Raw genomic sequence first — 56,448 nt, 5'->3', positions numbered from 1 at the left:
GAGGGTCGATCGCGCGTAGCGCGAGCGGGGTGGGGTGATCTCTCTACTCGGGCACCGCTTCTGTGGAGAGACCGTCACCCCACCCCGTCTCACATTTCGCTGCGCTTCATGTGAGCCGACCCTCCCCCTCCAGGGGAGGGTAAGCGAGAAGCTCTACCTCCTCCACCTCTCCGCAAACCGGTGCAGCGGCATGAACGTCTCGCACAATTCTCGCCCCAGCGGCGTCAGCGCATAGCCTCCGGCCTCGCCCAGCTCCACGAATCCCGCCTCGCGCAGCTCGCTCAGCCGCGCTTGCAGCACCGTCGGCGAAGCTTCGTCGCAGGCGGTGCGCAAGCCGCGGGAGGTGAGGGGGCCGCCGCGCAACTCCCACAGGATCCGCAGGCTCCAGCGCCGCCCCAGGAGGTCGAGCAGCGCCATGATCGGCCGCCCGGTGCGCGAGCCGCGCACGCTGCGCGATCTGGTAGTGGCCTGCTTCGACATCGTCGCCTCTTGCGTCATGCTACAGATAATGTAGCGTGTTGCTACGATAATTGTAGCAAAGGAGACGGCCCATGTCCCAGCCGATGCCGCGTATCGCGCCGCTCGATCCGCCTTATCCCCCGGAGATCCAGGCGCAGTTCGACCGCATCATGCGCGGCGCGCCGCCGCTGCTGCTGTTCCGGGTGATGGCGGGTCACGGCCGCGCCTGGGACAAGTTTCGCGCCGGCGGCCTGCTCGATCCCGGCCCGCTCTCGCTGCGCCAACGCGAGATCGTCATCGACCGCACCTGCGCACTCAACAAATGCGAGTATGAATGGGGCGTGCATGTCGCGATCTTTGCGGGGCCGGCAAAGCTCACCGAGGAGGAGGTTCGCGCAACCGTGCTGGGCGATGCGACGTCGCCGTGCTGGTCACTGGCCGAGCAGGCTCTGATCGCGGCCGTCGACGCGCTGCATCACCGTGCGACGTTGAGTGATGTCGAGTTCGCAACGCTGTCCGCGCATTACGATGAGGCGCAGATCCTGGAGATCATGCTGTTGTGCGGCTTCTACCGCACGGTGTCGTATCTGGCGAACGGCTTGAGGCTGCCGTTGGAGGAGCGTGCGGCGCGGTTTCCGCAGGCCTAACGCCGTCATTGCGAGGAGCTCTTGCGACGAAGCAATCCAGAATCTTTCCGCAGAGGGATCCTGGATTGCTTCGCTACGCTCGCAATGACGAGTGGAGAGAGTGTGCGCCCTACGCCACGCCGGCCCGCAACAGATCGTGCAGATGCACGATGCCGACCACCTTGTCGGCCTCGGTGACGACCAGCGTGGTGATCTTGCGGGTGTTCAGCACCTCGATCATCTCGGTCGCGAGCATCGAGGGCGGCACCGTCTTCGGCTCCCTCGTCATGATCTCGTCGACCGTCGCGGCCAGCAGGTCGGGGCGCATGTGACGGCGCAGGTCGCCGTCGGTGATGATGCCTGCGATGGCGTCTGCATCGTTGACGATGCAGACGCAGCCCAGCCCTTTGGCCGACATCTCGACCACGGCGTCCGACATCTTGGTGCCGAGCGGCTTGACCGGAATTTCCGTGCCGGTGCGCATGTAGTCGCGGACGAATTTCAGCATCGCCCCCAGCTTGCCGCCGGGGTGGAAATGCGCGAATTCCAGCGCAGTGAAGCCGCGGCCTTCGAGCAGCGCGATCGCGATGGCGTCGCCGATCGCGGCCTGCATCAGCGTCGAGGTGGTGGGCGCCAGATTGTGCGGGCAGGCTTCGCGCGCCTTCGGCAACTCGATCACGAGATCGGCGGCTTGTCCCAGCGAGGACGCCGCGTTCGAGGTCACCGCGATCATGGGAATCGCGAACCGCGCCGAATAGTTCACGAGGTTCTTCATCTCCGGCTGCTCGCCGGACCAGGACAGCGCCATGATGACATCGTCGGGCGTGATCATGCCGAGATCGCCATGGCCGGCTTCGGACGTGTGCACGAAGAAGGCGGGCGTGCCGGTCGAGGCCAGCGTCGCCGCGATCTTGCGGCCCATATGGCCTGACTTGCCGAGCCCGGTGACGATGACGCGGCCCTTGGCGTTGCGGATCAGGTCGACCGCTCTCGCAAATGCCGCACCCAGTGGGCCGCGCAGAGCAGCGGCAAGCGCGTTGATGCCGCCGCTCTCGGTCTCCAGCGTGCGGAGCGCGGATTCGACGCTATCAGGGATGGAGCCGGATGATGCGGTCATCAGCGGTTTCGAACTCGGCATGTTCAGGTCCAGGGAGGAGGGGCGTTCGCCCGTTGGCGCCTGCTTAGCACGCTACGTCCTTGGAGGCGACGCGGTCCCCGAACCCCTCAACGGGTCATTAACCATAATTGTTTTAACTCCATTAACGATGGTTCCCGCCAACCGATGGGAGGCCGTCGTGAAAGTGTTTGATTTCGTTGGAGTTCTTCCATCGTGGGGTCGTCTCCAGGCATCGGCCGGAGCAAACGCGCGCATTTCCTGCGCGCCGCTTTGCCGTGCCTCATGCTGACGGCCCTCGAGAGCGCGCCGGCGGGCGCCCAAAGCCTCACGCCTGACCTGTTCAATCCCAACCGCGGCGGCTTCGCCTCGCCCGAGACGCTGCCGACGCGCCGCACCGCCGGCGTGCCGCAGGCGCCGTCGGATGCACTGCCGACGCTGCCCGATCCCAACGATCCGCGCAGGCGCCAGCAGGCCCCAGTGACCTCGCGCGCCGGCCAAAGCCCGAGCAATCCGGTCCCGACCTACGGCCTGCCCGCCGCCAACGGCGCGAGCAGCTCCGGCTACGACTCGCTCAACCGCAAACGGCAGCAGCCGAAGCTCTATCCCGGACAGCCCAAGCCGAAGCGCCCGGTCGGCCCCGGCTCAAAGGTGGCGCCGGCAACGCCGGAGCGAACGCTCGGCCCGCCGCGCATCGCGCCGCCGCCCTCCGAGACCGCGCACAGGACGCCGGTGCCGCCGGCGATGGCGGGCAACGTGCCCGGCCAGCCGCTGCGCCGCCGCCTCAAGCTCGATGAGGATCCGTTCGGCGCGGTCGGCGACTATGCCGGCAGCTTCCTGATCAAGGGCGGGCTAGAACTGTCCGCCGGCTATGACACCAACCCTGCGCGCCTCAACAAGCCGGTCGGCTCGCCGGCCTATGTGGTCGCGCCTGATCTCCTCGTGGTGTCCGACTGGGAGCGCCACGCGCTGGTTGCAGATCTGCGCGGCTCGTTCTCGGGCTACACCAACAACATGCCGGCGACGATCAACGGCTTCCCTTCGCCGTCGCCGGTCGAGGTCGACCGCCCCGATTTCACCGGCCATGTCGACGGCCGCGTCGATGTCACCCGCGATTTCAAGCTGACCTCGCAGCTCCGCCTGCGGCTCGCCACCGACAATCCCGGCAGCCCGAACGTGCAGGCCGGCCTGCAGAAATACCCTGTCTACGCCGCCTACGGCGCCACCGTCGGCTTCGACCAGACTTTCAATCGCTTTCAGGTCGCGGCCGGCGCCACCGTCGATCGCACCGCCTACACCGATTCAAAGCTCACCGACGGCTCGACCTTTGCCAATACCGATCGCGACTTCAATCAGTATGGCGGCGTGGGGCGGTTCTCCTACGACCTGAAGCCGGGCCTCAAGCCGTTCGTGGAAATCCAGGGCGACACCCGCGTGCACGACCAGGCCGCCGACCGCAACGGCTACTTCCGGGATTCAAACGGCGGCTATGCCAAAATCGGCTCGTCCTTCGAGTTCTCGCGCATCCTCACCGGCGAAATCTCGGTCGGCTATTCCGCGCGCAATTATGTCGATCCGCGCCTCAGCCAGCTCTCGGGCTTCCTCACCACGAGCTCCTTGATCTGGAATGCGAGCGGCCTCACCACGGTGAAGTTCTTCACCGACACACAGATCGCCGAGACCACCATCCCGGGCTCTTCCGGCGTCCTGGTGCGCACCTATTCGGCCGAAGTCGACCACGACTTCCGCCGCTGGCTCACCGCCGTCGGCAAGTTCACCTACGGCACGCTCGACTATCAGAACCAGAATCGCAACGACAAGACCTACTCGCTCGAGAGCAATCTGATCTACAAGCTCAACCGCAACATCTGGATCAAGGGCACGCTGCGCCACGACATCCTGGATTCGAACGTCGCGGGGGCGAGCTCGTCGGGAACGGTGGTGATGCTGGGGGTGAGGCTGCAGAATTAGCTGCGCGTGGCCCGGTAGTCATCGGCGCTGCCAAGCTCTCAGTCGTCGTCCTGGCGAAAGCCAGGACCCATTACCCAAGGAGTGGTTTGGCGACGACTGGTCGTTCGGGATGAGTACCGTCTGCCCTGGATAGATTCCGCGGTATGGGTCCTGGCTTTCGCCAGGACGACAGCTGCTACCGCGGCAAATCCGTCTTCCCCATCAGGAACGTATCGATCGACCGTGCGCACAGCCGCCCCTCGCGGATGGCCCACACCACCAGCGACTGGCCGCGGCGCATGTCGCCGGCGGAGAACACGTTCGGGCGCGAGGTCTGGTAATCCAGCGTGTTGGCCTTGACGTTGCCGCGCGGGTCGAGGTCGACCGCGAGCATCTTGAGCAGGCCCTCGTGCACGGGATGGACGAAGCCCATCGCGAGCAGGACGAGCTCGGCGTCGAGCTCGAACTCGGTGCCGGCAATCGGCTTGAACTTGTCGTCGACGCGGACGCAGTGCAGCTTCTTGACCTTGCCGTTCTCGCCGGAAAACTTCTGCGTCAGCACGGCGTATTCGCGGATCGCGCCTTCGGCCTGGCTGGAGGACGTGCGCATTTTCAGCGGCCAGTTCGGCCAGGTCAGGCCCTTGTTCTCGCGCTCAGGGGGAGCGGGCATGATCTCGAGCTGGGTCACCGACAGCGCGCCCTGGCGCAGCGAGGTGCCGATGCAGTCGGAGCCGGTGTCGCCGCCGCCGATGACGACGACATGCTTGCCGCCGGCCAAGATCTCCTGAACACCGCCGAGCGGCTCCTGGGAGACGCGGCGGTTCTGCTGCGGCAGGAAGTCCATGGCGTAGTGAATGCCTTGGAGGTCGCGGCCGGGGATCGGCAGGTCGCGCGGAGCTTCCGCGCCGCCGGTCAAGGCGACGGCGTCATACTCGTTCAGCATCTCGCGCGGATCGACATTGCCGTCAGCGCCGACATGGCTGTTGTAGTGGAAGGTGACGCCCTCGGCTTCCATCTGCTTGACGCGGCGATCGATGATGCCCTTCTCCATCTTGAAGTCGGGGATGCCGTAGCGCAAAAGGCCGCCGGCCTTGGCGTACTTCTCGAACAGATGCACGTCGTGGCCGGCGCGCGCGAGCTGCTGCGCGCAGGCCATGCCGGCGGGACCCGAGCCGATCACCGCGACCTTCTTGCCGGTCTTCTCAGTCGCCACTTCTGGCTTCAGCCAGCCATTGTCCCAGGCGCGGTCGACGATCGCGCATTCGATGGTCTTGATGGTAACGGGGTTGTCGTCGATGTTGAGCGTGCAGGACGCTTCGCATGGCGCCGGGCAGATACGTCCCGTGAACTCCGGGAAATTGTTGGTCGAGTGCAGGTTGCGCGAGGCTTCTTGCCAGTTGTCCTGATAGACGAGGTCGTTCCAGTCAGGGATCTGGTTGTTGACCGGGCAGCCGGGCGTGCCGGGCGCGACCGACCCGGTGCCGTGGCAATAGGGAATGCCGCAGTTCATGCAGCGCGCCGCCTGGTCGCGCACCTCCTTCTCGGAGAGGGGAACGACGAACTCGTTGTAATGCTTCACGCGCTCGGCGACCGGGGTGTACTTGCGGTCATGCCGTTCGATTTCGAGAAAACCCGTGATCTTGCCCATTAAACCCGTAGTCCCTGCCGGCTAATTCGTCTGTTGTTTCCTCAACCGTCATTGCGTGGAGCGAAGCGACGAAGCAATCCAGTCTGCATCAAGGAAGAAAGTCTGGATTGCTTCGCTGCGCTCGCAATGACGGGGTGAGATGCTTTACGCCCCGATCGCGATCTTCGGCTCGGCGTCCGCGTTGGCGGCCATTTCGCGCAGCGCGCGCCGGTACTCGACCGGCATCACCTTGCGGAATTTGGGCAGCCAGTCCTTCCAATTGGCCAGGATGTCGGCGGCGCGCTTGGAGCCGGTCGCCTTGGCATGGCGCGAGATCAGCACGTGCAGCCGCTCGACGTCGGAGGCGAGCAGGTTCTTGAACACGTCGACCCGGCCGTGCGCCTCGAGGTCACCGAACTGGTTGTAGGCGCTCTGGGCGATCATCTCTTCCGACAGCACCGGCTCGAGCTCGACCATCGACAGGTTGCACAGCCGGTCGAAATCGCCGGCTTCGTCCAGCACATAGGCGATGCCGCCGGACATGCCGGCCGCGAAGTTGCGCCCGGTCTTGCCGAGCACGACCACGATGCCGCCGGTCATATATTCGCAGCAATGATCGCCCGCGCCCTCGACCACCGCCACCGCACCCGAATTGCGCACGGCAAAGCGCTCGCCGGCGATGCCGCGGAAGTAGCACTCGCCCGCGATCGCGCCGTACATCACGGTGTTGCCGACGATGATGCTCTCTTCCGGCACGATTGCAGAGTTCTTCGGCGGTTTGACGATGATCTTGCCGCCCGAGAGGCCCTTGCCGACATAGTCGTTGCCTTCACCTTCGAGCTCGAAGGTGACGCCGTGGGCGAGCCAGGCGCCGAATGCCTGGCCGGCGGTGCCCTTGAGGCTGACATGGATGGTGTCGTGCGGCAGGCCGGCATGGCCGTAGATCTTGGCGACCGCACCCGACAGCATGGCGCCGGCGGAACGGTTGGTGCTGTTGATCGCGGCTTCGATTTTGACCGGCGCGCCGCGGTCGAGCGCAGGCGTCGCCTTCTCGATCAGCGTGCGGTCGAGCACCGCCTCCAGATGATGGTTCTGACGCTCGGAATGATAGATCTTCTGGCCCTTCTCTTCCTTCTGCTTGACGAACAGCTTCGAGAAGTCGAGGCCCTTGGCCTTCCAATGCGCGACCAGCCTGGTCTGGTCGAGCAGCTGCACCTGGCCGACCATCTCGTTGAAGGTGCGGAAGCCGAGCGAAGCCATGATCTCGCGGACTTCCTCCGCGACGAAGAAGAAGTAGTTGATCACGTGCTCGGGCTGGCCGGTGAAGCGCTTGCGCAACACTGGATCCTGCGTCGCGACGCCGACCGGGCAGGTGTTGAGATGACACTTGCGCATCATGATGCAGCCGGCCGCGATCAGCGGCGCGGTGGCGAAGCCGAACTCGTCGGCCCCTAACAGCGCGCCGATCACGACGTCACGGCCGGTGCGGAAGCCGCCGTCGACCTGGACCACGATGCGGCTGCGCAGCCGCTCGCGCACCAAGGTTTGGTGGGTCTCGGCGAGTCCGATCTCCCAGGGTGAGCCGGCATGCTTGATCGAGGTCAGCGGCGAAGCGCCGGTGCCGCCCTCGAAACCCGCGATGGTGACATGGTCGGCGCGCGCCTTGGCGACGCCCGCGGCCACGGTGCCGACGCCGATCTCGGAGACGAGCTTGACCGAGACGTCGCCAGTCGGGTTGACGTTCTTGAGGTCGTAGATGAGCTGCGCCAGATCCTCGATCGAGTAGATGTCGTGGTGCGGCGGCGGTGAGATCAGGCCGACGCCCGGCGTCGAATGCCGGACCTTGGCGATGGTCGCGTCGACCTTGTGGCCGGGCAGCTGGCCGCCTTCGCCGGGCTTGGCGCCCTGCGCCATCTTGATCTGCATCATGTCGGAGTTGACGAGATACTCCGTGGTGACGCCGAAGCGGCCCGAGGCGACCTGCTTGATCGCCGAGCGCATGGAATCGCCGTTCGGCATCGGCTTGAAGCGGTCGGCTTCCTCGCCGCCTTCGCCGGTGTTGGACTTGCCGCCGATCCGGTTCATGGCGATCGCGAGCGTGGTGTGCGCCTCGCGCGAGATCGAGCCGAAGCTCATCGCACCCGTGGCGAAGCGCTTGACGATCTCCTTGGCCGGCTCGACCTGGTCGAGCGGGATCGGCTTGCGCTTCTCCTCCTCCGCGTTCTTGATCCGGAACAGGCCGCGGAGCGTCAACAGGCGCTCCGACTGCTCGTTGAGGATTTCGGCGAAGGCGCGGTAGCGCTCCTGCGAATTGCCGCGCGCGGCGTGCTGGAGCAGCGAAACCGACTCGGCGGTCCAGGCATGGTCCTCGCCGCGGCTGCGATAGGCATATTCGCCGCCGACGTCGAGCGCGCTCTTGTAGACCTGAGCCTCGCCGAACGCGTCGGCATGACGGCGCACCGCCTCTTCCGCGATCTCGGCAAGACCGACGCCCTCGACGCGGGTGTGCGTGCCGGCGAAGAACTTTGCGACGAAATCCGCTTTGAGGCCGACCGCGTCAAAGATCTGCGCGCCGCAATAGGATTGGTAGGTCGAGATGCCCATCTTGGACATCACCTTGAGCAGGCCCTTGCCGATCGACTTGATGTAGCGCTTGACGATCTCATAATCGTCGAGCGAGCCGGGCAGCCGGTCCTTCATCGCGATGATGGTCTCGAACGCGAGGTAGGGATTGATCGCTTCAGCACCGTAGCCGGCAAGGCAGGCGAAGTGATGCACTTCGCGCGGCTCGCCGGATTCGACAACGAGGCCGACCGAGGTGCGCAGGCCGGTGCGGATCAGGTGATGATGCACGGCGGCGCAGGCCAGCAGCGAGGGGATCGGCACCCGGTCGGTGCCGACCATGCGGTCGGACAGGATGATGATGTTGACGCCCTCGCGCACCGCGCTCTCGGCGCGCGCGCAGAGTTCATCGAGCACCTGGTCCATGCCGGCCGCACCGAGACCGGCGTGGAATGTGGTGTCGAGCGTGCGCGACTTAAAGTGCGTGTCGGCCACGTCCGAGATCGAGCGGATCTTTTCCAGATCCGCGTCCGTCAGGATCGGCTGGCGCACTTCAAGGCGCTTGGTCGTGGCCATTCCTTGCAGATCGAACAGGTTGGGTCGCGGCCCGATGATCGAGACCAGGCTCATCACCAGCTCCTCGCGGATCGGATCGATCGGCGGGTTGGTGACCTGCGCGAAGTTCTGCTTGAAGTAGGTGAACAGCGGCTTGGCCTTGTGCGACAGCGCCGAGATCGGCGTGTCGTTGCCCATCGAGCCCGCGGCTTCTTCGCCGGTGGCCGCCATCGGCGTCATCAGGATGGTGATGTCTTCCTGGCTGTAGCCGAACGCCTGCTGGCGATCGAGCAGGGACAGGTTGGAGCGCACGCCGGTGATCGGCACCTTCGGCAGCTCTTCCAGCACGATCTGGGTCCGCTCCAGCCATTCCTTGTAGGGATGGCTCTTGGCGAGCTCGGCCTTGATCTCGTCGTCCGGGATCAGGCGGCCCTGCTCGAGATCGACCAGCAGCATCTTGCCGGGCTGCAAGCGCCACTTGGTGATGATCTGGTCCTCGGGGATCGTCAGCACGCCCATCTCGGACGCCATCACGATGCGGTCGTCCTTGGTGACGAGATAGCGCGCGGGCCGCAGGCCATTGCGGTCGAGCGTGGCGCCAATCTGGCGGCCGTCGGTAAAGGCGATCGCGGCCGGGCCGTCCCACGGCTCCATCAGCGCGGCATGATACTCGTAGAAGGCGCGGCGCTTCTCATCCATCAAGGGATTGCCGGCCCACGCCTCCGGAATCATCATCATGACGGCGTGCGGCAGCGAGTAGCCGCCCTGCACCAGAAATTCGAGCGCGTTGTCGAAGCAGGCGGTGTCCGACTGTCCCTCGTAGGAAATCGGCCAGAGCCGGTTGATGTCCTTGCCGTAGAGCACGGAGCTCACCGAAGCCTGGCGCGCAGCCATCCAGTTGGTGTTGCCGCGCAGCGTGTTGATCTCGCCGTTATGCGCGATCATGCGGTAGGGATGCGCCAGCGACCAGGCCGGGAAGGTATTGGTCGAGAAGCGCTGGTGAACGAGTGCGAGCGCGCTCTCAAAATCCTTTTCGTGCAGGTCGGGATAGTACTTGCCGAGCTGGTCGGCCAGGAACATGCCCTTGTAGATCACGGTGCGGCACGACATCGAGCACGGATAGTAGCCCGCAAGGCCGCGGTCGCGGCGCAGGTAGATCGCCTGCGAGATCGACTTGCGCAGGATGTAGAGTCGGCGCTCGAACTCGTCCTCGGTCTTGGCGGTGCCGTTGCGGCCGATGAACACCTGCATGCAGGCGGGCTCGGTCGGCTTCACGGTGACGCCGAGCGAGGAATTGTCGGTCGGCACGTCGCGCCAGCCCAGCAGGGTCAGGCCCTCTTCCTTGATCTGGTCGGCGATGATGCTCTTGATGACGTTGCGCCAGGCGGTGTCGCGCGGCATGAACAGCGCGCCGACGGCGTATTCGCCGGGCGCCGGCAGCTTGAAGCCGAGCTCCCCGGCCTTGCGGCTGAAGAAGGCGTGCGGGATCTGCACCAAAATGCCGGCACCGTCACCGGCGCGCGGGTCGGCGCCGACCGCGCCGCGATGCTCGAGATTGCAGAGGATGCTGAGCGCGTCCGAGACGATCTCGCGCGACTTCTTGCCTTTGATGTTGGCGATGAAGCCGACGCCGCAGGAATCCTTCTCGAGGGCGGGATCGTAAAGGCCTTCGGCTTTGGGGCGCGAATTGTGCTCCTGAATCGGATCGGTCGTTTTCGAGGCGACCGTCGCCGACAGCTGTTCTGCCACGATGTTTGCGCGCTCGAATTGCGACCCGTTCATTGTCCTGTCCTCTCCATGCGGCAAGGTGCCTCACCGCCATCTTCGGCGCACCTTGGGCGTTCCGCGGCACCCGCCTCTGGGTCACCGCTCGTCCGCTGCGAGCCGCATTTTCTTAAATTCAGGCCTAGGCGTTCTTCGTCCCCGAGAACGGCTTGGCCTGGTACCTTCCCGGCGCTCGAGAGCACCAGTTCTCGCTGCAATCCCTATGCCGGAACCGCAAGCAAAATTGAGACAGCTTTCCTGTCCTAACCATCACCTTGCCAAATTTTTGTCTAGCACACAAGCGCGCGGAAGTCCCGATTCCCGATATGTCAATCAATCGCTTTCCAAAAGTTGCGCAGCCCCGGTTTTGAAGCAAACGCGCCCTGATCCGGCCCCGCAGGCGCCGAAATCCCCAATGAAGCTTCGGATCAACCCTTCGGAAGGCGCGCCACGCCGCGAGAAGCGAAAGAGGGCGGCCATCGGGGGGCCTGACAGGAGTGTCTCGACCATGAAGTTTTTCACAGGATGTGTGGCTGCCGCCGCGCTGGTGCTGGCTGCAAGTGCGGGGCACGCGCAGGTTCTCGCGGGCGGTATCGCGAGAGGGGCCGTTATCGCAGTGTCGGATTTCGACGGGCCCTACGCGCCGCCGGAGGCCGCGCCGCCACCGCCGCCGCGTTACGGCTACGAGGAGCGCGGTCCGGCTCCGGGGCTGCTGCCGTCGACCGAGGTCTATGCGGTGCTGCGCGAAAACGGCTTTTCACCGCTCGGCATCCCGCGCCTGCGCGGCAGCGTCTACACCATCGCGGTGATCGACCATCGTGGCGACGATGGCCGGCTGGTGATCGACGCCCGCGACGGGCGGATCATCCGCTTCATGCCCGCCGCCGACGCCTACGGCATGGCGCCCACCTATGACGAGCGCGCGGTCGCGCCTTACGGCCCGCAAAGCGCGCTGCCGCCGCCGACCGTGATTCGCAGCGGCCCGCCGCGCCCGCCGGCTTCGATCCCGCATGTGGCAAACCGCACCGTGCCGCTGCCCAAGGCCGCCCCGCCGCGCGGAGCTGTGCCGGTGGTAGCAGCGAAGCCGGCCGAACCCGCGCCGCAGCAGGCTCAGGCGCCGCAGGCACAGGTGCAGTCCGCGCAGCAGACCGCGGCCATCCAGGCCAAGCCCGCCGATGCCACTGCTCCAACCGTCCAGGCCAAGCCGGCGGCAACGATCCTGCCGACCCAGGAGATGCCGGCGGCGCAGGGGCTGGACTAGGCGCGCTTAATTGATGCCTGTGAGGCCGAGCCTCGGGCGACACTCCCGGTGTCGTCCTGGCGAAGGCCAGGACCCATACCGCGAGGTCTATCGGTTGAGGTGAGGTGTTCGTACCGAACGACCAGTCTTCGCCAAACGTCTCCCTGTGGTAATGGGTCCTGGCCTTCGCCAGGACGACGGCGCGTAAAAAAACGCCCCGGGGCACCGGGGCGTTTTCGCAACTCGGAAGTGGCGTGAGTGCGTTAGGCGGCTTGCGCCGAGTTCTCGATCACCTGCGCCTTCGGGGCGCTGGTGTTGATCGCGATCTGGCGCGGCTTCTTGGCCTCGGGAATCTCGCGTACGAGGTCGACGTGAAGCAGGCCGTTCTCAAGCGAAGCGTCCTTCACCTGCACGAAATCGGCAAGCTGGAAGGCACGCTCGAAGGCGCGCGCGGCGATGCCGCGATAGAGCACTTCGGACTTCGAGTTCTCGTTGGCGACTTTCTCGCCCTTGATCGTCAGCGTGTTTTCCTTCGCGACGATGGAGAGCTCGTCCTTGGCGAAGCCGGAGACCGCAACGGTGATGCGGTAGGCGTTCTCGCCGGTGCGCTCGATGTTGTAGGGGGGATAACCGGGGCTGCCGTCCGAGCCGGCCTGGTCGAGCAGGCTAAAGAGGCGGTCGAAGCCGACGGTGGAACGATAGAACGGGGTGAGATCATAGCTACGCATGGTCAAGTCCTCCATTGAGCGACTGTTTGGGTAACCCGCCCGCCAATCGGGCCGAGCTTTCGTCTGTGTGCAGCCTGATGTTCCGGTTCCGAAACACTGGTAGCGGCCTGCACGAAAATGATATGGGTGGAACGAGACGGCGTTCAAGAGGGCGGCATTTGCGCCTTTTCGGCGCTTTAGCCCCTTGATTTGCAGTACTTGCCGCCTATGACGCTGGTCTCGATCCCGTCCAATCCCGTCCCCGAAAACGTCGTCAGCGGCACCATCAAGACCCCCGATGGCGCCGAGCTGCGCTTTGCGCGCTGGGCGCCGCCGGCGGGCCGCAAGGGCACGGTCTGCGTCTTCACCGGACGCAGCGAGCAGATCGAGAAATATTTCGAGACCGTGCGCGACCTGCGCGACCGCGGCTTTGCGGTGGCGATGATCGATTGGCGCGGGCAGGGCCATTCCTCGCGCCGCCTGCGCGATCCGCGCAAGGGCTATGTGCGCGACTTCGCCGATTTCGAGATCGACGTCGAGACCTTCGTGCAGCAGGTGGTGCTGCCGGATTGTCCGCCGCCGTTCTTCGCGCTCGCCCATTCCATGGGCGGCACGGTGCTGCTGCGGGTCGCGCATGCGGGCAAGCGCTGGTTCGACCGCATGGTGCTGTCGGCGCCGATGATCGACCTGCCTGGCCGCACCACGTCGTTTCCGGCCCGCGCGCTGCTCAAGACGATGTGCCTGTTCGGGCAGGGCGGCCGTTATGTCCCGGGCGGCAGCAGCCGCATCACCGGACTCGATCCCTTCATCAACAATCCCCTCACCAGCGACCCCGTGCGCTATGCGCGCAATGCCGCGATCCTCGAGGAGGATCCGACGCTGGGGCTGGCGTCACCGACGGTGGCCTGGGCCGACGCTGCCTTCAGCGCGATGCAAACCTTCAAGCGCCTGAAATATCCGTCAGAGATCCGCCAGCCGATCCTGATGCTGGCTGCCTCCAGCGACACCGTGGTCTCGACCGCTGCGATCGAGGAGTTCGCCTATCATTTGCGCGCCGGCTCGCATCTCGTCATCGCGGGCTCGAAGCACGAGATCCTCCAGGAGCAGGACCGTTACCGTTCCCAGTTCTGGGCCGCCTTCGACGCCTTCGTGCCGGGCACGCCGCTGTTCAAGTGAGGGGTGACGCTGCGGGGAAGGTGGCAGTGGGACTCGCGAAGAGTCGTCATTCTCCGTCATTGCGAGGAGCTCGCGACAAAATTGCGTAGCAATTTTGCGCTGATGCGACGAAGCAATCCAGGCTGCCCGCGCGGAGACAGTCTGGATTGCTTCGCTTCGCTCGCAATGACGGTGCTCACAGCGTCTTCAAATACTCGATCAGGTCGTAGCGCTCTTGCTCCTTCAGCACGCGGCCGATGGTGCCGTCCTTGCCCGGCCCTGGCGTGCCGTCGAACGAGTGGCCGGCATTGCTGTTGCCGAACAACTCGGTGCCGTCAGACGCCCGCGTCGAGAAGCGCGACTGCCCGGTCTTGCAGCTCTCGCCGTCGGCGACCGCGAAGCCGACCTGCTTCGGATCGTAGTCGCGACCACCACCCATGCAGAACGATTTCGGGCGCTCGGCCGCGGGGCTCAGCATCCAGTAGAGCGAGGGCACCGATCCGTTGTGCAGGTAAGGCGCGGTGGCCCAGACGCCGTTGAGCGGACGCGCGCGATACCAGGGCCCCCGCTCCTCTTTATCGGGCGGCTGCGGACCGGGATTGGGGCAGTTCTTGCGCTTACCCCACCAGGCTTGCTGAACCTTCGGCTCGATCTTGGCATCGTCCATCGCCTTGCGGGCGACGATGTCCACGAGCACCATCAGGCCGAGCGAGTATGGCATGTCGGTCGAAGAAATATCCGGCAGATTGCAGCTCCACCAGGCATTGAGCTTCTGAGTGGGATCGAGCTGTAGGAAACCCGGCACCTGAACCGTGCGCGTCGCCAGCACGCTGGCTTGAGCCGGGTCGGTCCCCATGCCTTTGGCGCTTTTCTGGACCTCGTTCAGGAATTTGTCATCGCCGATGGTTTCCCACAGCGACGAGGACCAGATGCTCTGGGCCGGAAATTCGGCGTCGAACACGGGATCGTTGACCGGCCCGAGATGGCATTCGACGCAGATCTCCGCATAGAGCTTGCGGCCACGTTTGACGCGGTCGCCATCGATCTTCCAGGCATCATCGCCGAAGATATCCGACGGCCATTTCGGCGATGTCAGTCCGGAGAGCTGCTTTTTCGGATAGGGCGCCGACCCCTTCAGCAGATCCTCGATCCAGTTCAGATTCTTGATATCCATCGACGAGCGAAACAGCCTGTCTTTGGGAGTAGTGTCGGACAGATTCAGCAGCGCGGTCACGCCCAGCGCTTCGCCGGCGTTACGGATCAGCGGCTGCTCGATGGACGCGTCATATTGCGCGAATTTGAGCCAGGGCACGGTCCAGATCGGCGGGAAGCTGACAGGCGCGTCCTTGGCATGCAGATTCTTTTCGAAGCCGCTGAGGCCGCTGAGCGTCATGTCCTGGGCGAACACCTGATTGCCGATGCGGTTGAGCGCGTCGAGGCGGCCGTATCCTTCCTCCGTGTCCTGCTGTGGCTCTTGCCGCTTCGTCTTCTCGTTGAACCTCGTCTTGCCGTCGATGGTTTTCGCGTAGGTCTTCTCCCAGTCGATCAGGAACGTGCTGATCGCGCGCAGCTTCTGTTTCAGCGCATCGCGGTCCGCATCGCTGGCGGAGGCGCCGAGCACGCGGTCGGCGAAGCGCGTAAAGCGGCCTGGCACGAACAGCGTATAGGCGATCGACAGGCCAGTCGTGACCTCGAGCTTTCTCAGGTCGGTCATCGCGGGGCCGCCGTCGAAACGGATGTCGATGCCCTTGTAGCGGATCTGGCCGGTGTGGCAGGCAGCGCAGGTCAGGCCGATCCGGTCCTCGCCGATCTGCCCGGTCGCAGGATCGGGGACGCCGGTCATGCGTGCGAAGCCGACGGGCAGGCCGTCGACGTTTTCGGCCTCGGCACCCCAGTTCACCGGCGGATCCCAGAGCCGCGCCGGCACCGGCTTCGTCTTGTCGTAGACGTTGGCATAGCCGAATTGGCGCAGCGTGGCGTCGTCGGTGTTGATCGTCTGCGGGCTCGGGATGAAGCCGAAGCGCTGCAGATGGTCGCTGTCATGCAGCATCCCGGGCTTTGCGAAGAAATGAAGCCGCGGCTGCTCCAGCGCCATGAACCAGCGATAGGGCACCGGGAAGGTCGCGGTGCCCTGGCTGGCGTGATGAAACCAGTGCCGGTCCTCCAGCGCCCAGTTCTGCTCGAGCCAGTACGCGGCCCGGGGTTCGACGTGCTCGGGCAATGGCGGCGCCACCAGGTCCCCGAGAATGCCGGGCAGCATGGGCTGGAATTGATCCGGAAAACGCAGCGCCACGATGCCAAAGACGAGGAGCGCGGCGACGAGTCCGCCGGCAGCGCGCAAGATCAGTGAGGGCGGGGTGACGGGCTGGCTGACAACTCGCTGGGTGATCCTGTCAGGGAATTTGCGCTCGTTGAACAATGTCCTCACCTCGGCCACGCTGAGATAGCGGTCATCACCCTGACCCTTGCCCATGATCTTGAGCAGGATCGGCCATTCGAATTTCATCAGGATCGGGTAGTACCAGCGCGCTTGATTGCCAGCGCGCTTGAGGTTGTCCTTCATGAAGGCCTGGATTTGCGAGGCGTTGAGCCCGGTCTCGGTGCCGCCGCCATCGGGATCGGTATAGGTGCCGCCGAAACTGGCGAGCCGCGCGATCTCGTCCTCATTGACGCGCCCGTCGACGCCGAGGATGCGCGAGCCGGCACCGAGCTTGTCGAGCGGGCCGCCGCGCAACATATTGAGCTGCGCGCCCCAAAAGATGCTTTGCAGGATGTGACAGGCGCCGTTGGCGATCAGCGCGACGCCGCGGACCTGGATGCGGGCCGAAACCTTCTTCACTCCCGTCTCGCCGCTTGCATTCGCGATGGTCTGTGACAGCGTCCGGAGCGGGACGGTCCCGCCATCGACGAAGCCTTCGCCGACGAGGCCGCGCAGGAATGGACAGGGATTGTTCGGCGAGACCTGAATCGAGGGGTCGAAGGGCGGCTTCGAAGCGCGGTCATGCATGGCCCAAATCCTGAAAGCAGCGAATCGCAAAAAAAGACGCGCCGATCAAGCGCGGAAAGTCCTAACAAACCGACAGCAGACTATACTACTTCAGCGTGTGATGAAGTGTGGCGGAATTCACTGTAGTGTCAATAAAAGCGGTGCGGGGCCCCAGGAGACCACGCTCGAGACTGCTGAGGAACCGCGATCTGCCGTTCAGGACTCGGCGGCGCGTTTGACGTCGCTCTGCACCAGGGTCAGCTTGCCGAGCGGCACGCCGGCCTTCAGCAGACCCTCGCGGTAATGGGCGATGTCCTCAGGCCGCTTCCAATGGAAGTTGCGCAAGTGCCTGTCGACATTCAGAGTTGGATAATTCCCCATCAGCACGCTGGCGGCCTCGCTCGCCTCGCCGCTTCGTCCCATTTGGGCCAATGCCGCGGCGCGGATCGCCAGCGCCTGCATGTGGTTCGGGTTGATGTAGAGCTGCTCGCGGGCCCATGACAGGGTCGCGTCATATTGGCGCAACAGGTAGTGACTGAAGGCGTTCAGCGCTGCCCATTGGTAACGCGGGTCGCTGTTGTCGCGCTGCGCCGCCATCGAGAACAGCTCGATCGCCTCGCGGTGCTCGCCGATGACGAAATGGCAGATGCCGAGCACGCCACGCGCGCCGTTGTCATAGGGGTTGAGCGCGACCGCACGCTTGGCGGCGTCCATCGCGGCCTCGTAATGCCCTTCCATCGCATGGGCCCAGGACAGGATCGAGAACGCGAATGAGGAGCGCGGGTCGAGCCGGACGCTGGTCTCGGCGAGGTTCATCGCCTCGGCCCACATCTCCCGCGTGCCCTTGACCCAGCCGAACTGGATGCTCTGGATCTGGATCGTGGCGAGATAGGCGTGCGCGATCGACAGCTTGGGATCGAGCCTGATGGCCTCGCGGAACAGCTCGACGGCGGCAGTCAGGTCCTCCTTGGTCTGCCGGTAGTAGTGCGACAGTCCCTTGAGGAAGCGGTCCCAGGCGCTCACGTCGGTCGAGAGCCGCGCTGGCGCCGAGGCCTCGGCACGGACGATCTCGGTGGCGATGGCGGCGGACAGGTTGGTGGTGATCTCGTCCTGCATCGCGAACAGGTCGCCGATGTCGCGGTCGTAGCGGCCGGTCCAGAGCTGCTCGCCGGTCTCCGGCGCGATCAGCTCGGCGGTGACGCGGATCTTGGCGCCGGCGCGCCGCACCGAGCCCTGGATCAGATAGGTGGCGTCGATCTCGCGCGCGATCAGCCGCGTGCTGGTGTTCCTGCCCTTGAAAGCGAAGGTCGAGTTGCGGCTGAGCACGCGATAGAAGGATTGCAGCGACAGCGCGTGGATCAAATCTTCGGTGAGGCCGTCGGAGAAATATTCGTCCTGGGCATCGCTGAGATTGGCGAAGGGCAGCACGCCGACGATCGCGGTGCGGTACTGCTGCGAGAGGGCGGACGCCTCCCTCAGCTCGGGCGCGAGTGCCGGCGCGCCCTCGGGCGTCCAGGTCCAGACCCCGACCGCGTCCTTGATGTTCTTGAAGCGATGGTTGCCGGCGTCGGTGAGCGGCACGGTGAGATGCTTGCTCGCCTCGCGATAGGCCTTCGCCGAGATGGCGAAGCCGCCGGGGCTCGCCACCGATTCCAGGCGCACGGCGATGTTGACATCGTCACCGAACACTTCGTCCTCGTCGGCGATGACGTCGCCCATGTGGATGCCGAGCCGGAACTGCATGGCGCGGTCCGCCGGCAGATGCCGGTTGCGCTCCGCCATCAGCGTCTGCATCGCCATCGCGGCTTCGGTGGCGCCGACGATCGAGGCAAACTCGAGCAGGAAGCCGTCGCCGGTGTTCTTCACGACGCGGCCGCCGTGATTGAGGATGATGGGGTGGATCGCGCTGCGATGGGCCTTGAAGGCGGCATGGGTGCCGGCCTCGTCGCTGCCCATCATGCGCGAATAGCCGGCGACATCGGCGCAGACGATGGCAGCCAGACGTCTTTCCATATCCCAGGAGCTCCAACGAATCTGCGACCGGCCACGGCGTGGCCGTCGCCTCGAATCCCGCATTTCAAGAACCCTGCCTTTATAGAGCAGATAAGGCGGCGCGAAAGTATGATCCGCATTGCAAATTCGAGGTAAATCCCACGCATTTGCGGCAGTGGACGGGGAGGGGCGAACCGAATATGCCGCCTCAAGGCCGACGCGGGGACTTCACATGCTGGGCATTCACGAAATCTGGCTCTTCATCCTGTCGGGCGTGCTGCTCAACATCACGCCGGGCCCTGATACCGTCTATGTGATCGGACGCAGCATGCAGATGGGCTGGCGGGGTGGGGCCGCCGCTGCGTTCGGCATCAGTTGCGGCTGCTTTTTCCACGTCACGGCCGCTGCGATCGGCCTTTCGGCCCTGCTGATGGCCTCATCGACCGCGTTTTCGATCCTGAAGCTGGTCGGCGCGGCCTATCTCGTCGTCACAGGACTTCAGATGCTGTGGTCGCGCCCGGCGCTGGCCTCGGCCATCGACGAACCCGTGCGGAGCTCGCTGCGGCGGGTGTTCCTCCAGGGCGTCTTCACCAATGCGCTCAATCCCAAGGTCGCGCTGTTCTTCCTGGCCTTCCTGCCGCAATTCGTCGCAGCCGATTCAGCCCACAAGCCGCTCGCCTTCCTGACCCTCGGCCTGATCTTCATCGGCACGGGCACGCTGTGGTGCCTGGTGCTGGCCGCGTTCGCGGCCAGAGCCGTCCATCGCTTGCGGCGCTCCGAGGGCGTGATCGCCTGGGTCAACCGTGCGCTCGGCGGCCTCTTCATCTATCTCGGCATCCGCGTCGCCATGCTGGAGACGCGGTGAGCGCACCTCTCCCCAGCGGGGAGAGCTCGGATCGCGAAGCGATCCGGGTGAGGGGGCGCAGCATTCGATGAGACCAAAACCCTCACCCGGATCGCATCTATCGATGCGCTCCGACCTCTCCCTACGGGAGAGGTGAACTGAGCGTCACAGCCTATATCGATTTCCTGAGCTTTCAGGCGATTTCCTTCAGCAGCGCGCTGCCGGCCAGATAAAGACCGAGCAAAATCATCGCGATCAGGAACCAGCGGCGGAACGCTTCCGCCGGCATCCGCGCCCGCACTGACTGGCCGATGAACATGCCGGCAAAGGCCATGGCGAGGCCGACGGCGCCGGGCACGGCATTGGCCGGCGTCAGCAATCCGCCGGCGGTCAGGTTGAAGGCGAGCGCCAGCGTCGCCGTCGTGAAGAACACGCCGAGCGCCTGCACCAACTCGTCCTTCTCCATGCCGATCGCCTGCATGAAGGGCATCGAGGGGATCACCTGCACGCCGGTCGAGGCCGAGATCACACCGGTGACGACACCGACCACGCCGCCGACCCATTTTTCGTTCTCAGGCGCGACGCGGAAGTGGAATTTGTTCAGGCCGATCACGGCGTAGATGACGAGCAGGGCGCCGAGCACGATCGTGCCATAGCGCGCATGGGGGCCGGTCAGCGCGCCGGCATTGAGCCAGCATCCGATCACGGTGCCGATCATCAGCGGCCACAGCCGCCTCAGGATGTCGCGCAAGTGAGGACCGACGAAGGTCTGCCAGATGTTGGTGACGATGGCGGGCACGATCACGATGGCGATCGCGCGGCTGGGCGCCATGCTCACCGCGAGCAGGCCGATGGACACGGTCGGCAGACCGAGCCCGACCACGCCCTTGACGAATCCGGCGACCAGGAAGACGGCTGCGATGACAACGAGGAGCGGGTCGAACATATCTGCACATTGACCGAAGCCGCGCGCCGGCACAATCTGGAGGTTACGGAGACAGCCTTCGTTCTGAACGAAAGCTAAAGCATGCTCCGGACCCGGAGGGCCGCGTTAGCGCAAAGTGCGCAGCGGTTTTCCGACAAGATCATGCTCAAACAATAAGGTTGAGAGAAACCCGTCATGCGCTTCGATCTCGTCGACCTCCAGCTCTTCATCGCGGTCGCCGACCAGCGCAGCATCACCCGCGGCGCGGAGCGCTCGCACCTGGCGCTAGCCTCGGCCAGCGCGCGCATCAAGGGCCTCGAGGACGCGCTCGGTGTCGCGCTGCTCAAGCGCGGGCGCCGCGGCGTCGAATTGACCGCGGCCGGCGAGAGCCTGCTCGATCACGCGCGCCTCGTCATCCACCAGATCGACGCCATGCGCGGCGATCTCGCCGGCTTTGCCAGCGGCGTGCGCGCCAGCGTGCATTTCCTCGCCAACACCTCGGGGCTTTCGGAGCACCTGCCGAAGGCACTGGCCGGCTTCCTGCGCGAGCATCGTGACGTCGCGATCGACATCGAGGAGCGCGAGAGCACCGACATCGCGGCGGCGATCACCGCGGGCGCTGCCGATCTCGGCTTTGCCGCCGAGCACGCGCTGCCCGAGCATATCGAGCGCTTCCGCTTCAGCGAGGATCGGTTGACGCTGGTGACGTCTCGGCGCGGCCCGTTCGCCGGCCGTCGCCAGATCGATTTTCAGGAGGCAGGGGCCTGCGACTTCGTCGGCCTGACCAGCGCCACCGCACTCCAGATGCACATCTCGAAGCATGCGGCGCGGCTCGGCATGCGCCCACATTTCCGCGCGCGCCTGCGCGATTTCGACGCGATCTGCCAGATGGTCGCCGCCGATGTCGGCGTGGCGCTCGTGCCCGAAGCCGCCGCCCGCCGCTGCGCCAAGACGATGCCGCTTGCCATGGTCCGCCTGCGCGATGCTTTCGCCAACCGGAAGCTCGTGATCTGCGCGCGCAGCTTCAAGACCCTGCCAAGGCCGGCCAAGATGCTGGTGGAGCATTTAAGGGCGGCGGCGGTGTGAAGGGGCACTTAAGGTGCTCCGCAGCGATGGTGCGCTCCCTCTCCCGCTTGCGGGAGAGGGGTGGGGAGAGGGTGTCTCCGCCAGGGAGATTCCCCGAGAGGAGAGAGCCCTCACCCGGCGCTTCGCGCCGACCTCTCCCGCAAGCGGGAGAGGTAGAAGCCGGCGCTACTTCGCCGTCTCGATGCCGGCGTCCTTGATCACCTTCGCCCACTTCTTGGTCTCGTCGGCGATGAAGCCGCGAAAATGCTCCGGCTCATCGCCGATCAGCGTCGCGCCTTGGGCGGCGAGCTTCTCCTTCACCGCCGGATCTGCCATCACCCTCGTTGCCAGGCCATGCAGCGCGGCGATGATCTCCTTCGGCGTACCCTTCGGCGCGACCATGCCATACCAGTTCTCGATGCGCAGCTGCGGCAGGCCCGCTTCGGCGGTGGTCGGCACCTTCGGCGCGGTCGGTGCACGCTCGGCCGAGCCGACCGCGATCGGCCGCAACGCGCCGGCCTTCACCTGCGGCAGCAGCACGGGGAGATCGAGGAACGTCATCTGGACCTGCTGGCCCAGCAGGTCGTTCACCGCCGGCGCGGCGCCGCGATAGGGCACGTGCACGATGTCGATCTTCGCCGTCAGCTTGAACAATTCGCCGGCGAGATGCGGCAGGCTGCCGGGGCCGGAGGAGGCGAAGTTGAGCTTTCCCGGCTGCGCCTTGGCGAGCGCAATCAACTCGCTGATGTCCTTGACGGGGACGTTGGTCGCGACCACGAGCATTTCCGGCACGGTCGCAACCAGCGTGACCGGCGTGAGGTCGGTCAGCGTGTCATAGGCCACCTTCTCCATGCTCGGGCTGATCGCGAGCGCGCCGGCTGAGGAGATCGCGATGGTGTAGCCGTCGGGCGCGGCCTTGGAGACGGCATCGGTTCCGAGCACGCCGCCCTGGCCGCCGCGATTGTCGATCACCACCGGCTGTCCTGACAGCTCGGACATGCGCTGGCCGATCACCCGCGCGATGATGTCGTTGGGCCCGCCAGCCGGGAACGGCACGATCAGCTTGATCGGCTTGGTCGGGAAATTCTGCGCTGATGCCAATGACGGCAGCAGCAGGAACAATCCCAAGAACAATTCAACGAGCAGCCTGCGTGAGACGGTCATGCAAGCCTCCGCTCGCGTTGTTATTGGTTCAAAAGCTTGAGTGCTTCTTCGTGGACCCTGGGGTCGCCGGCCGCGATGATGCGGCCGCCCGCCTGGGCCGGCTTGCCTTCCCAGGTGGTGACGACGCCGCCGGCGCCGGTCACGATCGGGATCAGCGCCGCGATGTCGTAAGGCTTCAGCTCGGTCTCGACCACGAGGTCGACATGGCCGGCGGCGAGCATGCAATAGGAGTAGCAGTCGCCGCCATAGCGCGACAGCCGCGCGCCCCGCTCGATGCGGCCGAAGATGGCACGGTCGCTCTCGTTCATCAGCAGCGGGCTGGTGGTGTAGGTCGTGGCTTCCGAGAGCGAGGTGCAGCGCCGGACCTGGAGCCGGCGTTCGCCGGAGGGGCCCTTGTAATTGGCCGAGCCGTTGTCGCCGGAGAAGCGTTCGCCGATGAAGGGCTGGTGCATCATGCCGAATACCGGCGCGCCCTTGTGCAGCAGCGCGATCAGGGTGCCCCAGATCGGAAAGCCGCCGATGAAGGATTTGGTGCCGTCGATGGGATCGAGCACCCAGACATAGTCGGCATCGTCGCGCTCATTGCCGAATTCCTCGCCGACGATGCCGTGCTGGGGGAAGCTGGCCTTGATCAGCCGCCGCATTACGGCCTCCGCGGCGCGGTCGGCCTCCGTCACGGGATCGAAATCCTTGGTCTTGCTCTTGTCGTCGACCGACAGCGAGGTGCGGAAGAACGGCAGGATGGTTTCGCCGGAGGCGGTGGCGAGCCGTCCGATGAAGGCGGAGAAGTCGATCACCGTCACGGCGTGTCCTCAAAAGCGAAAGTCGGATGAAGCTCGCTTCTGCCTAGCTCAAATCCGCAGAATCTTGCAGCGCTGTCTTGATTTGCTCCCTGGTATTTTGAATGCCGCAACCGGCTGCCTCATCTCAGTCATCTCCTGGCCAAATATCGATCACAGTGTTGAAAACTTAGTTCCGACCATGCCTCGTTTGTATGCAAACATCTATCAACCCATTGAATTTCCTTATCAAAGAAACTGAATCTGGGTTTCCATGGAAGCAATTGAGCCATGTCCTAATGCATGGGAAATGACTGAAAAGCCCTTGCACTTTGTGCGGCGCGGTCGCATATTGTTGCGGTGCGGTAGCGCTTGGCGTTACCGCTGCCCTCCTTGGGCGTTTCCTCCCTAGACTTGGGCCGCTTCTTCATCAGAAGCGGCCCTTTTTTCTTTGGGCCTCTGTTTTCATTTCAGGGCGCGCAAACTTGCGAAGCGAAAACGCGTTCGCGCCGTTGGCTCGCGGCACTGTTGTCCGAGAGAAAGAGGCGGCTATTCCGCTGCGGCCTGGAACGAGCCGAGATCGCCGAACGGGATCGTGCTCGCCAGCACATCGGCGAGGATGCCGAAGTCGTTTGCGACTTGCGCAAAGCGCGGACCGCGCTCGCGCCGCCGTTCGTCCATGTAGATCGCGCGATTGAGCTCGAGCTGCACCGTGTGCAGGCCGCTCGCAGGGTTGCCGTAATGCTCAGTGATGAAGCCGCCGGCATAGGGCTTGTTGCGGCCGATCGAATAGCCGAGACCCGTCATGGTCTCCTCGACACGGTCGGGAAGCAGCGGCGTGCAGCTCGTGCCGTAGCGGTCGCCGATCACGATATCGGGCCGGCGCGGCTCGTCTCTGCTGACGCCGACCGAGGGCATCGAGTGGCAGTCGACCAGCACCACGGTGCCGAACAACTGGTGCACCTTGTTGATCAGCCGACGCAGCGCGCGGTGGTAGGGCTTGTACAGCGTCTCGATCCGCCCCAGCGCGTCGTCGACCAGGATGCGGTCGCGATAGATTTCCTGTCCGTCACCGACCACGCGCGGAATGGTGCCGAGACCGCCGGCGACCCGCATCGAGCGGGTATTGGCAAAGCTCGGCAGGCGGCCGGTGAACATGCGGGGATCGAGCTCATAGGGCTCGCGGTTGACGTCGACATAGGAGCGGGGAAAGTTGACCCGCACGGTCGGAAAGCCGCGATCGCTCAAATGGCCGATCAGCTCGTCCATGAAGGAATCTTCGGACCGCCGCAGCGTCGGCAGATCGATCCTGGATGCGCTGAGGAATTCGTCCGGATAGGTCGAGCCGGAATGGGGCGAGTTGAAGATGACCGGGGCACGCCATTGCGCGGGCTCCACGATCTCGAAGGCTGGCGACGTTTCGCCGTCAAACCGGGTCATCTTCTCAGGCTTCGTCCCTTCGCGCCGGGATCTGGCATAGTCCAGATCGCATTGATTCGGCCGATCGAGCGGCTCTTATGTGACGTCATTGTCCGGAATCGCAACCATTCTGCCAAGCGAAAAGATGTGATGGGCACTGGAACACGTCTTAACCCTGCGGGCAGCGAGGTGGGGATCTGCGCGCGCGGCTCGATTGATTCGAGCTGCGTTCAGGTTCACAAAGGGCCGGCAGCAGCAGCCGTCTCAGGGTTAAGATTTTCACCCCAAATTTACCCTCTGTCGGGCTTAGTGACCTCTGCTGATATCCTCTGGGGATTCGACGTTTCCTGCCATGCCAAAGATCCTGCTCGCCGAAGACGACAACGACATGCGCCGCTTCCTGGTCAAGGCGCTGGAAAACGCCGGTTTTCAGGTCTCGTCCCATGACAACGGCATGGCCGCCTATCAGCGGTTGCGGGAAGAGCCGTTCGAGATGCTGCTGACCGACATCGTGATGCCGGAGATGGACGGTATCGAGCTCGCCCGCCGCGCCTCGGAACTCGACCCCGACATCAAGATCATGTTCATCACCGGCTTCGCCGCGGTGGCCCTGAACTCGGATTCGGACGCCCCCAAGAACGCCAAGGTGCTGTCCAAGCCCGTCCATCTGCGCGAATTGGTCAGCGAAGTGAACAAGATGCTGGCGGCCTGAATCGGCCCCCTTCCGTCCTTGCGCCGGCTCCCCTGAGCCGTTATAGGGACCCCACCCGATCTAGACGACCTCTAGGGCACGTAGCTCAGCGGGAGAGCACTACCTTGACATGGTAGGGGTCACAGGTTCGATCCCTGTCGTGCCCACCATCCTTCGCTCGCGAAGCGAGAGAAGGATGCCACGCCGAAGCCCAAAGGGCGCAGGCGGGCTGCCGCCGCGAGCTACGACTCGGCAAGCCACGATTCAACCAACGCGAAGTGTGTCCGGCGTAGCTCGCAGAGCGTAGACGGACTGGTGCGCCTTGCTCAATATCCTGGAACACCGAGACGCCCCCGGCATTGTTCCGCCATGCCGAAGTCCTCCACAAAAACCTTCAAGCGCGGCGACCACGTCAGCTGGAATTCCGAGGCCGGGCGCGTGCGCGGCCATATCCTGCGCGTGCACACGGAGGACGTCGACTACAAGGGCTACGTCCACCACGCCACGCCGGACGATCCGCAATACGAGATCAAGAGCGACAAGACCGACCACGTCGCCCTGCACAAGGGAAAGGCGTTGCGATTGTTGCGGAACTGACGAACGTCAGGTGAGCAAGGCATCCCATGGCTCATCCCTTCTTCACCATCGGCCATGCCACGCGTGCGATCGAGGAATTCATCGAGTTGTTGCAGGGCAGCTCGATCACATATCTGGCCGACGTTCGCACCGTGCCCCGCTCGCGCACCAACCCGCAGTATAATCGCGACACGCTGCCGCAGTCGCTCGCGGCCGTTTCGATCGGCTACGAGCATATCGCCTCGCTCGGCGGCCTGCGCAGCCGCGAGCGCGAGGTGCCGCGCGAGACCAATGCTTTCTGGCAGAACGGCAGCTTTCACAATTATGCCGACCACGCGATGAGCGCGACCTTTCACGAAGGTCTCGCTCATTTGCGCGATCTCGGGCAGACGCAGCGCTGCGCCATCATGTGCGCGGAAGCATTGTGGTGGCGATGTCACCGCCGCATCATCGCTGATTATCTGCTCGCCGCCGGCGAGACCGTGTTTCACATTCTGGGACCAGGGCAGGTCAAACAGGCCGAGATGAATCCGGCGGCGCGCGTTATGGCTGACGGCCGCTTGGTTTATCCTGCGGAAAGTTAGCCAATCGTCGCTATCGCGGCTATGCTTGCCGCAGTCCGTAGATCCTCTGGGTGAGTTGGTGGTCGCCGCCCGTCACCCATAGGATCTACGCTCCCCTTGATCCGCGACGGGAGTTTGCGATGAGCATATCCGTCATCGAACAGGCAAAAATCCAGGCGCAGGTGCTGGTGCCGCTGGTTAGGGCGCTCCAGGCCGAACTCGGCGAGGCACGCGCCAACGCGCTGGTGCGCAAGGCGCTCGGCGATCTCTATCGCGGCTTCGGCGAGGAATTCTGGAAGGCCAAGAACCTGAACGAGAACGAGGCAGACCTCGGCCAGGCGGTCGCGTCCGCCTTCAAGACCTATGCCCGCGACGATGCGCTCGCCTATGACGTCATCGAGCAGTCGAAGGACGTCTTCGCATTCGACGTGAAACGATGCGCCTATGCCGAGTTCTACAAGGCGCTTGGCGAGCCCGAGCTCGGCTTCCTCCTGATCTGCACCGCCGACTTTGCCACCGCGGAAGGGTTCGGCCCCGACATCAGGCTCACGCGCACGCAAACCATCATGCAAGGCGCCCCTCATTGCGACTTCCGCTACCGGCGCGATCCGGGCGGATCATCATGAGAGCGTTTGCCGCTTCAGACCTCGGTCGCGTCGCGATCGGGAGCTGACTTACCGTCCAAGCCGCCAGAACGCCGTCTGCAGCGGGAGCTGATGCTTGATCATCGTAACGCCGTCGACGACCTTCAGGCCGCGGCTCGCGCAGGCTTCCATGAATTCAGTGCGGCGGGCGGCGATGATGTCGAATACCGCGCAATCCCCCGGCAGGTTGGACGGATCCATCGGCAGCGCGTCGCTCGCGCGCAGGCCGAGCGACGTGGCGTTGACGCAGAGGCCGGCGTCGTCGAAGCGCTCCTCGAGGCTGATATCGAGATCGGGGAATTGCCCGCGCAGCTTTGCCGCGAGCGACTCGACTGGAGCGGGCACCTCGTTGAGGATGCGCAGGCGCTTCAAGCCCGCTGCGGCGAGTGCGTGGCAGATCGCGCGGCCGGCGCCGCCCGCGCCGATCACGACAGTGCGGCGCTCGGGATCGAAAATGTTGGCCTCGCGTGCGGCGTTCAGAAAACCGCCGCCATCAAAGCACTCCCCGACCAGCTTTCCGTCCGCTTCGATCCGGATCGTGTTGACCACACCCTCGAATTTCGCGGCAGGTCCCACCTCGTCGCAGAGTTCGAACGCCGCCGGCTTGTGCGGCATGGTCAGGTTGAAGCCGGCGGTGCTCGGCGATTTCGCCAGCGTGCGGATTGTCCTGGCGAGATCGTCCGGGTGCACGTCCATCGGCACCATGTGCCAGTCGAGGCCCCGCTCCTCGAAATAAGGCGTGTAGTATCTGGGCGCACCGACATGGCCGGCGGGATGGGCGAAGATGAAGACGACGCGCGAGGCGCCGGTCGGAAGCTTCATGGCATCATCCCTTGACCGCGCCGGCGGTCAGCCCGGAGACGAGATAACGGCGCACTGCGAGCGAGAAGATCAGCACCGGCGCCATCACCAGCGAGCCGCCGGCGGCGATCTTGCCCCACTCCCAGCCCTCGTAGTTCATGAAATTGACGACGGCGACCGGCGCGGTGCGTGCATTGGTCCGGGTCAGGATCAGCGCGAAGAAGAAATCGTTCCAGGCGTAGAGGAAGCAGAGGATCGCGGTCGCGGCGATGCCGGGCGTCACCATCGGCAGCACGATTTTTGTGAACACCGTGCGCGTCCGCGCGCCGTCGACGAGGGCGGCTTCCTCCAGCGAGACCGGTATGGTGTCGAAGAACGGCTGCATCATCCAGATCACCAGCGGCAGGTTGAAGCTGGTGTAGACCAGCACCAAGCCGGTGATGGTGTCGAGCAGCCCGATCCAGCGATAGAACAGGAAGAAGGGAATCGTGAAGGCGATCGGCGGCGCCATGCGCGTCACCAGGATCGCAAAGGAGAGCGCATGCTTGCCGCGCCCGGCCCAGCGCGACAGCGCGTAGGCCGCGGGCACGCCGAACAGCAGTGCGAGCGCGGTCGAGAGCGAGGCGCTCAAGAGGCTGTTGACGAAGGAGGCCGAGAACGCGCTGTGCCAGAGCGAGATGTAGTTTTCCAGCGTCGGCGTGAAGATCAGCGGCGGCGGGAATTGCAGGATCTGGTCATTGGACTTGAAGCTCATCTGCAGCAGCCACAGAAACGGCGAGAGCAGGACGAGCAGCGTCATGGTGATCGCGACCAGCCGCCCAGGCGTCGCGCGGCGTCCGGAATGGTGGCTCATGCCATCGCCTCCCGCCGGCGCCCCATCCAGACCAAGGCAAGGCTGATGCCGGCGACCAGCAGCAGCATCACGACCGTGACCGCGCTGGAATAGCCGATCTCGTTGGTGTCGAAGGCGAGGAGATACGCATAGTAGTTCGTGACTTCCGTGACCGTGCCCGGACCGCCGCTGGTCAGCAGGAAGATCAACGGAAACGCCTTCACGCTGTCGATCAGGCGGAACATGCCGGAGATGACGAGGATCGGCGTGATGAAGGGCAGGGTGACGTACCAGAAGATCTGAAGCTTGCTGGCGCCGTCGACCAGGGCGGCCTCCGAATATTCGTCGGGAATGGTCTGGAGCGCCGCCAGGACCATCAGGAAGGTGAAGGGCAGCCATTCCCAGGTGTCGGCGATGATGATGGCGGTCAGCGCGAAATCGACGCTGGAGGTCAGCGCCGGCATGGTGAAATTCAGGAGCTGCGCGGCATAATAAAGCGGGCTGATGTCGGGCGTGTAGATCAGCTTCCAGATCACCGCGACGACGATCGGCGGCAGCACCATCGGGATCAGGAAGAAGGTGCGGGCGAACTCGACGAAGCGCGACGGCACGTTGAGGAGCAGCGCGAGCAGCATGCCGAGCAGGACCTGGAACAGCACACCCCAGCACGACAGTTTTGCCTGCACCCAGAGCGAATTGACGAAGCGGGGATCGCCGGGCAGCAGGCCGTAATTGCGCAGCGGCACGCTGAAATCGGTGGCCGAGCCCGGCGCCGTCAACTGGAACGGCGTCAGGCTGGTCACGACGAGATAGATCGCCGGAAGCACGGCGACGGCAAACAGCACGATCAGGCTCGGGGTGAGCGCGCAGGCGATGAAGCTGCGGCGCTCCGCGTCAATTCCACTCTCGCTCAAAGCTGCGTCCCGGCACGGCGGAGCGCGGCGATCGCCTGGTCCTGCGCGGCGTTCATCGCGTCCTTCGCGGGCAGCTGGCCGGTTGCGACCTGCTCGAACGCCTTGTTGAGCACGTCGCCGACGATCGGGAACTCCTTCACGGTACGATAGGTCATGTAGTTCTCGCCCTTGGCCGGCAGCTCCAGCACTTCCAGATAGAGCGCGCCCAGATCCTGGCCGTTGACGGTGTTGAGCTTGCGATAAGCTTCGCTGCTGATGATGGAGCGCCGGCAGACCGAGGAATGGCCGTGCTCCTTGACGAGCCGCATCGAGATGTCGGGGGAGAGCGCCCACTTGATGAATTCCCACGCCGCCTTCTTGTTCTTGGCGTTCTTGGGAATGCCGAGCCCCTGGCTGTTGGAGGCGGGGTGGTCATGCACGGGTCCCGCGGGCATCCGCACCACGCGCGAGGTCCCCCTCACCTTGCTCTCCTCGGACAGCAGGATCGGCGTCACCCAGGCGCTGGAATGGATGAAGATATTGGCGCGTCCCGTGAGCACCGACTGCCGCGCCTGGTCTTCGGTGTAGGTCAACACGCCCTTCGGCGCGCTCTTCAGGAGGCTCGCATAGAATTCGATGCCCTGGATGGTCTCGGGCGTGTTCAACGCCGGCATGATGTCGGAGGGCGGCTTGCGGAAGATGTTGCCGCCGAAGCCCTGGATGTAGGGCGGCAGATTCCAGTGATGCAACTGGAACGAGGTGATGCCGCTGACGCCGTCGGTGCCGTTGATTTCGGCGCAGACCTGCTGGAGCTCGGCGAACGTCTTCGGGATCTTCAGCCCCTTCTTCTCCATCAGGTCCATGCGCGATAGCCCCATCAGCATCGCGCCGCCTTCCCAGGAATAACCGTAGGTCGCGCCCCTGGCGTCGCGGTAGGGCACCTGCGCGCCTTCGACGAAGTCCTTGGGATTCCATTCGGCCGGGGTCAGATTGGCGTCGCCGGTGAACTCGTCGAGATTGGCCAGCAATCCCGCCGCGACCCAGCGTGCGGCGAGGATGAAGGTGACGTTGACAAAATCATAGGCCGAGCCGCCGGAGGACAGTTCGAGATTGGCCTGTTGGTTGTAGACCGGGAAGGCCGAGAGCTGGAGATCGACCTTCATCCCGGTTCTCTCCTCGAACTCGGGGATGTATTTCTGCAGCAGCGCGAAGAAGCGGTGCTGGAACGAGGCGCCGTGCAGCGTGACGCCGGCAAACGGTTTCGTCTGCGCGATCAGCGGCGCGGGAAATGCTGTAAGCGCCGCGGTCGCGGCGCTGGCCTGCAAGAGTTTACGGCGGGTGAGCGAACTTCCGCGCGATGCGTTCTTCATCATGTCCTCCCAAATATGTTTGCCGGTTTCAACGCGCCCGTCTGGTGCGGGCGTTCTCGTCCTCGGCGTCCTTCTTTCGCTGGCGCGACAGGGCCGAGACGATGTTCTGTTCGGTGAGATCCATGAGCTTGTGCATGGCCTGGCGCGCGCCGTCCGGATTGCGCGCCCAGATCTCGTCAAGCACCGCGCGATGATAGGGCAGGCTCTTCCGCGGCGCGCCCGGATTCGTCGTCGACAGGTTGAACGACATCCGCAAGGCTGCTGCGACCGTCGCGCCGAAGGCGATCAGAAAGTCGTTGCCCGTTGCGATCAGGATGCCGCGGTGAAACTGCAAGTCGGGCTCGGCATAGGCGAGCCGGTCCATGCCGGCCGCGTCCATGCCGCGATAGGCGCGTTCGATCCGGGCAAAATCCTCATCGATGCCGCGCATCGCGCAGATCGCGCAGGCCTCGGGCTCGACGATGCGGCGGACCTCCATGATCTGCTTGGCGAACTCCTGCGTCGGCAGCGCCGACAGCGTCCAGTTCAGCAGCTCCTCGTCGAGCATGTTCCAGTCGAAGCGGGCGCGGACATGCGTGCCGGCCTTCTGCTTCGAGGCGATCAATCCCTTCGCCTTCAACAGCGATAGCGATTCGCGGATCGAGGCGCGGCTGACGTTGAAGCGCGAGGCCAGTTCGACCTCGCGCGGCAAGATCGTGCCCTCGCGCCACACTCCGGTCAGGATCAGTCGTGCCACCTCGCGGGCCACCTGGGCGCTCGCCTGCGGATTATCGCTGCTGTCGGTCTTGGCCACGGTGAACCCGGTTCCGTGAAGTCAAATGTCTGATTTATTTCAGGTGCTGACGACGCGGCGGCAGAATGCCGGCCGTCACATGCAAGATAATCCCATGGCGACAGATTTGACAAGAATTATTATGTCAGACATATTTTCTCCCAGATCAACGCCGCGCGGGACAAAACCATCGTGACAAAGCCCCACATCGTCCTGGTCATGACCGATCAGCAACGCTTCGACACGATCGCGGCGACCGGCCACCCCTATATGAAGACGCCGAATCTCGATCGGCTGGTGCGTGAGGGCGTCTATTTCGACAATTGCTTCATCAACGCGCCGAGCTGCGTTCCCTCGCGCGCGGCGCTGTTCTCCGGCCTCTATCCGCACGCCTCTGGCGTGCTGAAGAACGGGCAGCACTGGCAGAAGACGTGGGTCACCAATCTGGCGGAGGCCGGCTATCACTGTGTCAATGTCGGCAAGATGCACACGATCCCGTACGATGCGAAGGCCGGCTTCCACGAGCGTTTCATCGTCGAGAACAAGGATCGCTTCTTCGAGGGCCGTTGGTTCGCCGACGAGCTCGACAAGGCCTTTGCCGCCCACAAGCTGACAAAGCCGTCGCGTGCCGGCTACCGCAGCCTGCCGGACTATGGCGACCGCATGGGCGCGTTCACCTGGGAAATGCCGAAATCGCTGCATCCGGACATCTTCGTCGCGGAGACCGCGATGTGGTGGCTCGAGACCCGACCCAAGCCCGAGGCGCTGTTCATGCAGATCGGCCTGCCCGGACCGCATCCGCCCTATGATCCGCTGCCCGATTATCTGGAACATTACCTCGCGCGCAACGACCTTCCGGTGCCGCAGCCGACCGAAGCCGAGATCGAGGGGCTGCCGGCCTATCTGAAGGAGAAGCGCCGCCACGACACCGAAGTCGACCATGATGCGGTGTCATGGAAGCTCGCCCCGACGCACGACGAGATGCGGCGCCTGCGCGCGCATTATTATGCCAACGTCACCATGATCGACGAGCAGATCGGCCGTCTCCTGCAAACGCTGGAAGACAGGGGCTATCTCGACAACTGCGTCGTCATCTTCATGTCGGACCACGGCGACAATCTCGGCGAGCACGGCCTCAGCCAGAAATGGTCGATGTACGAACCCGTCACCCGCATCCCGCTGCTGGTCTGGTCACCGGGACGGTTCACCGGCGGGCGCCGCGTTGCCGCGAAGTGCCAGCTGTTCGATCTCGCCCCGACCATTCTGGATCTCGCCGGCGCGCAGCATCCAAAGCCGTTCCAGGCCCGTAGCCTGCTTCCGGCCCTGAAGGGCGAGGAGTGGGCCGGCCGTGGCTTCGTGTTCAGCGAGCAGGCCGGCGACGTCGCCATGACCGGCGCAAAGCTGATCACCATGGTGCGCGACGACAGGTGGAAGGTCGTGTTCATTCACGGCGCCGAGGACGGGCAGCTGTTCGATCTCGCGACCGATCCGCTCGAACGGCACAATCTCTTCGGCATGCCCGAGCACGCCGGAATCATCAGCCGTCTGAAGGACGCCTTCATCGACTGGCGGCAGAACAGCCTGCTCGAAACCATGGATCTGAACGCGGCCGCGCGCTGATGCCTATGAATCGTCGGCGTCACGACCCTGCCATTTCAACGTCGGCGCCGAGACGTCGGGCAGGCCCAGCAGGTTGATCGCGCGGCAGGCGATCTGGTCGACGATGTCGGCCATCGACTGCGGCTTCAGATAGAAGGCGGGCAGCGGTGGCGCAATGATTGCGCCGATCTCGGTCGCCTGGAGCATCGCGCGGAGATGTCCGAGATGCAGCGGGCTTTCGCGGACCAGGAGCACCAGACGCCGCCGTTCCTTGAGCTGCACGTCGGCCGCGCGCACGAGGAGATTGTCCAGATGTCCCCAGGCGATGGCCGACAGCGTGCGGATCGAGCACGGCGCCACGATCATGCCGCTGACCGGAAACGAGCCGCTGGCGATGCTGGCGCCGATGTCGGTAGGATCATGGTCGCGGAAGGCGAGGGCGCGCAGCCGGGGCAGCGCGCCGGCGCCGGCTTCTTCGGTGAGCGTGCGCTCGGCCGCCGGTGAGATCACGAGATGCACCGCACAGCGCGGATTCTCCGCCAGCCGTTCGATGATGCGCACGCCGATGGCCGCGCCCGAAGCGCCGCTGATGCCGACGACCACGCCATGCCGCGCGCTCATGCGGTCTCGCGCAGTTGAGGTCCGGCCATTGCGCCGAGCCCGAGTGCCGGCCACATCTTGTCGACCCTGGCGACCACGGCTGGATCCATCATCAGGGGCTCGCCCCAGGCCCGCTCCGTCTCGGGCGGAATCTTGGTGGTGGCATCGATTCCGAGCTTGCCGCCGAGGCCGGATTTCGGCGAGGCGAAATCGAGATAGTCGATCGGCGTGTCCGAGAGCGTGACGAGGTCGCGCGAGCTGTCGCTGCGGGTCGCGACCGCCCACATCACGGCGCGCCAGTCGCGGATGTCGATATCGTCGTCGACCACGATCAACAGCTTGGTGTAGCTGAATTGCGGCAGCATCGACCACAAGCCCAGCATCAGCCGTCGTGCCTGGCCGGGATAGCGCTTCCTGATGGAAGCAATCGCGACCCGGTAGGAGCAGGCCTCGGGCGGCAGCCAGCAGTCGGCCACCTCGGGGAATTGCTGCCGGATCAGCGGCACGAATAGCCGGTTCAATGCTTCGCCGATCCGGGACGGCTCGTCCGGCGGGCGGCCGGTAAAGGTCGAGAGATAGATCGGCTGTCGGCGCGACGTGATGGCGGTGACCCGAAGCACGGGAAAGGTTTCGACCGAATTGTAGTAGCCGGTGTGATCGCCATAGGGGCCCTCGGCGGCCGTCTCGGTTGCCGAGACAAGCCCCTCGATGACGATCTCGGCCGCGGAGGGGACCGCGAGAGGAATCGTCAGGCACGGCGTCAGCTCGGGCCGCTCGCCGCGCAGGATGCCGGCGAAGCGCAGCTCGGATATCGTCTCCGGCAGCGGCAGCACGGCGGCGAGGATCGTTGCGGGGTCGGCTCCGATGACGATCGCGACCGGCATGTCGCGCCCCAGTGCCTTCCATTGCTGGTGATGCCGGGCGCCGCCGCGATGGGCGAGCCAGCGGATGATCGCGCGGTCGCGACCGAGGATCTGCATGCGGTAGACGCCGACATTCTCTTCCTGGTCCGCGACGGGCGATTCCGGCGGCGCGGTGATGACCAGCGGCCAGGTGATCAAGGGTGCAGGCTCGCCCGGCCAGCAGATCTGCGCCGGCAGTCTTGTTAGATCGATGTCGTCACCCATCGCCACGCGATCCTGCACCGTCGCCGCAGGGCGCGATCGCGGCCGCGTGGCAAGGGCGGCGCGGGCCAGCGGCAGCTTGCGCCAGGCATCCCGGACGCCATGCGGAGGACGCGGCGCGCGCAACTCGGCCAGCAAAACGCCGAGCTCCTCGAGCCGATCCGGCGTGATGCCCATGCCCCACGCGGTCCGCTCCACCGTGCCGAACACATTGGTCAGCAGCGGCATCTCGGATGGAACGCCATCGGCCCTGACCGGGCGTTCGAACAATAGTGCAGGGCCGTTCTCGCCGATCACGCGCCGGTGGATCTCAGTGATCTCATGGACCACGGAAACCGGTTCGCGAATGCGTCGCAGCTGTCCCTTGCCTTCGAGGAAGTGCAGGAAGTCGGATAATTCGCCGAAGCGCGGAACGTCACGTTGCAAGCGAACGGTCTCCTGAAAAAGCAGAAGCTAGCCGGCGTGATCTTGATCTTCATTGTTCCCGCTCAAATACATTTGCGCGCAATCGGATCAGATGACGGGATGAGTCATTCGTCCGTCGCGTCCGGTTCGCTGCCGACAATCCCGCCGCTTCTCGCTCTGGCGATACGTCCGTTGCCGCTGCTGCCGCTGCAATTTGCGCTCGGTGGCTTCCTGTCGCGGATATTGAGGCGCAATCCCGGACTGCTCGACCGGCTCGGACCACATCGCCGCGCACGGTTCGGGATCAGGCCGGTCGACCTGCCGTTCGCCTTCATCGTCGAGGCCGCGCCGCCGCTTCTGTCGGTGGTGCGCGAGCTGCCGCAAAACCTGGATGCCTATGTCTCCGCCTCGCTCGCAAACTTGCTTGCTCTGGTCGAGGGCAAGGTCGATGGCGACGCGCTGATGTTTTCGCGTCAGCTCGGAATCGAAGGCGACATGGAGGCTGTGCTGGCCTTGCGCAATGCGATCGACGATGCGCGGCTCGATCTCGCCGCGGAGCTGGCTTCCCTGTTCGGTCCGTTGGGCGAGCCGGTGAGGCGTTCGTTCGAGGCTGCGCGGGACAGGCTGACCGGCCCGCCGCAGGAGCAGAGGTGATGGAGCTGATCTGTCCCGCCGGCACGCCGGCCGCGCTGCGCAGCGCCATCGATGCCGGCGCGGACGCCGTCTATTGCGGCTTCAACGACGAGACCAATGCGCGCAATTTTCCGGGGCTGAACTTCAGCCGCGACGAGCTGCGCAAGGGAGTAGCGTTCGCCCATGAACGCGGCGCGCGCATCCTGGTCGCCATCAATACCTTTCCGCGGGCGTCGTCCGTGACGCTCTGGCAATGCGCCGTGGACGATGCCGTCGATGCCGGAGCCGACGCGCTGATCGTCGCCGATATCGGGCTCATGGACTACGTCGCCAAGCGTCATCCGGGTCAGCGCCTCCATGTTTCGGTACAGGCCGCCGCCGCAAATCCCGATGCCATCGCGTTCTATGTCGAGACGTTCGGGGCGCGCCGCGTCGTGTTGCCACGCGTGCTCAGCGTTGCGGAGATCACCGAAATCACCCGCGAGACGACGTGCGAGACCGAAGTGTTCGTGTTCGGCGGCCTTTGCGTGATGGCCGAAGGGCGCTGCTCGCTGTCGTCCTATGCGACCGGCAAATCGCCGAACATGCAGGGCGTCTGCTCGCCGGCAAGCCACGTGGCCTATGAGGAGACCGCGCAGGGAACGACGTCCCGGCTTGGCGGCTTCACCATCAATCGCTTCGCCCCGCAGGAGGCCGCGGGCTATCCGACCCTCTGCAAGGGGCGGTTTTCCACCGCGCATGGCGACGGCTACATCTTCGAGGACCCGGTCAGCCTCGATGCCACGACGCTGCTCGGGGGATTGCGAAGCGCCGGCGTTGCCGCCCTGAAGATCGAGGGGCGTCAGCGCGGACGGGCCTATATCGAGAGCGTGGTCCGTCACTTCCGCCGCGCACTCGATACAATCGGGCAGGGGCGCGAAGCCGACATCGTGAGTCTGCGGCCCTTCACTGAAGGCCAGGCCTCTACGCTCGGCGCCTATCGCAAGACATGGCGATGACTGATGGCGATGATCGCAACCGATGGCGACCGGCCATCAATGAGAGAAGCCCCGATGCAGCTGAGTCTCGGCCCCGTCCTCTACAATTGGGCGCCGGAACGCTGGCGCGATTTCTACTTCCGGATGGCCGACGAGGCGCCGGTCGATGTCGTGTCCGTAGGCGAGGTCGTCTGCTCGAAACGCTCGCCGTTCTTCGCGGAGCACCTGCCTGACGTGATCGAACGGCTTCAGCGTGCCGGCAAACAGGTCCTGCTGGGTTCGCTGATCCTGGTGTCGCTGCGGCGCGAACGGCGTCAGACCGAGGAGCTCTGTGCAGCTGACGGCGCCTTAGTCGAGGTGAACGACCTGACCTGCCTCCGCTCGATCAAGGGCCGGCCGCATGCGATCGGTCCCTACGTCAACATCTACAACGAGACCAGCGCGGCCTTTCACGTCTGCCAAGGCGCAGCGCGCATCTGCCTGCCGCCGGAATTGCCGATCTCGTCAGCGGCGGTGATTGCCGCAGCGGTGCCCCAGGCCGTGATCGAGATCTTCGCCTTCGGCCGGGTGCCACTGGCGATCTCCGCCCGTTGCTACCATGCGCGGCTTCACAAGCTGTCCAAGGACAATTGCCGCTTCGTCTGCGAAAAGGACCCGGACGGGCTCGCGTTGAAGACGCTGGACCAGCAGGAGTTCCTCACGATCAACGGCGTCCAGACCTTGTCGCATGCCTGCACCAATCTCGTCGGAGACGTCGCTGTATTGCGCGAGGCGAGAATCAGCTCGCTGCGCCTGTCACCGCAGGATTGCGACATGGTGGACGTTGCCCGAACCTTTCGCGATGTGCTCGACGGACGCAACTCAGCCGAAAGCGCAAGCCGCCGCTTGTCCGATCTTTACCCGGGCGTCGCCTTTGCCAACGGCTTTCTTCGCGGCAAGCCCGGCTTTTCCTTCGCGTGACGTCGCGTCCTGCAAAGCCAGGGTCCGCTTACGCGGGCCTGCCCTTTACCACGCCTACCACGGCTATGAATAGTTGCGCACATCATCTCCCCAGGGTCGTCCTGGCGAAGGCCAGGACCCATACCGCGTGATCCCTCGATTGTGAGCGCTCGCAGTACCGAGCAGCCGGTCTTCGCCAAACTACTCGCCGGGGTAATGGGTCCTGGCCTTCGCCAGGACGACGGCGGCGCTGGCGGTCGGCGCCATTAGCTGGCCAGATATTTGGCGACCGCCGCCTCGTCCCACGCAATCCCGTTGCCCGGCTCCTCGCTCGGCAGCGCAAAGCCATCCTTGATCTGCAGCCGCGTTGCCAGCACCGCGTCGGCCCAGTCGACATATTCCAGCCAATGCGCGGTCGGCGTCACGCACAACAGATGCGCGCTGACCTCCGAGAACAGGTGCGTCGACATCTCGATGCCGGCGGCATGCGCCAGCGCCGCGGCGCGCAGCCAGCCGGTGACGCCGCCGATGCGCTGGACATCAGGCATCACGTAGTCGCAGGCTTCCGCGGAGAGTGCCGCCTGCATCGCGAAGGCGCTGTCAAAATTCTCGCCGATCTGGACCGGCGTGCGCAGCGCGTCCGCAATACGGGCGCTGCCCTCATAATCGTCATGGCGGATCGGCTCCTCGATCCAGGTGAGACCCTCGTCGTCGAGCATCTCGCCGCGGCGGATGGCCTCGGTCACCGTCAGCGCCTGGTTGTAGTCGCACATCAGCGTCACGTGGTCGCCGACGGCCTTGCGCACCGCGCGCACCACGGCGAGGTCCTCCCGCGCATCAGGCCGGCCGACGCGGATTTTGGTGGCCTGAAATCGTTCAGCCAATAGCTTGTGGGCTTCCTCAACCGCCGCGCCGGCCGGCATGACGCCAAGGCCTTTCGAATTGTAGGCCCTCACCGGCTTCGGCGCGCCGCCAAGCAGGCGCGCCAGCGGCAGGCCCTTGCTGCGCGCCAGCGCGTCCCAGGCCGCCATGTCGATGCCGGATTGAGCCAGCCGTTGGAGACCGGCGAGGCCCAGCAGGATGAAACGCTGGGTCAGCTTGCGTTCGATCTCGAATGGCAGCAGCTCGTCGCCGGCGAGCAAGTCCGACATTTCCGTGACCATCGCCGTCAGCGGCTTCAAGGCCGAGGGCGTGATCGAGAACAGATAGGCATGGCCCATTGCGCCCTGATCGGTCTCGCAGTCGATCAGCACCAGCGGCGCTTTGGCGACTGCGCCGGTCGAGGTCTGGAGCGGCAGGTTCATCGGCACGATCACGGGGCGCGCGTGGAAGCGTTTGATGCGGACGGCTTCGGTCATGGGTCTCTCCCGGCGGAGCGGATGAGGTCGGCGCCGATCTTAAGCATCCGTGATCAAACGAAAAGGCGCCTGTTGCGACCACCATGGAATGGGGTTGCGCCCCGCGGGTGAAGTCCGGTGATCCAGCGCGGGTCCGCTCGCCGCTGGAAAGCGCGCTGGCCTCGCTCAAGCCGGCGTGAGGTCGATCAGCGTTGCCTGATTGAGCCCTCGTTGTGGTCGCGAGAAAGGTCTGCTCCCTCTCCCGCTTGCGGGAGAGGGCTGGGGAGAGGGTGTCCCCTCAACGGGACGATCCCCAAGCGGAAAGAGCCCTCACCCGGCGCTTCGCGCCGACCCCTCCCGCAAGCGGGAGAGGTGACCCCGCGGCTCACACCCGCCCGAGGCAGCTCACCGCGCCGCGCCTTCGGTGAACGCTGTTTCGATCACCTCACCGAAAGGTTGCCAGGAACGGCCGTCGAACTGGACCAGCCGCATCTGCTTGATCGGCAGATAGTTGCTCGGCGAGGTAGTCATCCTGATGTTGGGCAGCGCAACGGAGGGGTGATAAGCCTTAAGCGAAGCCGCCTGACGCATGATGTTGTCGCGCGACAAGTCGTCGCCGCATTGCTTCAGCACCTGCGTCAGCGCTTCGGCCGCGGCGTAGCCATAGACTGCCGCGCTGTTGTTGGTGCTTTCGACCTGATGGTATTTGTCCATGAAGGCGAACCAGTCCTTCATGGCGGCATCGTCCTTCCATGCGGGATCGCTCGGATCTTTCAAAAAGGCCGCGGAGATCACGCCGGCGGAGTTCTCAAGGCCGGCCGGCGCCATCGCATTGGCGATCGAGGCCGAGGCGTCGTTGACGATGAAGACCGGATGCCAATTGAGTGAGGCCGCCAGCTTGATCACCTTGGATGCCGTCGACGGCACGCCGAGAAAGACGAAGATGTCGGCGCCCGCGCGCTTGAGGATCGAGACGTGTCCGTCGAGATGCTCGTCGGCAATGTCGAAGGCGATGTCGACGAGGACATGACGGTTCAGGTCGCCAAGGCCTTCCTGGATGCCCTTGTAGAGCATGCGGCCGAACTGGTCGTTCTGCCAGAGCACCACGATCTTCTTCCGGGGATAATAGGCCTGGATGTAGTTGGCGTAGATGCGCCCCTCCGACCGGAACGACGGCTGCCAGCCCATGGTCCAGGGAAACGCGCTTGGCTGGCTCAGCTCCTCGTCGCCGGACGCGACGAACAGCTGCGGGATCCTCTTCTCGTTCAGATACCAGCGCGTGGCGAGATTGCCGGGGGTGCCGAACGATCCGAACATCAGGTGCACGTCCTCGGTCTCGACCAGATTGCGCGTCAGCTCCAGCGCAGTCGCCGGATCGGAATTGTCGTCGCGCGTGATGAAGCGGATCTTGCGGCCGTTGATGCCGCCACGCGCGTTGATCATGTCGAAATAGGCGGCCTCCGCCTGGCCGATGGCGCCGAACTCCGAGAGCGGTCCCGAATACGGCATGACATTGCCGATGCGGATTTCCTTGTCGGTCGTGGGTTGTTCCGCGTGTTGCAGGGACATCGCCCCAAGCGACGCCAAAGCAACGATCAAAACGAACAGCAGCCTGCCGGTGACGCGCATGCTCGACACCTTGATGTTGGCCCCCGAAAAGGTCGGCTCAATCCCCACCAAGGCTGGTTGATGTAGGTCAAGCCTTTGTCAATCGTATGGCTTGATCGCCGGGTTTGATGTTGCAGAGCATTGAGCCAAAACGGCAGGTGTGTTGACGCGCCGCGAATCCTTTCGCTGCGGGAAAGCGCGCTGGCATCGCTCAAGCCGGCGTGAGGCCGATCAGGCTTGCCGGATTGAGCCCCCATTGTGACCGCGAGGAAGGTCTGCCCCCTCTCCCGCTTGCGGGAGAGGGCTGGGGAGAGGGTGTCTCCACAGAGGGACTCCCAACGAGGAGGAAGCCCTCACCCGCGCCTTCGGCGCGACCTCTCCCGCAAGCGGGAGAGGTGAGGAGACCCCGGCTCTATAGCCCCACTGCCGTCAGGCCCGCTACGGCAACCCCCGCGCCTCGAGCTGATGCACCAGCAGCAGTGTCGGCTCGGCGAGGCTGTCGCCGGAGCCGTCGAGGCCGAAGGCGCTCGCGATGCCGTCGCGGCTGCGCAGCAACGTGCTGCGCGGACAATGGCCGGCGCCGCAGAGCGTCTTCTTCAGGGTCTCGCCTTGCGCGACGACGCCGGCGGAATCGTCCGCGGCCCAGGCCAGCAGGATCGGCACGTCGACATTGAGGATGCCGGGGAAGATCGATCGCTTGTTATATTGGCTGGCGTCGCTGCCGAGATAGGCCTTCTCGCTGTCGCTCGCGTCCTTGCCCGCGCGGTAGATGCCGGACACCAGGACGACGGCGGCGACATCGGCGCGGTCGGCCTGAAGCTCGGGATGCGCCAGCAGGGACGCGACGTGGAAGGCGCCGGCGCCGTAGCCGACGGCGACGATCTCGCGGGCATCGCCGTTGAACAGGTCGATATTGCCGTTAACCCAAGACAGCGCCGCCGCGACGTCGCTCGCGCCGGCCGGCCAGGGCGCCGAAGGTGCCAGGCGATAGTTCACGCGCACCCCGATCATGTCGTTGCGCGCGGCAAAGCACATCGCCTGGTCCTGGATCTGCCGGGCCAGCTCCGGCGCCGCGCGGTCGCCGGTGAAGGTGTCGCCGGCCACGAACAGCAGCACCGGCCGGGGCGTATCCGCCTTGGTCGCGCTGGTCGCGACGTCGAGCACATTGGCCTCGCTCTCGCCGTAGCGCAGGCCGCGCGAGAAGGTGACCTGCTCGCACAGCCGCGCGGTGCCGCCGGCGGTCGTGTCGGAATCGGTGAGGCCCACTCGCACGAGATCGGACGGCAGCGACAGCCTGGCCGGCAAAGGTCCATGCGCGGAGGCCGTGGTCATGGTCAAAAACAGGAAAAATGCCAGATAATTCTTCATCGTCGTGCCGGCCTTGCGGGCCTCATATTGGCTCGCCGGTTTGGCCTGTCTTTTCAATTCGCCTCATTAGTTAGCTGGCCTTGAGGCGAATTCACGGCACCTTTGATCGGCACGTGACCGCTTTTGCAACGCAAGTTCGCAGCCGACCGGACGATTGCGCGGCGCGGCTTTTTTATCGCGATCCGTCAAGGCGTTGCCCGGCGTCGTCCAGCCTCGCGCCGGAAACGGCTTTCTACTGTGCATGGGGTTGTTTTCGCAGTTTTTGTTTTGGACGGCCGGCACAGCACGTGCCGGACGCCGCCCGGTGGCAGCTCGGCGATTGCCCTCAAAGGCGCCGAACTGGAAGCGCTGGAGCGGCAATGCTGCGATGCGGCCGATCAAGTCCTGCTCGACCGCGGCATCGATAAGATTTCCTCGCACGTCCGTGATGGAACCTAATGGCGACTGGTGCGACTTACATATGACGCGGGAAGTAACGTGCGAGGCTGTCATGGCAGAGAAGCATACCGCCGATCCGGCAGAGATCATGCGGGCGACCGGTCATCCTGAGCTGGAATATGCCGCCGGCTGGACCATCGCCGGTCTCGTCACCATCGCCGCCATCGTCGCCGCCTGGGTGTTCGCAATTTAGGCAGCTGGAAACTGGAGCTCGAAGGCCGCACCCTCGTCGGTCGGCTTGAGTCTGATTGAGCCGCCATGGCTCGCCATCACCGCGCGTGCAATCGCCAGCCCCATCCCGGTGCCACCCTGGTCGCGGCGGGTGGTGAAGAAGGCGTCAAAAATCCTGTCGCGGTTGGGCGCCGAGATCGGCTCGCCGTCATTGCTCACCGTCAGCAGCAGGGTCGTGCGATCGAAGGTCGCCTCCAGCCTGATCGTCCTCGCCCTGTGCCGCACCGCATTGTCGGCGAGATGCGACAGCACGATCAGCGCCTTCTCGCCGGACATGCCGATCGCCCGGTCGAGGCTGCCGCTGGCCGATATCGCGCTTTCCGGAAACCGGCTCTTGAGATCGGCAATCACGGGGGCGAGCTCGGTACGTTCGTTCTGCGGCAGGCTTTCGGCGCGGGCGAGTTCGCGCAGCCGCTGCGCCATTGCCTCCAGCCGCTGGGTGTCGGACAGGATGTTGGTGATGAACGTCGTCTGCTCGGCCGGCGTCAGGCTGCCCGATTTGCCCTGAAGTGAATCCTGCAGCAGCTCGGCCGCGCCCTTGATGGAAGTGAGCGGCGATTTCAGCTCGTGGGTGAGGTGCGCCGAGAACGTCGCGATATAATCGGAGCGCCTTGCCAGCTGCTCGGCCATGCCGAGGAAGCTGTGCGAGAGCTGGGCGAACTCGCGCGTGCCGTAATGCCGGAGCGGCCGGAACGCCTCGCGGTCGCCGCGGCCAATTCTGGCGGCGCGGTCGATCAGCTCGCGCATCGGCAGCGTGATGGTGCGCGAGAAGACGAGGCCGATCGCGATCGTGCCGAGGACCACGGCGAGCCCCGCCAGCACGAACTTCGCCCGCTCCTGGTAGAGATGGTCAAAAATGTTGTTCGGCGTCCGCGTGGTGTAGATCACGCCGGCGACGCGGTTGTTGACGATGACCGGCATCGCCGAGAACACGTGCACGCCGAGACCGCGGCTGAAGGAATAGATCGGCGGTGGCGGCTTGTCCGGCACGCGGTTACGCAAGGTGGCGCGGTATTGCCCGTGCAGCGCGTCCGCGACCTCCTCGATATGGGCGAGCGACTGCCCAACCTCCTGGCGCCCGGCGATCACCACGCCCTGCGGATCGAGGATGCGAAAGCCCGCCAGCGTCACCTTCTGGGTCTCGCGGATGATCGGCGTCAGTTTTGCGCCGATCTCGACATAGGCCTGCTCCGCCTCCCGGGGAGCGGCCTGCGCATCCGGCCGCCGCCGCAACAAATCATTGGCGGTGAGGTCGAGCGCGGGACGGATCGGCGTGACCTGGTCGCCGGGATCCGGCAGCACGCCCGGCGACACCTCGGCGCCGAGCGTCAGGCCGCTGTCGAGCCTTGCAATGACTTCCTGAGCATAGATCGTCGCGAGCACGCGGCTCTGCGCGATCAGCTCGGCCTGGGTCTGGCGAATGAGCTGGTTGTCGTAGAGGCGGAAGAAGAACAGGCCGACCAGCGGCAGCACGGCGACGGTCGTCAGCACCGTGAAGATGACGAGCCCAAGCGACGGCCGCCATTTGTCGGGCGCCGCGCTCATGCCTCTTTCTCGCAGCGGCCGAGCTTGAAGCCGACGCCGTGGATGGTCTCGATGACGTTCTCGCAATTCAGCGCCGCCAGCTTAGCGCGGATGTTGCGGATGTGGCTGTCGATGGTGCGGTCGGAGACCTGGATGTTGAGCTGATAAGCCGCCCGCATCAGCTGCTCGCGGTTGAACACCGAGGTCGGCCGGGTCAGGAACGCGCGCAGGATGCCGAACTCGATCGCCGTCAGTTTCAGCGGCGTGCCGGCGAAGGTCGCGACATGTTGCTCGGGATCGATCAGGAGGCCGCCTTGCGACAGTGCGGCCGGACTTGCCTTGATCTCGCCGTTGCGCGGGCCGAGACGGCGCAGGATGACGTTGACCCGCGCGACCAGCTCGCGCGGGCTGAACGGCTTCGTTACGTAATCGTCGCCGCCGATCTCGAGGCCAAGGATACGATCGATCTCCTCGTCACGCGCCGACAGGAACAGGATCGGCACGTCGGAGCTTTTGCGCACCTCGCGGCAGACGTCGAGGCCGTCGAACTCCGGCATGCCGATGTCGAGCACGATCAGATCGGGCCTGTCGGCGGCGAAGCAGGCGAGCGCCTCCTTGCCGTCGCGCGCTTCGATCACGTCCATGCCGGCCTTCTTGAGGGCGACACGGATGACCTCGCGGATGTGGCCTTCGTCGTCGACGATGAGAATGCGATGCGCCAAGAACCTCTCCGCTAGCTCGTCAGCCTGCCGGTTGGCTGCCGGACTGAGCTTTCGCCTGGGCGTCCAGCCTGCGCTGGAGCCTCCAGTTGCGAAAGCCCCAGCTTCGCCACGCCAGATCCCGGCGCTGCTGTTCTACAAGGCGGTCGCGGCGCGACACAAGGCAGCTCTCGGGGGTGCCAGACCGCAGCAAGATGGCCTTGTCGATGGCGGGCAGGGCCTGCGGCCCGAGTGTCAGGAGATAGTTGATGTCGATCTGCACGCCTTGACCTGATGCTTCTCGGCTGTGGGCGACATTGTAGTCGGCAATGAAGGCATCGAAGTTCACGAGCGAGCAACCATAGAGCACGATCGCGAGCGCGATCAGATTGACGCCGACGAGCCATTGGTTGGACCGGTTGAGAGCGATGCGGGCCACGATCAGGACCAGTCCGAGCGCGACCAGCCCCATCCAGATGAAGGCTGCGATCCGCCAGTAGGTCAGCATGTAGACGTCGACATAGAGATCGAGGCGGAGGATGGACGAGGCGACGAGCAGCACGTTCTGGCCCACCCAGAGATAGACCAGCGGCCGGATCACCTTCGATTTCTCGGCCGGGCCACCGGGGCGCATCGCCACCAGCACGAAGGCGGCGGCGAGCAGGGCGGTTACGATCAGCGGATAGGCGCCGCGATGGGCGTACCACGCATAGGTCAAATTGTCGGGCAGCGCCACGTGGCCCCAGAGATAGATGCCGTCGAGAATGGACTGTGCCGCGAACAGCAGGTTGAACAGGATCAGCGAGCGCAGGATGGTGGAGGGACCGAGAAATTCCGCCGAGACTTGGGACGGGAGCGGCGGCGGCATGGGACCATCGGCAACGGTCGTGGTGACGATCGTCTTGCGCCGCCAGCGTACATGGATGAACGGCCAGACCAGCGCCAGCATCAAGGCCCAGAACAGCACGCGCGGGATGCTGACATATTGGAGGATGAGTTTCGGATGAAGCAGGGACACCCACTGCTCGATCACCGGATTGGCCGCGGCAAAGAGTGCGATGAAGACGGCGCTGAGCGCTGCAGGCATCAGCCAGAGCGCGATGCCGCGGGTGAACGCCGACGCGTTGAGTACCTGGGGCACATCGAGGAAGAACCTGAAGGGACCGAGCAGGACGAAGTTGCGCAGCGCGCAAGCACGGTCACCGAGCCCCGTCGTCTCCGGGTTGGTCGTAAGCAATAGTGCGGTGAGCAGCGCCGTGACGAGGATCAGGAACGACAGCGTGTTGAGCTCCTCGATGGCCGGCACGAGGCCGGCGACGAGAATGGCGGCGCCGATCGTCGCGCGACGCAGATCCAGCGCGGCATGATTGAAGAGCATCGATACGCAGGCCGTCGCGATCGCAAAGAGCGCCAGCGACAGCCCGATCCGTTCGCCGTAGAACAGCCAGTCCGCCAGCGCAGCCAGTGCCAGCGTGCAGCCAAGCTTGGTCGCAATCGAGGAATGCCTGATCGGCTGGAGGTCCGCTGCTATCGTCGAAGCCAGACTCGTCATGTCCAAGAGACCTTTCGTGGATGTGGCATCACGAAGTCTGAACGGTGCTTGTGCAGAAGCCGCGATCATCGTCTGCACGGTTTCAGGAGTCTTTTGCAGTTTTCGTGCAGGCGCGCGTTTGCCGCTCGCGTAACGCAAATCGCTTTGATAGGTGCGAAGCATTCGCCACTCCTCGCACGTGATGCATCATGCAATTGATCCGCCGCATCGGTCTCATCCTGCTCTGGCTTGCCGCGCCTCTTGCCGCATCAGGAGGGCGGCATCGTGGGACATCTCGCGCCGCCGCTGACGAAGGTGCCTGCGCTGGCGACGCTCAGCGGGCCCGCGCCCGACGATCAGCAGGCCAAAGCCGAAGAGTTCGGCCGTATCCACGGGCGCGAGCTCGCGGGCCTTGGCGTCAATCTCAATCTCGCGCCGGTGCTCGACCTGAAGCCGCCGACGAGGCGCAACCGCCTCGATTTCCACACGCTGATCGGCCAACGCGCGATTGCGACCGATCCCGCTGTCGTCAGCACGATCGCGAGCGCGTATGTGCGCGGGCTGGAAGAGTCAGGCGTCGGTGCCACGCTGAAGCATTTTCCCGGCATTGGCCGCGTGCGCACCGACACCCATCATTTCAGCGCCAACCTCGATGCGCCGGTGAAGGAGCTGGAAGCAACGGACTGGCTCCCATTTCGCGAGGTGCTGTCGCATTCGCGCAGCGCGCTCATGGTCGGTCATGTCACGCTCACCGCTGTCGATCCCGATCGCGCCGCCTCGCATTCGAAACGCGTCGTCGAAGGAATCATCCGCGACACCTGGAACTACCAGGGCGTGGTGATGACCGACGATCTCGTGATGGGCGCGATCTACCAGCACGACGTCTGCAAGTCCGTGGTCGAGGCGATCAACGCCGGCGTCGATCTGCTGCTGATTGCCTATGACGGTGCGCAGTTCTACCGCGTCTTCGCCTGCGCGCTGGACGGATTGCGGAGGGGCAAGCTCGACGCGACGATGCTGCGCGCGAGCGCGGCGCGGCTGGACAGAGGTTTCCCGGCCGAGCAGGCGCGAGCCGTCTCACTCACTGGAAGTACACTTGAGACAGCGCGTGCCGCCTTGCGCGCGAGGGGTGGTTGAACGCGGCGCGCATCCGCGCCAGGCAACTGAGGACCTCGAGATGGCGAGCATTTCGCGCAGCGGGGAGTGTTACGGCGTCACCGCGCCGCGTTCGACCGCGTGCGGAGCCGTCAGCTTCTTCCAGGTCGAATTGGCCAGATGTACCGGCGAAAATGGCGGCCGCTCGACATAACGGCCGTCGCCGGCCTCGGCGCGCAAGCTTCCATCCTTCCACGCGATGCGGCCGCGCGATAGCGTCACCGTCGGCCCGCCGATACAGGAAAAGCCCTCGAACACGTTGTAATCGATCCGGCTCATCTGCCGCTTGGCACTGATGGTCCTGGTCGCCTTGGGATCCCACACCACGATATCGGCATCCGAACCGACGGCGACAGCACCTTTCCGCGGGTAGATGTTGAGGATGCGGGCGATGTTCGCCGAGGTCACCGCGACGAATTCTTCCTTGGTCAGCCGCCCGGTGGCGACGCCCGCGGTCCATAGCAGCGCGAGGCGGTCTTCGAGGCCGCCGGTGCCGTTCGGGATCTTCCTGAAGTCGCCGAGGCCGAACCGTTTCTGCGCGGTGGTGAAGGCGCAATGGTCGGTCGCGACCACCTGGAGCGAGCCGGCCTGCAGGCCGGCCCACAGGCTGTTCTGATGCGATCTGTCGCGGAACGGCGGTGACATCACGCGCTGCGCGGAATGATCCCAGTCCTGGTTCTGATATTCATCCGCGTCGAGCAACAGGTGCTGGATCAGTGGTTCGCCATAGACGCGCTTTCCGGCCGCGCGTGCCCGCGCGATCGCCTCATGCGCCTCGCGGCAGCTGGTGTGCACGATGTAGACCGGCGTGCCCGTCATGTCCGCGATCATGATGGCGCGGTTGGTGGCTTCGCCCTCGACCTCCGGCGGCCGTGAGTAAGCGTGGCCTTCGGGTCCGGTGACGCCGCGCGCGATCAGCGCGTCCTGCATCAGGGCGACGACGTCACCATTCTCGGCATGGACCACCGGCATGGCACCCAGATGGGCGCAGCGCGCGAATGAGTTGTAGAGCTCGTCGTCATTCACCATCAGCGCGCCCTTGTAGGCCATGAAATGCTTGAAGGTGTTGATGCCGTAGGTTTTGACCACGATCTCCATCTCGTCATGGATCTGCTTCGACCACGACGTCACGGCCATGTGGAAACCGTAGTCGGAGGCCGCCCTCTCGGATTTGCGGCGCCAATTCTGATAGGCGGCGAGCATCGACTGACCGGGATCGGGCAGGCAGAAATCCACCACCATGGTGGTGCCGCCGGCGAGCGCCGCCTTGGTGCCCGATTCGAAATCGTCGGCGGTGACGGTGCCCATGAACGGCATTTCGAGATGGGTATGCGGGTCGATGCCACCAGGGATGACGTAGGCGCCGCCGGCGTCGATCACTTCAGTGCCGGTGGGCGCATCGAGCGAGGCCCCGATCGCGACGATGGTCTCGCCGTCGATCAGCACGTCCGCGCGGCGCGAATGATCGTGATTGACGACGGTGCCGCCGCGGACGAGAAGGGGCATGAAGGGCTCCGGAAGAGGTGAGGGGACGTCTCGCTGCGAAGGCTAAGCGCGGCGACCGCGATGCGACAGGCGAAATTTTAGTCAGCCTTCGCCGATGCTTTCGCCGCGCTGCTCTACTTTGCGTGGGCGACCAGCCCATCCAGCATTGCGCGCACGAGGCCTGCGATTTCCTTGCGCAGCGCCGGCAGCGGCACGGCGACCAACTTCTGTTCCAACCCCAGCGCCACCATGCCATGGACCGCCGAGAACAGGCTGCGCGCAGTGGTGCTCAACTCCTCCGGGCTGCGCTTGGGAAGTAGCGCGGCCAGCGGCTGGTAGATGTGGCGGAACAGCTGCATCTGGTCGTGGATCGACCAGTCGGGGACGATCTTGTCGGCCTCCATGCGGTGCTCGAACAGCGCCCGCCAGAGCTGGAGATTTTCGGCGGCGAAATCGCAATAGGCGATGGCAATGCGAACCAGCGCCTCCTGGGGCGACGGCTCGCCAACGCCCTCCGCCGCGCTGAGCGCCTCGTCGAGCCGAAGCAGCGTGCGCGAGCCGACGCGCAGGATCAATTCGTCGACATCGGCCACAAGATTATAGACCGCGCCATTGGCGCAGCCGATCTCGCGGGCAAGATCGCGGGTCTTCAGGCCTGCCAATCCTCGTTCAGCGATCATCCGCTCCGCCGCCAGGATCAGATCGGCTCGAAGTTTCTCTCGACGTTCCAAGGCCTTAGACATTTACTTACCAGGTTTGTGAACATCGTTCAAAAATATCTTGAGCAATGTTCAAGATATGCTACAAAGCATCCGTGAGCAATGCTCATAACAGGGAGAAACAAATGTTCAAGACCGTAGTGACCCTTTTCCGCGGCAGCGTGGCCGCTGCGGGCGAGGAACTGGAAGACCGGACTGCTCTTCTGATCCTCGATCAGCAGATGCGTGATGCGGCCGCGGCCGTCGAGCGCAGCAAGCGCACGCTGGCGCTGGCGATCGCGCAGGACCAGCAGGAGGGCCGCAAGCTCGAAGCGACGAATGCCCGCATCGCCGACCTCGAGACCCGTGCCGTTGCGGCGCTCGACGGCGGCCGCGAGGACCTCGCCAAGGATGCCGCTGAAGCCATCGCGGGCTTGGAGGCTGATCGCGATGCGGCAATGACGGCGCGCGCGCTGTTCGCGACCGAGATCGCGCGGCTGAGGCGCCACGTCGCCAGCGCGCAGGCCCGCATCACCGAGCTCGACCGCGGCCGCCGTATTGCTCGTGCCTCGGAAGCGGTGCGCTCGCTTCGTCGCGGCGGCATCGAGGCTGCACGTCCCTACGAATCCACACTGCCGGAGGCGGAGGGCACGTTGAGGCGTCTGCGCGAGCGGCAGATGGAAGCCCAGGCCGCCGACGATGCCCTGGTCGAGCTCGACGCGGCTACCGGTCCGCTCGCCACTGCCGAGAGGCTAGCCGAACAGGGCTTTGGTCCCCGGCTCAAGACGACCGCGGAGGACGTGCTGGCGCGGTTGAAATCCAAGCGCATGCCGTCAGCCTGATCTCACATCCGATCCCTCGAACCCAATCATCATTCGAACCGACAGGAGACCCATCATGAACCAGAACGGCCAGCCCCACAGCAGCGCTTGGGTGAGCTTCACTTACGCGTCCTTCGCAGCCTCCGCCTTCCTCGTCGCCATCGGCATCTTCTTCCTGCCGATCGACCTCTGGATGAAGGGCTATCTCACCATGGGCATCGTCATGCTGATCCAGACCTGCATCACGCTGACCAAGACTGTGCGCGACAATCACGAGAGCAGCCGGCTCGTGAACCGCATCGAGGATGCCAAGGCCGAGCGGCTGCTGATGGAAGTGTCCAAGGCGGCTTGAGGAGACCAGCGCGGGAAAGGAGCGCTCTGCGCAGGGCGGCTGATGCCGAGCATCCGCCGCCCGCTGTATTTCCGGTCATTTGCCACATTCGCGGCATCGTCTGCGAAATGCAGTCGAGCCGTCATGGCAGGGCGTTGCGCCCATATGTTGCCGAGAGCCTTCTCGTGCATACCGAGGACTGGCACGTGATTGTCGAGGTCAGAGCAGGCTTTGCCGATTGTGATTTGAACGCAGGTGCGATATGGCTCTCGCGCTTTCCAGAGCCGGAGACGAGCTTTGTCAAAACAATCCCTGCGTGAGGAGGCCGAGCGCCTGATCCGCGAATCGATGGAAAAGAAGACCATCGTCGTCAAGCAGGGCGCCACCCGCATCGAGGCCGTCTGCGGCAAGTGCGGCGCGCCGAACCGGGTGCAGGCGGAAAAGGGTCAGACCCGCGTCAAGTTCGCCTGCAAGAATTGCGGGCACAAGCAGGAGACGCTGTAGGGTCGTTCGCCCGAACTTGCCGTGCGCGAAGACTCTAACCCTCATCCTGAGGAGCCCGCTGAGCGGGCGTCTCGAAGGATAGAGGCCGAGCTGCGGCAGCGGGGCCTGCATGGTTCGAGACGCGCGCAAGGGCACGCTCCTCACCATGAGGGTCTGCTAGTTACTCTCCCTTCACGAATTTCGCGAATGCATCCGCATAGTCCGGATGCCAGCGCGACAGCGGCGGACGGTTCTCGATGATATCGCCGGCGGCCCACAGCATGCGCTTCTCGTCGAGTGCGCGGGGCACGTCATTGTCCGGGCATAGGATGTAGAAGTCGCCGGCCTCGAGCCGCGCCAGCATGAAATCCACGGTCTGCTCCGGCGTCCAGGCGCCGGCGGGCTTCTCGGTGCGGCCCTTCGCGGTGAGACCGGTGAAGACGAAACCGGGAATGAGCAGATGCGCGGTGATGCGGCAGTCCCTGGTATTGCGCAGCTCGTGCTGGAGGGCTTCCGTAAAAGCCTTCACGCCGGCCTTGGAGACATTGTAGGCGGGATCGCCGGGCGGAGTGGTGATGCCTTGCTTCGAGCCGGTGTTGATGATGAGGCCGGATTTGCCGCGCGCGATCATGCCGGGCGCGAAGATGCGCGAGCCGTTGATGATGCCCCACATGTTGACGCCGATGATGCGTTGCCAATTGTCGGGCCCGGCGAACAATGTGCTGCCGGGCTGGATGCCGGCATTGTTCATCAGGATATCGGTGCCGCCGAAGCGTTCGCACACGGCGCGTTCCAGTTCCATCACGCTCTCGGCCTTGCTGACATCTACGGCAGACGTCATCACATTCCCGGCACCTGCGACGGATGACAGTTTTGTTGCGGCCTCAGCCAGCCGCGGCTGATCGACATCGGCGATGCACAGCTTCATGCCGGTGCGCGCAAACGCCGCGGCGGCGGCAAATCCGATGCCGGACGCGCCTCCGTGATCACGGCAACGTTGTCTTTGACGATGGCGGGATGTGACATGGCGGGGTCTCCGGCGAAGCTACATTGCGCTCCATCGCGTTATAGCACGTGCCTCGTGCGACCCTGCACAAGTCGGCATGGGAGGTCTTCGCTCCGCGCCGCCTTTACGCCTCTCCGGCGCGGCTGTATTTTATGCGACGAACGATCCCGCGCAGATCGAACCAATCAATTCACCTGACAGGGAGTGCAGCCATGGCTGTGTCGCAGGCTATTCCGATCACGCGCCATCCATTCGCGAACGGGTCCTACAAGCAGATGCTGATCGACGGGAAGTGGGTCGATGCTGCCTCAGGCAAGCGCTTCGAAACCCGCAATCCCGCCACCGGCGAGCTGCTCGCAACGGTTGCCGAAGGCGACAAGGAAGACATCGACCGCGCGGTCGCCGCCGCACGTCGTGCGTTCGAGGGTCCCTGGAGCAAGGTCAAGCCGTTCGAGCGGCAAAACCTGCTCTTGAAGCTCGCCGATCTCGTCGAGAAGAATTTCGATGAATTGTCGCAGCTCGACACGCTCGACATGGGCGCTCCCGTCAGCCGCACCCGCGCCTATCGCCTGCGCGCGATCGGCATGCTGCGTTACTACGCCGGTCAGACCACCGCGATCCATGGAGAGACCATCGAGAACTCGCTGCCCGGCGAGATCTTCTCCTACACGCTGAAGGAGCCGGTCGGTGTCGTCGGCGCCATCATTCCCTGGAACGGGCCGCTGACGGCGACGATCTGGAAGATCGGCCCGGCGCTCGCGACTGGCTGCACCGTGGTGCTTAAACCCGCCGAGGAGGCGCCGCTGACCTCGCTGCGCATCGCAGAGCTCGCGATGGAAGCGGGCGTGCCGCCCGGCGTCATCAACGTCGTTCCCGGCTATGGCGAGACCGCAGGCGCGGCGCTCGCCTCGCATCACGACGTCGACAAGGTCGCCTTCACCGGCTCGCATGTCACGGGCCAGTCGATCATCCGTGCGTCGGCCGGCAACCTCAAGCGCGTCTCGCTCGAGCTCGGCGGCAAGTCGCCGGACATCGTGTTTGCGGACGCCGATCTCGATGCCGCGGTGCCGGGTGCTGCGATGGCGGTGTTCGCCAATTCGGGGCAGATCTGCAGCGCCGGCACGCGTCTGTTCGTCGAGCAGTCGATCTACGAGGAGTTCGTCGGCCGTGTCGCCGAGTTCGGCAAGAACCTGCAAGTCGGCAACGGTCTCGATCCCAACGTGCAGATCGGCCCGCTGGTGTCCGAGCAGCAATTGGAGCGCGTCACCGGCTATCTCGACATCGGCCAGAAGGAAGGCGCCAAGGCGCTTGCCGGCGGCGCCCGTGTCACCGACGGCGCGCTGTCGAAGGGCTTCTTCGTCTCGCCGACGGTGTTTGCGGGCGTCCAGGACAATATGCGCATCGCGCAAGAGGAGATTTTCGGGCCCGTCATCTCCGCGATCGCCTTCAAAGACATAGACGAGCTAGTCAAGCGCGCCAACGCCACCACGTTCGGCCTCGGCTCCGGCCTGTGGACTCGCGATGTCAGCAAGGCGCATGCGGTGGCGAGGAGCCTGCGCGCCGGCTCGGTGTGGGTGAATTGCTACCAGACGATGGACCCGGCCGTGCCGTTCGGCGGCTACAAGATGAGCGGCTACGGCCGCGAGTCCGGCAAGCAGCACGTCGAGGAATATCTCAACGTGAAGGCCGTCTGGGTCAAGACGGCGTAAGACCTGCTCTCTTCCGCGTTCCGTAAGAGGGAATATTTGATTTCGTGGGGCGGCGCTTTTCCGGTGGCCGCCCCTCGCTGTATGATCCGCATCCTTCCATAAACATTCGGGGCCAGCATGAAATTTCCGGCGTTGTTCAAACCGTTGCAGGTCGGTCCATACAGGCTTGCGCATCGCGTCGCGATGGCGCCGCTGACGCGGATGCGGGCCGAACGCGAGAGCTTTTCGCCGCGGCCGCTCAACGCGGAATATTACGGCCAGCGCGCGACGCATGGCGGCCTGATCATCGCCGAAGCGTCCCCGGTGCTCTCGCACGGCCGTGGCAATCCGGCGACCCCCGGCATCTATTCGGAGACGCAGATCGCGGGCTGGCGCAAGGTGGTCGATGCTGTGCACGCCAAGGGCGGCATCATCTTCCTCCAGCTCTGGCATGTCGGCCGCGTCTCGCATTCCTCTTTCCACGGCGGCGCGCTGCCGGTGTCGGCCTCGGCGATCCCGATCAAGGCCGACGGCATGAAGGCGATGACCGCCGACGGCAAGATTGCCGATTACGAGACGCCGCGCGCGCTGGAGACCGAGGAGGTCAAGGGCATCGTCGAGGCGTTCCGCCAAGGTGCCAAGAACGCGCTCGCCGCCGGCTTCGACGGCGTCGAGATCCACGGCGCCAATGGCTATCTGCTCGAGCAGTTCCTGCAATCGCGCAGCAACCAGCGCACCGATCAGTATGGCGGCGGAATCGAGAACCGCGCGCGGCTGCTGCTCGAAGTGACCCAAGCCGCGATCGAGGTCTGGGGTGCGAATCGCGTCGCCGTGCGGCTGTCGCCACACGGTATCGCCAATGATTCCGGCGAGGGCGATCCGATGCCGCTCTATACCCATGTCGTGAAGGCGCTCGACAAGCTCGGTCTTGCCTATCTGCACTTCATCGAGCCGCGCTCCAGCGGCGCCGGCCGCGCCGACGTCAACTGGCAGAACGTGCCGTCCGCGATGGTGCTGTTCCGCCCGCTCTACAGCGGCGTGCTGATGACCGCCGGCGGCTTCACCGGCGAGACCGCGAATGCGGCGATCGCCGAGGGACACGCCGACATCATCGCCTTCGGTCGCATCTTCATCTCCAACCCCGATCTGCCGCGCCGGCTGGCGCACGATTACCCGATCACGCCGTACAACCGCGCTACGTTCTATGGCGGCGAAGAAAAGGGCTATACGGATTATCCGGTGCATGACGAGCTGACGCCGGCGTAGGGACCTTCGTAGCCCGGATGGAGCGCAGCGAAATCCGGGATTCGTGCCAGCGTCGAGATTCCCGGATTGCGCTTCGAGGTTGGGCAAGAATCCTAGCCGTTTGGGTGAACGAGTGTACGATTCGGTATGACGAATCGCATGTTCAAGACCGGGGTGAGCCGGGATCAGGTCAGCCTTCTGCCCGCGCGGGTGGAAGATTATGTGGGTCGAGAGAACCCGGTTCGGGCGATCGAGGCGTTTGTCGCAGCGCTGGACCTTGAGCGGCTTGGCTTCGGTCATGCCGGGTCGGGTGGCGGGGCGGGACAACCGCCTTACGATCCTGCCGATCTGCTGAAGCTCTATCTTTATGGCTACACCAACCGGATACGATCCTCGCGCGCTCTTGAACGCGAGGCCGGCCGCAATCTTGAGCTGATCTGGTTGATGAA

At 64.7% G+C, this 56,448-nt stretch carries 49 protein-coding genes, 1 tRNA gene and 2 pseudogenes; 25 read left to right on the top strand and 27 right to left on the bottom strand.

The window, feature by feature from the left end:
• Positions 1-153: 153 nt before the first annotated feature.
• A complete protein-coding gene (locus BLV07_RS27225) occupies positions 154-480 on the bottom strand; it encodes a winged helix-turn-helix transcriptional regulator (protein WP_091892213.1) in 327 nt (108 codons plus the stop codon).
• 71 nt (positions 481-551) lie between these two features.
• Here BLV07_RS27225 and BLV07_RS27220 point away from each other — a divergent pair, with 71 nt between their 5' ends.
• On the top strand, positions 552-1,106 hold the full coding sequence (locus tag BLV07_RS27220) for a carboxymuconolactone decarboxylase family protein (protein ID WP_091892098.1): 555 nt from the start codon (positions 552-554) through the stop codon (positions 1,104-1,106).
• Between the two features lie 109 nt (positions 1,107-1,215).
• Here BLV07_RS27220 and BLV07_RS27215 read toward each other — a convergent pair whose 3' ends face one another.
• Positions 1,216-2,223, bottom strand: a complete 1,008-nt coding sequence (locus BLV07_RS27215; protein ID WP_176945784.1) for a KpsF/GutQ family sugar-phosphate isomerase — start codon at positions 2,221-2,223, stop codon at positions 1,216-1,218.
• 192 nt (positions 2,224-2,415) lie between these two features.
• Here BLV07_RS27215 and BLV07_RS27210 point away from each other — a divergent pair, with 192 nt between their 5' ends.
• Positions 2,416-4,170 (top strand): outer membrane beta-barrel protein, encoded by a 1,755-nt coding sequence (locus tag BLV07_RS27210; protein ID WP_091892094.1) that lies wholly within the window; start codon positions 2,416-2,418, stop codon positions 4,168-4,170.
• Positions 4,171-4,345: 175 nt separating this feature from the next.
• Here BLV07_RS27210 and BLV07_RS27205 read toward each other — a convergent pair whose 3' ends face one another.
• Together BLV07_RS27205 and gltB are read right to left on the bottom strand one after the other, a co-directional pair.
• A complete protein-coding gene (locus BLV07_RS27205; protein WP_091892092.1) occupies positions 4,346-5,797 on the bottom strand; it encodes a glutamate synthase subunit beta in 1,452 nt (483 codons plus the stop codon).
• Between the two features lie 144 nt (positions 5,798-5,941).
• Positions 5,942-10,675, bottom strand: a complete 4,734-nt coding sequence (gene gltB / locus BLV07_RS27200) for a glutamate synthase large subunit (RefSeq protein WP_091892090.1) — start codon at positions 10,673-10,675, stop codon at positions 5,942-5,944.
• 490 nt (positions 10,676-11,165) lie between these two features.
• On the opposite strand from gltB, the gene BLV07_RS47765 reads away from it, so the two are divergent.
• Positions 11,166-11,918 (top strand): hypothetical protein, encoded by a 753-nt coding sequence (locus BLV07_RS47765; protein ID WP_176945783.1) that lies wholly within the window; start codon positions 11,166-11,168, stop codon positions 11,916-11,918.
• Positions 11,919-12,160: 242 nt separating this feature from the next.
• Here BLV07_RS47765 and BLV07_RS27190 read toward each other — a convergent pair whose 3' ends face one another.
• Positions 12,161-12,625 (bottom strand): Hsp20 family protein, encoded by a 465-nt coding sequence (locus tag BLV07_RS27190; protein ID WP_164934697.1) that lies wholly within the window; start codon positions 12,623-12,625, stop codon positions 12,161-12,163.
• Positions 12,626-12,832: 207 nt separating this feature from the next.
• On the opposite strand from BLV07_RS27190, the gene BLV07_RS27185 reads away from it, so the two are divergent.
• Positions 12,833-13,780: an alpha/beta fold hydrolase gene (locus BLV07_RS27185; protein ID WP_091892086.1), complete on the top strand. Its 948-nt coding sequence runs from the start codon at positions 12,833-12,835 to the stop codon at positions 13,778-13,780.
• Positions 13,781-13,955: 175 nt separating this feature from the next.
• On the opposite strand, the gene BLV07_RS27180 is transcribed toward BLV07_RS27185, so the two are convergent.
• Together BLV07_RS27180 and BLV07_RS27175 are read right to left on the bottom strand one after the other, a co-directional pair.
• Positions 13,956-16,766, bottom strand: coding sequence for a di-heme-cytochrome C peroxidase (locus tag BLV07_RS27180; protein WP_091892085.1), 2,811 nt, complete (start codon positions 16,764-16,766; stop codon positions 13,956-13,958).
• Positions 16,767-16,961: 195 nt separating this feature from the next.
• Positions 16,962-18,758, bottom strand: a complete 1,797-nt coding sequence (locus BLV07_RS27175; protein ID WP_176945782.1) for an adenylate/guanylate cyclase domain-containing protein — start codon at positions 18,756-18,758, stop codon at positions 16,962-16,964.
• A 211-nt stretch (positions 18,759-18,969) separates the two neighbouring features.
• On the opposite strand from BLV07_RS27175, the gene BLV07_RS27170 reads away from it, so the two are divergent.
• Positions 18,970-19,602, top strand: a complete 633-nt coding sequence (locus tag BLV07_RS27170) for a LysE family translocator (protein ID WP_091892081.1) — start codon at positions 18,970-18,972, stop codon at positions 19,600-19,602.
• A 172-nt stretch (positions 19,603-19,774) separates the two neighbouring features.
• On the opposite strand, the gene BLV07_RS27165 is transcribed toward BLV07_RS27170, so the two are convergent.
• Positions 19,775-20,527 (bottom strand): sulfite exporter TauE/SafE family protein, encoded by a 753-nt coding sequence (locus BLV07_RS27165; protein ID WP_091892079.1) that lies wholly within the window; start codon positions 20,525-20,527, stop codon positions 19,775-19,777.
• Between the two features lie 174 nt (positions 20,528-20,701).
• On the opposite strand from BLV07_RS27165, the gene BLV07_RS27160 reads away from it, so the two are divergent.
• Positions 20,702-21,592, top strand: a complete 891-nt coding sequence (locus tag BLV07_RS27160; protein WP_091892078.1) for a LysR substrate-binding domain-containing protein — start codon at positions 20,702-20,704, stop codon at positions 21,590-21,592.
• 165 nt (positions 21,593-21,757) lie between these two features.
• Here BLV07_RS27160 and BLV07_RS27155 read toward each other — a convergent pair whose 3' ends face one another.
• Both BLV07_RS27155 and hisN read right to left on the bottom strand, forming a co-directional pair.
• On the bottom strand, positions 21,758-22,735 hold the full coding sequence (locus BLV07_RS27155; protein WP_091892076.1) for a Bug family tripartite tricarboxylate transporter substrate binding protein: 978 nt from the start codon (positions 22,733-22,735) through the stop codon (positions 21,758-21,760).
• Between the two features lie 20 nt (positions 22,736-22,755).
• Complete coding sequence (gene hisN / locus BLV07_RS27150) at positions 22,756-23,538, bottom strand: histidinol-phosphatase (protein ID WP_091892074.1); 783 nt, start codon at positions 23,536-23,538, stop codon at positions 22,756-22,758.
• Between hisN and BLV07_RS46505 the strand changes: the two genes are divergently transcribed.
• Entirely contained in the window at positions 23,510-23,776 is a 267-nt protein-coding gene (locus BLV07_RS46505) for a hypothetical protein (protein WP_130219022.1), read from the top strand. The genes hisN and BLV07_RS46505 overlap by 29 nt on opposite strands.
• 287 nt (positions 23,777-24,063) lie before the next feature.
• Here BLV07_RS46505 and BLV07_RS27145 read toward each other — a convergent pair whose 3' ends face one another.
• Positions 24,064-24,954 (bottom strand): N-formylglutamate amidohydrolase, encoded by an 891-nt coding sequence (locus tag BLV07_RS27145; RefSeq protein WP_091892071.1) that lies wholly within the window; start codon positions 24,952-24,954, stop codon positions 24,064-24,066.
• A 331-nt stretch (positions 24,955-25,285) separates the two neighbouring features.
• Here BLV07_RS27145 and cpdR point away from each other — a divergent pair, with 331 nt between their 5' ends.
• From cpdR to BLV07_RS27120, 5 genes are all read left to right on the top strand, one after another.
• Positions 25,286-25,645, top strand: coding sequence for a cell cycle two-component system response regulator CpdR (cpdR, locus tag BLV07_RS27140; RefSeq protein WP_007597092.1), 360 nt, complete (start codon positions 25,286-25,288; stop codon positions 25,643-25,645).
• 74 nt (positions 25,646-25,719) lie between these two features.
• Positions 25,720-25,794: transfer RNA gene (locus tag BLV07_RS27135), tRNA-Val, on the top strand.
• A 199-nt stretch (positions 25,795-25,993) separates the two neighbouring features.
• Positions 25,994-26,221, top strand: coding sequence for a hypervirulence associated TUDOR domain-containing protein (locus BLV07_RS27130; RefSeq protein WP_091892069.1), 228 nt, complete (start codon positions 25,994-25,996; stop codon positions 26,219-26,221).
• Between the two features lie 26 nt (positions 26,222-26,247).
• A complete protein-coding gene (locus BLV07_RS27125; RefSeq protein WP_091892067.1) occupies positions 26,248-26,784 on the top strand; it encodes a DUF488 domain-containing protein in 537 nt (178 codons plus the stop codon).
• 119 nt (positions 26,785-26,903) lie between these two features.
• Entirely contained in the window at positions 26,904-27,389 is a 486-nt protein-coding gene (locus BLV07_RS27120) for an L-2-amino-thiazoline-4-carboxylic acid hydrolase (RefSeq protein WP_091892065.1), read from the top strand.
• Between the two features lie 48 nt (positions 27,390-27,437).
• On the opposite strand, the gene BLV07_RS27115 is transcribed toward BLV07_RS27120, so the two are convergent.
• The 5 genes from BLV07_RS27115 to BLV07_RS27095 are packed head-to-tail and all read right to left on the bottom strand — an operon-like array spanning position 27,438 to position 32,096.
• On the bottom strand, positions 27,438-28,229 hold the full coding sequence (locus BLV07_RS27115) for a shikimate dehydrogenase family protein (protein WP_091892063.1): 792 nt from the start codon (positions 28,227-28,229) through the stop codon (positions 27,438-27,440).
• A gap of 4 nt (positions 28,230-28,233) precedes the next feature.
• Positions 28,234-29,061 (bottom strand): carbohydrate ABC transporter permease, encoded by an 828-nt coding sequence (locus BLV07_RS27110; RefSeq protein WP_091892061.1) that lies wholly within the window; start codon positions 29,059-29,061, stop codon positions 28,234-28,236.
• Complete coding sequence (locus tag BLV07_RS27105) at positions 29,058-29,954, bottom strand: carbohydrate ABC transporter permease (RefSeq protein WP_091892059.1); 897 nt, start codon at positions 29,952-29,954, stop codon at positions 29,058-29,060. Before BLV07_RS27105 ends, BLV07_RS27110 begins: the two co-directional genes overlap by 4 nt.
• Positions 29,951-31,306 (bottom strand): ABC transporter substrate-binding protein, encoded by a 1,356-nt coding sequence (locus BLV07_RS27100; protein WP_091892057.1) that lies wholly within the window; start codon positions 31,304-31,306, stop codon positions 29,951-29,953. The genes BLV07_RS27105 and BLV07_RS27100 overlap by 4 nt, the downstream gene beginning before the upstream one ends.
• A gap of 25 nt (positions 31,307-31,331) precedes the next feature.
• The gene (locus BLV07_RS27095; RefSeq protein WP_091892055.1) at positions 31,332-32,096 is read right to left on the bottom strand and encodes a FadR/GntR family transcriptional regulator; all 765 of its coding nucleotides are present in this window, start codon (positions 32,094-32,096) and stop codon (positions 31,332-31,334) included.
• 171 nt (positions 32,097-32,267) lie between these two features.
• On the opposite strand from BLV07_RS27095, the gene BLV07_RS27090 reads away from it, so the two are divergent.
• Positions 32,268-33,695 carry a sulfatase family protein gene (locus BLV07_RS27090; RefSeq protein ID WP_244551226.1) on the top strand — a complete coding sequence of 476 codons (1,428 nt, stop codon included), beginning with the start codon at positions 32,268-32,270 and terminating at the stop codon, positions 33,693-33,695.
• A gap of 3 nt (positions 33,696-33,698) precedes the next feature.
• Here the strand turns inward: BLV07_RS27090 and BLV07_RS27085 are convergent, their stop codons facing one another.
• Entirely contained in the window at positions 33,699-34,295 is a 597-nt protein-coding gene (locus tag BLV07_RS27085; RefSeq protein WP_091892051.1) for a UbiX family flavin prenyltransferase, read from the bottom strand.
• Positions 34,292-35,824 carry a UbiD family decarboxylase gene (locus tag BLV07_RS27080; protein WP_091892049.1) on the bottom strand — a complete coding sequence of 511 codons (1,533 nt, stop codon included), beginning with the start codon at positions 35,822-35,824 and terminating at the stop codon, positions 34,292-34,294. The genes BLV07_RS27085 and BLV07_RS27080 overlap by 4 nt, the downstream gene beginning before the upstream one ends.
• Before the next feature lie 99 nt (positions 35,825-35,923).
• Here BLV07_RS27080 and ubiT point away from each other — a divergent pair, with 99 nt between their 5' ends.
• The 3 genes from ubiT to ubiV are packed head-to-tail and all read left to right on the top strand — an operon-like array spanning position 35,924 to position 38,373.
• On the top strand, positions 35,924-36,457 hold the full coding sequence (ubiT, locus tag BLV07_RS27075) for a ubiquinone anaerobic biosynthesis accessory factor UbiT (protein ID WP_091892209.1): 534 nt from the start codon (positions 35,924-35,926) through the stop codon (positions 36,455-36,457).
• Positions 36,457-37,434 (top strand): ubiquinone anaerobic biosynthesis protein UbiU, encoded by a 978-nt coding sequence (gene ubiU, locus BLV07_RS27070; RefSeq protein ID WP_176945781.1) that lies wholly within the window; start codon positions 36,457-36,459, stop codon positions 37,432-37,434. The genes ubiT and ubiU overlap by 1 nt, the downstream gene beginning before the upstream one ends.
• A gap of 54 nt (positions 37,435-37,488) precedes the next feature.
• Positions 37,489-38,373, top strand: coding sequence for a ubiquinone anaerobic biosynthesis protein UbiV (ubiV, locus tag BLV07_RS27065; RefSeq protein WP_176945780.1), 885 nt, complete (start codon positions 37,489-37,491; stop codon positions 38,371-38,373).
• Between the two features lie 245 nt (positions 38,374-38,618).
• On the opposite strand, the gene BLV07_RS27060 is transcribed toward ubiV, so the two are convergent.
• From BLV07_RS27060 to BLV07_RS27050, 3 genes are all read right to left on the bottom strand, one after another.
• A complete protein-coding gene (locus BLV07_RS27060) occupies positions 38,619-39,710 on the bottom strand; it encodes an enolase C-terminal domain-like protein (protein ID WP_091892045.1) in 1,092 nt (363 codons plus the stop codon).
• A 384-nt stretch (positions 39,711-40,094) separates the two neighbouring features.
• Positions 40,095-41,318 carry an ABC transporter substrate-binding protein gene (locus BLV07_RS27055; RefSeq protein WP_176945779.1) on the bottom strand — a complete coding sequence of 408 codons (1,224 nt, stop codon included), beginning with the start codon at positions 41,316-41,318 and terminating at the stop codon, positions 40,095-40,097.
• A 417-nt stretch (positions 41,319-41,735) separates the two neighbouring features.
• The gene (locus BLV07_RS27050) at positions 41,736-42,665 is read right to left on the bottom strand and encodes an alpha/beta hydrolase (RefSeq protein WP_091892203.1); all 930 of its coding nucleotides are present in this window, start codon (positions 42,663-42,665) and stop codon (positions 41,736-41,738) included.
• A 123-nt stretch (positions 42,666-42,788) separates the two neighbouring features.
• On the opposite strand from BLV07_RS27050, the gene BLV07_RS47760 reads away from it, so the two are divergent.
• Together BLV07_RS47760 and BLV07_RS47755 are read left to right on the top strand one after the other, a co-directional pair.
• Positions 42,789-43,103 (top strand): hypothetical protein, encoded by a 315-nt coding sequence (locus tag BLV07_RS47760; RefSeq protein ID WP_176945778.1) that lies wholly within the window; start codon positions 42,789-42,791, stop codon positions 43,101-43,103.
• A gap of 52 nt (positions 43,104-43,155) precedes the next feature.
• The gene (locus BLV07_RS47755) at positions 43,156-43,296 is read left to right on the top strand and encodes a hypothetical protein (RefSeq protein WP_164934688.1); all 141 of its coding nucleotides are present in this window, start codon (positions 43,156-43,158) and stop codon (positions 43,294-43,296) included.
• On the opposite strand, the gene BLV07_RS27040 is transcribed toward BLV07_RS47755, so the two are convergent.
• Genes BLV07_RS27040 through BLV07_RS27030 form a run of 3 tightly spaced genes read right to left on the bottom strand, consistent with a single transcriptional unit; the run spans position 43,293 to position 47,108 of the window.
• Positions 43,293-44,879, bottom strand: a complete 1,587-nt coding sequence (locus BLV07_RS27040; RefSeq protein WP_091892043.1) for an ATP-binding protein — start codon at positions 44,877-44,879, stop codon at positions 43,293-43,295. The two genes, BLV07_RS47755 and BLV07_RS27040, sit on opposite strands and share 4 nt — an antisense overlap.
• Positions 44,876-45,580, bottom strand: coding sequence for a response regulator transcription factor (locus BLV07_RS27035; protein WP_091892041.1), 705 nt, complete (start codon positions 45,578-45,580; stop codon positions 44,876-44,878). Before BLV07_RS27035 ends, BLV07_RS27040 begins: the two co-directional genes overlap by 4 nt.
• Before the next feature lie 19 nt (positions 45,581-45,599).
• Positions 45,600-47,108, bottom strand: a complete 1,509-nt coding sequence (locus tag BLV07_RS27030) for a DUF4153 domain-containing protein (RefSeq protein WP_176945790.1) — start codon at positions 47,106-47,108, stop codon at positions 45,600-45,602.
• A 246-nt stretch (positions 47,109-47,354) separates the two neighbouring features.
• Here BLV07_RS27030 and BLV07_RS27025 point away from each other — a divergent pair.
• Positions 47,355-48,224, top strand: a pseudogene (locus BLV07_RS27025) (glycoside hydrolase family 3 N-terminal domain-containing protein); the annotation flags it as partial.
• A gap of 69 nt (positions 48,225-48,293) precedes the next feature.
• On the opposite strand, the gene hydA reads toward BLV07_RS27025, so the two are convergent.
• On the bottom strand, positions 48,294-49,748 hold the full coding sequence (gene hydA, locus BLV07_RS27020; RefSeq protein ID WP_091892039.1) for a dihydropyrimidinase: 1,455 nt from the start codon (positions 49,746-49,748) through the stop codon (positions 48,294-48,296).
• A gap of 113 nt (positions 49,749-49,861) precedes the next feature.
• Positions 49,862-50,470, bottom strand: a complete 609-nt coding sequence (locus BLV07_RS27015) for a TetR/AcrR family transcriptional regulator (protein ID WP_091892037.1) — start codon at positions 50,468-50,470, stop codon at positions 49,862-49,864.
• A gap of 101 nt (positions 50,471-50,571) precedes the next feature.
• Here BLV07_RS27015 and BLV07_RS27010 point away from each other — a divergent pair, with 101 nt between their 5' ends.
• From BLV07_RS27010 to BLV07_RS27000, 3 genes are all read left to right on the top strand, one after another.
• A complete protein-coding gene (locus BLV07_RS27010) occupies positions 50,572-51,267 on the top strand; it encodes a PspA/IM30 family protein (RefSeq protein WP_091892035.1) in 696 nt (231 codons plus the stop codon).
• Positions 51,268-51,322: 55 nt separating this feature from the next.
• Entirely contained in the window at positions 51,323-51,598 is a 276-nt protein-coding gene (locus BLV07_RS27005; protein WP_061846546.1) for a YiaA/YiaB family inner membrane protein, read from the top strand.
• 276 nt (positions 51,599-51,874) lie between these two features.
• A complete protein-coding gene (locus BLV07_RS27000; RefSeq protein WP_008543990.1) occupies positions 51,875-52,081 on the top strand; it encodes a hypothetical protein in 207 nt (68 codons plus the stop codon).
• A gap of 160 nt (positions 52,082-52,241) precedes the next feature.
• Here BLV07_RS27000 and BLV07_RS26995 read toward each other — a convergent pair.
• A pseudogene (locus tag BLV07_RS26995) lies at positions 52,242-53,086 on the bottom strand (SDR family NAD(P)-dependent oxidoreductase).
• Positions 53,087-53,278: 192 nt separating this feature from the next.
• Here BLV07_RS26995 and BLV07_RS26990 point away from each other — a divergent pair.
• The 3 genes from BLV07_RS26990 to BLV07_RS26980 all read left to right on the top strand — a co-directional run.
• Positions 53,279-54,775 (top strand): aldehyde dehydrogenase family protein, encoded by a 1,497-nt coding sequence (locus BLV07_RS26990; protein ID WP_091892030.1) that lies wholly within the window; start codon positions 53,279-53,281, stop codon positions 54,773-54,775.
• A 117-nt stretch (positions 54,776-54,892) separates the two neighbouring features.
• Positions 54,893-56,020 (top strand): alkene reductase, encoded by a 1,128-nt coding sequence (locus tag BLV07_RS26985; protein ID WP_091892028.1) that lies wholly within the window; start codon positions 54,893-54,895, stop codon positions 56,018-56,020.
• Positions 56,021-56,158: 138 nt separating this feature from the next.
• A partial coding sequence (locus BLV07_RS26980; protein WP_176945690.1) for a transposase occupies positions 56,159-56,448 on the top strand: 290 nt, incomplete at its 3' end.

This window comes from Bradyrhizobium sp. Rc2d (genome assembly GCF_900099855.1).
Lineage (GTDB): Bacteria > Pseudomonadota > Alphaproteobacteria > Rhizobiales > Xanthobacteraceae > Bradyrhizobium.
The sequence above is the reverse complement of the archived record's forward strand: the minus strand, read 5'-3'. Positions and strand labels throughout refer to the sequence as shown.

Excerpts from the sequence above, each read along its gene's own strand:
- BLV07_RS27145 (WP_091892071.1), bottom strand. The coding sequence starts at position 24,954 with ATGACCCGGTTTGACGGCGAAACGTCGCCAGCCTTCGAGATCGTGGAG.
- BLV07_RS27225 (WP_091892213.1), bottom strand. The coding sequence starts at position 480 with ATGTCGAAGCAGGCCACTACCAGATCGCGCAGCGTGCGCGGCTCGCGC.
- BLV07_RS27055 (WP_176945779.1), bottom strand. The coding sequence starts at position 41,318 with ATGCGCGTCACCGGCAGGCTGCTGTTCGTTTTGATCGTTGCTTTGGCG.
- BLV07_RS27100 (WP_091892057.1), bottom strand. The coding sequence starts at position 31,306 with ATGATGAAGAACGCATCGCGCGGAAGTTCGCTCACCCGCCGTAAACTC.
- BLV07_RS27060 (WP_091892045.1), bottom strand. The coding sequence starts at position 39,710 with ATGACCGAAGCCGTCCGCATCAAACGCTTCCACGCGCGCCCCGTGATC.
- BLV07_RS27010 (WP_091892035.1), top strand. The coding sequence starts at position 50,572 with ATGTTCAAGACCGTAGTGACCCTTTTCCGCGGCAGCGTGGCCGCTGCG.
- ubiV (WP_176945780.1), top strand. The coding sequence starts at position 37,489 with ATGCAGCTGAGTCTCGGCCCCGTCCTCTACAATTGGGCGCCGGAACGC.
- cpdR (WP_007597092.1), top strand. The coding sequence starts at position 25,286 with ATGCCAAAGATCCTGCTCGCCGAAGACGACAACGACATGCGCCGCTTC.
- BLV07_RS27005 (WP_061846546.1), top strand. The coding sequence starts at position 51,323 with ATGAACCAGAACGGCCAGCCCCACAGCAGCGCTTGGGTGAGCTTCACT.
- ubiT (WP_091892209.1), top strand. The coding sequence starts at position 35,924 with ATGAGTCATTCGTCCGTCGCGTCCGGTTCGCTGCCGACAATCCCGCCG.
- BLV07_RS47755 (WP_164934688.1), top strand. The coding sequence starts at position 43,156 with ATGGCAGAGAAGCATACCGCCGATCCGGCAGAGATCATGCGGGCGACC.
- BLV07_RS27120 (WP_091892065.1), top strand. The coding sequence starts at position 26,904 with ATGAGCATATCCGTCATCGAACAGGCAAAAATCCAGGCGCAGGTGCTG.
- BLV07_RS27155 (WP_091892076.1), bottom strand. The coding sequence starts at position 22,735 with ATGACCGTCTCACGCAGGCTGCTCGTTGAATTGTTCTTGGGATTGTTC.
- BLV07_RS27185 (WP_091892086.1), top strand. The coding sequence starts at position 12,833 with ATGACGCTGGTCTCGATCCCGTCCAATCCCGTCCCCGAAAACGTCGTC.
- BLV07_RS27165 (WP_091892079.1), bottom strand. The coding sequence starts at position 20,527 with ATGTTCGACCCGCTCCTCGTTGTCATCGCAGCCGTCTTCCTGGTCGCC.
- BLV07_RS46505 (WP_130219022.1), top strand. The coding sequence starts at position 23,510 with ATGAAGGCGGAGAAGTCGATCACCGTCACGGCGTGTCCTCAAAAGCGA.
- BLV07_RS26990 (WP_091892030.1), top strand. The coding sequence starts at position 53,279 with ATGGCTGTGTCGCAGGCTATTCCGATCACGCGCCATCCATTCGCGAAC.
- BLV07_RS27160 (WP_091892078.1), top strand. The coding sequence starts at position 20,702 with ATGCGCTTCGATCTCGTCGACCTCCAGCTCTTCATCGCGGTCGCCGAC.
- BLV07_RS27205 (WP_091892092.1), bottom strand. The coding sequence starts at position 5,797 with ATGGGCAAGATCACGGGTTTTCTCGAAATCGAACGGCATGACCGCAAG.
- BLV07_RS27115 (WP_091892063.1), bottom strand. The coding sequence starts at position 28,229 with ATGAAGCTTCCGACCGGCGCCTCGCGCGTCGTCTTCATCTTCGCCCAT.
- BLV07_RS27015 (WP_091892037.1), bottom strand. The coding sequence starts at position 50,470 with ATGTCTAAGGCCTTGGAACGTCGAGAGAAACTTCGAGCCGATCTGATC.
- BLV07_RS26985 (WP_091892028.1), top strand. The coding sequence starts at position 54,893 with ATGAAATTTCCGGCGTTGTTCAAACCGTTGCAGGTCGGTCCATACAGG.
- BLV07_RS27040 (WP_091892043.1), bottom strand. The coding sequence starts at position 44,879 with ATGAGCGCGGCGCCCGACAAATGGCGGCCGTCGCTTGGGCTCGTCATC.
- BLV07_RS27125 (WP_091892067.1), top strand. The coding sequence starts at position 26,248 with ATGGCTCATCCCTTCTTCACCATCGGCCATGCCACGCGTGCGATCGAG.
- BLV07_RS27190 (WP_164934697.1), bottom strand. The coding sequence starts at position 12,625 with ATGCGTAGCTATGATCTCACCCCGTTCTATCGTTCCACCGTCGGCTTC.
- BLV07_RS27110 (WP_091892061.1), bottom strand. The coding sequence starts at position 29,061 with ATGAGCCACCATTCCGGACGCCGCGCGACGCCTGGGCGGCTGGTCGCG.
- BLV07_RS27175 (WP_176945782.1), bottom strand. The coding sequence starts at position 18,758 with ATGGAAAGACGTCTGGCTGCCATCGTCTGCGCCGATGTCGCCGGCTAT.
- gltB (WP_091892090.1), bottom strand. The coding sequence starts at position 10,675 with ATGAACGGGTCGCAATTCGAGCGCGCAAACATCGTGGCAGAACAGCTG.
- BLV07_RS27215 (WP_176945784.1), bottom strand. The coding sequence starts at position 2,223 with ATGCCGAGTTCGAAACCGCTGATGACCGCATCATCCGGCTCCATCCCT.
- BLV07_RS47765 (WP_176945783.1), top strand. The coding sequence starts at position 11,166 with ATGAAGTTTTTCACAGGATGTGTGGCTGCCGCCGCGCTGGTGCTGGCT.
- BLV07_RS27050 (WP_091892203.1), bottom strand. The coding sequence starts at position 42,665 with ATGAAGAATTATCTGGCATTTTTCCTGTTTTTGACCATGACCACGGCC.
- BLV07_RS27130 (WP_091892069.1), top strand. The coding sequence starts at position 25,994 with ATGCCGAAGTCCTCCACAAAAACCTTCAAGCGCGGCGACCACGTCAGC.
- BLV07_RS27085 (WP_091892051.1), bottom strand. The coding sequence starts at position 34,295 with ATGAGCGCGCGGCATGGCGTGGTCGTCGGCATCAGCGGCGCTTCGGGC.
- BLV07_RS27180 (WP_091892085.1), bottom strand. The coding sequence starts at position 16,766 with ATGCATGACCGCGCTTCGAAGCCGCCCTTCGACCCCTCGATTCAGGTC.
- BLV07_RS27220 (WP_091892098.1), top strand. The coding sequence starts at position 552 with ATGTCCCAGCCGATGCCGCGTATCGCGCCGCTCGATCCGCCTTATCCC.
- hydA (WP_091892039.1), bottom strand. The coding sequence starts at position 49,748 with ATGCCCCTTCTCGTCCGCGGCGGCACCGTCGTCAATCACGATCATTCG.
- ubiU (WP_176945781.1), top strand. The coding sequence starts at position 36,457 with ATGGAGCTGATCTGTCCCGCCGGCACGCCGGCCGCGCTGCGCAGCGCC.
- BLV07_RS27030 (WP_176945790.1), bottom strand. The coding sequence starts at position 47,108 with ATGACGAGTCTGGCTTCGACGATAGCAGCGGACCTCCAGCCGATCAGG.
- BLV07_RS27170 (WP_091892081.1), top strand. The coding sequence starts at position 18,970 with ATGCTGGGCATTCACGAAATCTGGCTCTTCATCCTGTCGGGCGTGCTG.